The following is a 54318-nucleotide window of genomic DNA, read 5'->3' on the forward strand; positions in this document are numbered from 1 at the left end:
CATGATGTTGTCGATATTTTCATAGACGACTTCACCGGTATGCCCTTCGGACCCTACCAGATTGACCATGACCCCGGCCACTTTGCTATCGGTTCTTCCCAATGGGAGTCCAAGAATACAACGGATATGCTGCTCAAATTGGTTGGTGTAACTGGCCTCAATACTGTAATGGCCACTGTTATGGGGGCGTGGGGCCACCTCATTGACCAAAATCCCATCTTCATGGGTCTGGAACATCTCTACGGCCAATAAGCCCACATGTTCGATTTTTTCAGATACCTTCAGTGCGATTTCACGGGCTTTTTTGGCTACTTCCCCATCAATCCTTGCAGGACAAATGACATACTCTACTTGATTGGCCTCTGGGTGAAATTCCATTTCTACCACAGGGTAGGTAATACGCTTACCATCAATATTGCGTGCAACGATGACGGCCAGTTCATTTTTGAATGGAATCATTTCTTCGGTGATGCACTCCCCGGGCGGCAATCCCTCTAAATCTTCTACTTTTCGTATGATCTTCACCCCTTGGCCATCATACCCAAACTGGGCACTTTTCCAAACAAAAGGAAATTCCAATACGCCGTTTTCAATACTGTCTTTTATTTCACTGGCATAGGCAAAGCGCGAAAACGCTGCCGTGGGAATATCGTTATCTATATAGAAAAGCTTCTGCTTTGCCTTGTTTTGTATGGTTCTCAAGGCTTTGGTCGGAGGATAGACCTTTATGCCCCCATCTTCTAACTTTTCAAGCGCATCTACATTGACATTTTCGATTTCGATGGTCAGCACATCCACTGTTTTTCCGAAATCATGAACCGCATCAAAATCCAATAAATCCCCTAAAATAAATTCATTGCAGGCGATTTTGCAGGGCGCTTCCTTCGAGGCATCCATGACTTTGGTGAAAATGTCCCATTTTCGGGTTTCGTAGAGCAGCATTTTCCCGAGTTGTCCTCCGCCTAAAATGCCCAGTTTGAAATCCGAAGAAAAATAATCCATCAATCGAGTTATTGTGAGTGGTTGCAAAAATACACCGAAATCACAAAATGCGCTGAAAACCCCTTAAAAAAGAAGCGGTTAAAAATGTTATCTTTGCCAACCAAATTGAATCGAGAACGCGTGATAAAGTTGCACGACAAACAGTTCAGACCCTATTTAGATGAGGCGGCCATTCAAGAAGCGGTCAAAAAAATAGCCCAAGAGGTGGCACGTGACTACAAACACGAAGTGCCGATTTTTGTGGGCGTGCTTAATGGAGCATTTATGTTCGTATCTGATTTTTTGAAGGAATACAAGCATCATTGTGAAGTTACTTTTGTGAAACTTAGTTCATATCAGGGCCTGACCTCTACGGGTATTGTAGAAACGTTATTGGATATCTCTGAAGATATTGAAGGGCGCAGTGTCATCATTCTCGAAGACATTATCGACACTGGGCGCACCTTGCAACAGTTGGTGCATCTTTTTTCAAAATCTAACGTAAAAGAATTCAAGATTGCTTCGCTGTTCTATAAATCTGAAATCTACAATGGCGAGTACAATATCGATTATGTGGGCATTGAGATACCCAACAGTTTTATTGTGGGCTATGGACTCGATTACAAAGAGTTGGGAAGAAACCTAAGGGAAGTATATCAACTAAACCAAAATAATATGATCAATCTAGTACTTTTTGGAAAACCCGGAGCAGGTAAGGGAACCCAAGCAGGTTTTTTAAAGGAAAAATATAATCTGAAGCATATTTCTACCGGTGACGTGTTTCGCTACAATATGAAGAACGGTACCGAGCTGGGCAAATTGGCCCAATCGTATATCGATAAGGGCGAGTTGGTGCCTGATGAGGTGACCATTGATATGCTGAAGGCAGAAGTGGAGAAAAGTGGTGACGCAGAAGGATTCATCTTTGACGGATTTCCAAGAACTGTGGCACAGGCAAAAGCGTTGGACAATTTCTTGGAATCAAAAGAAATGCAGGTAGATGCTACTATCGCGTTGGAAGCTGATGACGATATTTTGGTCGCTCGTTTGTTGGAACGCGGTAAGGAAAGTGGCCGTTCAGACGATCAAGACGAAGCTAAAATCCGCAATCGGTTTGATGAATACAACCAAAAAACGGCCGCTTTAAAAGAATACTACAACAGGCAGGGCAAGTTTCATACTGTAAACGGTATAGGTGGAATTTCAGAGATTACAGAACGATTGCTTACAGTGATTGATGAAGTGCTAAAGGTTCAAGGTTAGCGAAGTTCAAAGGTTCAGTTGTTCACCTGTTTGTGGAGTGGCCATGAAGAAATGATGGCTATTTCATTATAATCGGCCCTTTGTACAAATCTTGGGCCTCTAAATCCCAAATTGTAAAAACCCCTTAAAATGACAGAAGGCAATTTTGTTGATTATGTCAAGGTGCATGTCGCCTCGGGAAAAGGGGGACAAGGATCTGCACACCTACGTCGTGAAAAATACGTTGACAAAGGGGGCCCTGATGGCGGCGATGGAGGCAGAGGGGGGCATGTCATTGTTCGGGGCAACAAAAATCTTTGGACACTCATCCATTATAAATTTCAGAAACATTTCAAGGCAGGCCATGGTGAACACGGTGGTAAGCAGCGCAGTACAGGTTCCAAAGGTGAAGATGTCTATCTCGAAGTGCCATTGGGCACGGTAGTTCGTGACACCGCAACAAACAATATACTGTTCGAAATTACCGAGGATGGTGAGGAAAAAACCGTGTTGCAAGGCGGATTGGGCGGTCGTGGCAACTGGCATTTCAAATCTTCGACCAACCAAACCCCACGATATGCACAACCAGGGCTATCAGGTGAAGAGAAGCAAATCACACTTGAACTGAAAGTCTTGGCCGATGTCGGATTGGTGGGCTTCCCCAATGCCGGTAAATCTACCCTGTTATCGGTGATGACCTCAGCAAAGCCCAAAATTGCCGATTATGAGTTTACGACCTTGAAACCGAATTTGGGCATAGTCGAATATCGAGATTTCAAAAGTTTTGTGATGGCCGACATACCGGGCATCATTGAAGGAGCTGCTGAAGGAAAGGGATTGGGCCATTATTTCTTGCGCCATATCGAGCGAAATGCCACCTTACTGTTTTTGATACCCGCAGATAGTAGCGATATTTCAAAAGAATATGAGATTTTGTTGGATGAGCTCAGAAGGTACAATCCTGAATTGTTGGATAAGCAGCGGCTGGTCGCCATCTCAAAAAGCGATATGCTCGATGATGAACTAATTGCCGAAATGCGGCAAGAGCTTGATAAAGAATTTGTTGATGTAACATATCTTTTCATGTCATCGGTGGCCCAAATGGGTATTCAAGAACTGAAAGACAAACTTTGGGTGTTATTGAACGAATAACGGCGAAACCTCACCATTTCAATCCAGATAATTAGTATTTTTAAGAAAAGAGCATCTCATGAAAAGGGTTGTTTTCTTGTTCATTCTTATGCTATTGGTCTCATGTGCGGGCGGTAGGGTGAGCTATGACTACGATAAATCGACCGATTTCTCAAATTACGCCACCTACAACTATTTTGGAGATATGGAGACCGGGTTGAGCGAGCTTGATGAACGTCGTTTGCTCAAGGTGATGGATTCTATTTTGCAGGCTAAAGGATTTCTTCTTTCAGAAGAACCTGATTTTTTGGTCAATATCATCAGTTCAGAATATCAAAGAGCCTCGAACAATGCCATAGGAGTGGGCGTGGGCGGTACTGGGCGCAATGTTGGTGGAGGCGTATCTGTAGGTGTACCTATTGGTGGTTCAGGTATTGAACGCCAGATTCAATTCGACTTTGTTGATTCACAAAAAAATGCGCTCTTTTGGCAAGCTATTTCAGAAAGTGGTTACAGAGACAATGCTTCCCCCTTTGAACGTTATGAAAAAATAAAGGCCTTGGCCGCCAAGGTATTCTCAAAGTTTCCTCCTGAGCAGAAATAAGAAAACCGACTTGTCGCCGCTTATTTACCGTTCGGTAAGTTGAAATGACCGTTGGTCATAATCTTCTTTCGGGAGCATTCTTCCCCCCATACATTTGTCGCATAAATATTTTAATTCATAAAAATCAGACAAATGATCGCATTGGTAAAATTGATCGTGAATGTTTTGGTCACCATTTTTTTGTAATCTGGTGTGACCAATGAAAGCAAAAACGAGTTCTAAAGAATTGCTGTACGTGTCTACATCTAGAGCTGGAAAAAGCTTGATAAAGATGGTGAAAATGGTAAAGGCTTAGATTACTACTGATATTTGACCCAAAAACTTCTTCATGCACTATAGTAATATGCTCAACTGCGAATCAGTTATATTTGGCATATATCACCTTTGTTAAGTAGATTTTATAGATGAACCTTACAGAAAAAAGAAGAAATCTCCTTTTTTGGATGTTACAGCTTTTGGGTTGGGGGTTTATCAATTCCGTTTCTTTTCTTTTTTTTAAAAAATTTAGTCCTGAGTTTGTAACCTATTCAGTGGTTACTGGTATTTTCATCGGTATTCTTTCAACTTCATTGTTGCGATGGTATTTGAAAAAGAGTGTCTTATTTGACGATCTTACATTTAAGGAGCTGACAAAAATCGTTGTTGCCTTTATACTGACCTCTTCTTTTTTTGCCACTCTTAATTTTCTCTCTGGCTATATGTACAAAAAGTTTGGTCCAGAACTATCTGAAATTGAAAAAAATATTCTTGAAACATACGACAACTTCTGGCTTTTGGTTGTCAATTCGTTTTTTTTGATAGGTGTTTGGATGGCTTGCTATCTGGTCATCAAATTGCTGCTCAAAATGAATATGAACAGAATTGAACGGTTAGAGCTCAGTTCTAATTTGAAACAAGCACAGTTGAATACCTTGAAAGGGCAGATAAACCCGCATTTTATGTTCAATAGCCTCAACAATATTCGTGGATTGATGCTGGAGGATGTTCAAAGATCGCGTGATATGTTGACCAAACTTTCAGAGATGCTGCGCTACTCACTTACCAAAAACGATGTGAACGCCATTGCTGTTGAAGAAGAACTTGAAATGGTCGATAACTATATAGCCCTTTCCAAAATTCAGTTTGAAGATCGATTGGTGTTCGTTAAGGAAGTCGATAAAGAGACATTGCCCATACAGATTCCGCCGATGATTATTCAACTCTTGGTTGAGAATGCAACAAAACACGGTATTTCAAACTTAAAGGAAGGCGGAAAAATCATACTTGCCATCAAAAGGTCAAACAATCAATTGCATATCAGGGTTTCGAATACCGGCAAATTGAAAATGGCAAAAGATTCTACCCAGGTAGGACTCGAAAACATCAAACAACGATTGAAATTGCTTTATGGTGAAACCGCCATTTTTACGCTGACCGAAGAAAATGGAGAAGTATTGGCCGATATCAAAATTCCCTTGACATGAAGATCAGCGCCGTTATTGTCGAAGATTCGCGCCTGGCCCGTAACGAGCTTAAGGAGCTGATCAAAGAACACAAAGAGATAGAACTCAAAGGTGAGGCCGAAAATGTTGATTTGGGCTTTGAACTCATACAAAAAGAGTTGCCCGATCTATTGTTTTTAGACATTAACATGCCCGAAAAAGATGGTTTTGAACTGTTAGAAATGCTCGATGAAGTGCCCATCACCATTTTTACGACCGCTTTTGATGAGTATGCCATCAAATCTTTTGAGTACAATGCGTTGGATTATCTGTTGAAACCCATCAATCCAAAACGTTTTGCACAGGCCATAGACAAAGCCAGGGCAAAGTTGGAAGGCAAGCAAGAAAGCAAAGCGGACACGCGCAAGCTCAACGAGTCGAGCCAAATCTTCATCAAGGACGGAGAAAAATGTTGGTTGGTCAAAATCGGTGATATTTCCCATTTTGAGATCGTGGGCAATTATACCCGGGTCTATTTTGAAGATGAAAGGCCAATGCTCTACAAATCGTTGAACCAAATTGAGGAAAAGTTACCAGAACAAGCATTTTTCAGGGCAAATAGACAACAAATGGTAAATACCAATTTTATAGAACAAGTGGTACCCTGGTTTAACGGTAAACTGAAACTAACCATGAAGAACGGCGATGAGATAGAGGTTTCACGCCGTCAATCATATCTGTTCAAAGACCGGATGAGCCTATAAAAAAACCCGCTAGTAGCGGGTCTTCGATCGTTTTCAAAAAAGAAGTGCTATCCCGCAAGTAGATCCTTATACTTGGCCTTGTAGCCAAAAAGAACAAGAACGTTCAAAACAATAAGAATTAGAGAACCTGGAATCGTAGCCGGCTCCAACGTCGCATGGAACAATACAGCATTTACTGAGACACTCATTAAGATTAAGGCCATCAATGCACCATATTTGTTGAACAATAAGGCCAAACCGGCCAAAATTTCAACAATAGCCACTAAATAAATCGTCTTGGCAGCTGCAAGACCTCCCATGTAACCCATGGCTGCTTCGCTCATAGCACTTTGGTCCATGGGTACAAAATGAAAAAACTTATCCAGTCCAAAAACCAATACGAAAAGGCCGAGAAGAATTCTTACGACCATAAAAACTTTTGAATTCATAGGTAAATAGTTGTTGATTGAACAATAAAAGTACTCATTTATTGATGATTATCTATTTTATTTCTAAATAATATGATTTTTCATAATCAGAGAATATGAAAAAAAATGAAGTAGGTCATGGTCAAGTTGAATACCGCATGACTGAGGATGGCTCCTAAAATGGAGTTTGTCATCTGTTTTGACCAAAAGAAAATTCTAGAAGCAAAAAACATCAAAATAACCCAAATGAGGGCAGGAATCAAGTTGAACTCCCAATGATTGTCTACGTATAAAATTCCAAAATGGGCCAAATGGGTCAAGGCAAATGCCGCACTGTCTACAAGTGATGCCTTGTTCTCAGCTAATTTTTCAGAAAAACACCGATGTATGAAACCTCGATATAACAATTCTTCACCAATAGGGCTAAAAATCATACTGGTAATCCCGAAAATCAGAAAGTAAACAAACCGTACTTCTTCGAAATTTTCACTTTTGGGCACCTGGTATGAATTGGAGATATAGACGAGCCAATTGTTCAAGGTGTTTCCGTAAAACATGTCGCCCAGCCACCATACCAACGCACAAAAGGCGGTACCTGCCAATGTTCCCCAAAGCAACCCTACCGGACGTTTCGGTTTTTTGATTCCGATTTCCACTCTCCCCGATTTGTTCAACAATAAAAAGGGAAGTAGCCACATGGCGACAAAAATGATAGAGGTAAGTCGATAATCTCCAGTTTTGCTGGCATTCAAGACAATGATGAATCGGGGAATACCAAAGGCCAGAATCAAGAACAGCCCCAGTTTTTGATTGAATTTTAGCTTTTGCTTCAGAAAGGGTCTGAAGTGATCCATCATAGCGATTTCAAAAGTCCACCATCAATGGGGATATTGGTTCCCGTGATATAACTTGCCTGTTGTGAAGCCAAGAAAGCGACCAGATAACCATATTCTTTGGGGTCACCGATTCGTTTCACAGGCACTTGGTTTTCCATGGTTGAGCGCACTTCGGCCTGTGGCACTCCCAATTTTTCCGCTTTTTTCGCATTCAATTGTGCAATACGTTCAGTATCGAAATAACCTGTAAGTATGTTGTTGACGGTAATACCTTCTCTTGCCACATCAAATGAGAGGCTTTTGGCCCAGGTGACCACTGCTGCCCGAATCGAATTGGAAAGGGCTAGGTAGCTTAACGGTTCTTTTACCGAAATGGAGGCCACATTGATGATGCGTCCCCATTGATTTTTTTGCATTTGTTCGAGGGCAAGTTCTGTCGTGAACACTACCGTTTTGAACAAGAGGTCGAAAGCTTGCTGATAATCAACAACTCGCTTTTCCAAAGCACCACCGGCTTCAGGACCTTGGGTGTTATTGATCAAGATGTCTATGGAGTTCTTTTCAAAATATCGTTCGAGTATTTCTTGGTATCCCTTAAAATCTGTAAAATCGACGGCCAGATATTGATGTTTTTGCCCTTTATCTGTTGAAAGATGGTCAATGAGATTTTTTAGTTTTTCCTTACTGCGAGACATTAGGGTTACACTGGCTCCACTTGCGGCCAGTTGCTCTGCAATAGCAAGGCCAATACCCCTACTGCTGCCACCGACCAGTGCTTTTTTCCCTATCAGACTTATTACCATATCAATATATTTTTAATACCTAACATTTAATCTCTGATATCTAAATATATTCTTCTCTGACCGGACTAAAGACATCCATTAATTTACATGGTGTCAATGCTTTTCCAGAATGGGTGATGTTCGATGGTATGACCACTACATCACCGGGTGTGTATACTTTTGTTTTTCCATCCAAAGTAAATTCGAATTCACCTTCAACCACATGCATTATCTGTTCATGTACATGGCGGTGTTCGGGCACTTCAGCTCCTTTTTCGACTGTCCAGAAAGCCCAACTCATTGATTTTGAGTGTACCAACTTTCCGTGGTATCCGGGCATGATTTCTTTGGAGGGTATTTCTGATAGGTTCATAGATTGTAATTTATACTCAAGTTAAAAATATTCCTCAAGGCCATTGGCTATCTTTGGTCAGAAATTTTCAAAAATGAGCATTCATTTTATTGCCATAGGCGGAGCCGCCATGCACAATTTGGCACTGGCCTTGGAGCATAAGGGTTATAAAATTACGGGGAGCGATGACGTTATTTATGAACCCTCAAAAAGCCGATTGGCAAAGAAGGGTCTGTTGCCAGAAGAATTCGGATGGTTTCCTGAAAAAATTACTGCCGATTTAGATGCCGTGATTCTGGGCATGCATGCAAAGCCTGACAATCCTGAGCTTCAGAAAGCCCAAGAGTTGGGACTTAAAATCTATTCCTATCCCGAATTTCTGTACGAGCAATCAAAAAACAAGACCCGTGTGGTCATTGGGGGCAGTCATGGCAAGACGACCATCACCTCGATGATTTTACATGTACTTGATTATCAAGATATTGAAGTTGATTATATGGTAGGTGCACAACTCGAGGGATTTGATCGTATGGTACATCTGACAGAAGAAAATGATTTTATGGTTTTAGAAGGGGATGAATATTTGAGCTCACCCATCGATCGCCGGCCCAAGTTTCACCTCTACCAGGCCAATATTGCCCTGTTGAGCGGCATTGCGTGGGACCATATCAATGTTTTCACCACCTATGAAAATTATGTTGAGCAGTTCGAGATTTTTGTAGATGGTATCGTGAAAGGAGGCAGTATTACCTACAATGAAGAAGATGTTGAAGTAAAAAGGGTAGTGGAGGCTTCACAGAATACCATTCGAAAATTTCCCTACAGAACTCCAGAACATTCAATTGAAAATGGAATTACTTTTTTGGAAACCGAAGATGGCCCAATGCCGTTGGAAATATTTGGGAAACATAATTTGAATAACCTAATGGGCGCCAAATGGATTTGTCAGCAAATGGGAGTGGATGAGGTCGATTTTTATGAGGCGATTACCACCTTTAAAGGCGCTAGCAAGCGCTTGGAGAAATTGGCAGAAGGGGCGACCAATGCAGTTTTTAAGGATTTTGCCCATTCACCCAGCAAAGTAGCGGCCACGACCCAAGCTGTGGCGGCGCAATATCCCGACCGTAAGTTGGTGGCCTGTCTTGAGCTGCACACCTACAGTAGTCTCAATGTCGATTTCTTAAAAGAATATGAAGGGGCCCTTGATGCGGCTGACCAAGCAGTGGTCTATTACTCACCGGAAGCAGTTAAGATCAAACGACTTGAAGCGGTCACCACAGAGCAAATTGCCACGGCGTTCAAAAGAAAAGACGTGAGGGTTTTTACCGACCCCGACTCATTTCAAGAATGGCTTTATTCCCAAAATTTTGAAAATGCGAACCTTTTGTTGATGAGTTCGGGCAACTATGGGGGATTGGATTTTGAAAAGGTTAAAAAGGGATTTGGGTAGAGATCTGCGGCATCTTGTCTATCTAAAGGGCCATACACATTACCAGATTTTTCCGTTTAGGCATATGCCATTTCCCTATTATATTTTCTTTGGTATTCTTTGGGCGATAGTCCGGAATATTTACGAAAAGTAGATCTGAATGCCTTTTCATCATTGTATCCAATGTCGTACATTATCTCAAGTATGGTTTTTGTAGACGATTCCAGTCTCTTTTTTGCTGCTTCGACCTTGACCCGTTGTATATATTCCAATGGGGTATTCGAAGTAGCTTTCTTGAACCTTCTTAGAAAACTTCTGGCATTTAAATGTACCATTTGGGCAATCTCATCTACTACCAACCTGTCTTGGTAATTGTTTTCTATATGAAGTTGGGCTTGTTTGATCGGTTCATCTGAGTGGTCTTTTTGCCCGCTAAAAATGATGAACTCACTCTGGCTTAACCGGTCAAATGCTATTTCAGAAACCTTTGAGCACCATATGGCCGTTTCCCTGCCAAAATACCGCTCTATTAAGTACAGCGTGAAGTTCAAAATAGAATAGGCACCGCCGCTAGAGTATATGCCATTGTCTTCACAAATTATTTTTTCGGGTATCAAGTTTACGTTTGGATATTTACGCTTGAATGTTTCGTGCGCCGTCCAATGCGTGGCGCAAGATTTTCCATTGACCAATCCAGTTTCCGCCAACAGAAAAGCTCCTTTACATAGACTTGCAAGTTCAGAACCATTTTCAATTCTCTGGGTTTTGATCCAATCCACAAAATCCATGTTATTTTGAATTTCTATATCCAAATCTCCACTTATTGGAGAGATGATGATCAAATCGGTTTTTGGTATGTCATGAATGGTGGCCGTGGGCCGTACACTGAACAAGCCCTGATACAGAACGGGTTCTTTTGATAACCCCACCAAATCCACCTTAAATGGATGCCTTGCCAGTTCATTGATCCGCTTGAAATGCGAATTTGCCATTTTAAGCATGTTGAAAGGTGCGATGATAGTGTCTACAATGCTATTACCTGATGGAACAATTACGCTGATATGCTTCATAAATAATGGATTATGGTCAAAAATAAATAATAATATTGTCGTAAACAACCTTGTATATTGTCAAAAAAGACACCTACTATTACTATTAAAACGACATACATTTGTGATGTACTCAATTCTAAAAAACAGTAATCATGGAAAATCAAGAAGTAATGGTAGTATATAAATGGATTGCCAGAGAAGGAAACTCAGAAGAATTAAAAGCCATTTATAGAGAAGTGGAAAGCCAAATGAAATCGAACGAACCGGGCGCGTTGAAAGTTGAATGTTATTTTGATGAAACGTCTTCTACTTTAATCGTAATGGATCTTTTTGCAGATGCTGGAGCTGTTGGGTTTCACTTGGGGACAACCGCTGCCGGACATTTCGAGAATTTACTGAAAATCGCTGTTCCTGGTGAATTTTTATTCTGTGGTCAGGTTCCTGAAGAGATGAAGCAAGCGGCAACCGCAATGGGACTTAATGCCACTTTCGCTCCTAGAATATTCGGATTTCACAGGGCCTGACACTCAAATCCCTTTGTCGGATAATCTTAAAATCCAATCACTCAGTCTTAAACCCCAAATTGCCGCAAATGATGGTCAAGGTGTTTGTACTCCATCTGCCCCCATTGCTGATGGGTGAGTTTACCAAAAAGGGGGTGGGGGCTCCAGTCGGTTCTGTCTTTTATGGCATAACATTGTCTGACCAAGTCTTTTAATTTCGTTACTTCGGTTTCAAAGTCTTTTTCTTCGGTAGCTTTGAGTCCTGGGGCCGTGGGCAGGTTTTTGCGCCATAGTTTATCATTGTAGAGTGACTTTTTGAAGAACCAGCGTACCAAGGGATTTCCACTGACTCCCCTATCTTCGTTTTTTATGGCTATCTTCAAAGGAAACTGGCAATGCCAGGCCATCTGCCCCACACTCATTTTGCCCCATAGCCGTTGTGTTTCAGGTGATAGTTTGTCAATTCGTGCCAATATTTCTTCGTATGCTCCCTGATTAAAAAGTGATTTCATGTAAATTGATTTAGCGGCATATCAAAATACAAAAAACTTCACATGCATTTCTTTATTGAATCGAACAATCCAATCAAAGCCCTATATTTAACCCATGCATGAAAAAACGGCATCGCTATCCATTAAAAATTGGGCCGATGACGACAGGCCTAGGGAAAAACTGTTGTCAAAAGGGCGTTTGGCACTCTCAGATGCTGAGCTCATTGCTATTTTGATCGGGTCTGGTAGCAAAAAAGAAAGTGCCGTCGAGCTTTCAAAACGGATATTGGCCTTGGTTGACAACAGTTTGAACGATTTGGGCCGGCTTTCAGTGAAACAGCTTACACAGTTTAAGGGCATTGGCGAAGCAAAGGCAATCACCATTGCCGCGGCCCTTGAAATTGGAAGGCGTCGACGAGATGAAGAAAGCAAACGAATTACCAAGATCGTTTCGAGTTTAGATGCTTTTGAGTTGTTGCAACCCCTTATCGGTGAGCTCGAACATGAAGAATTCTGGATTCTCTACTTGAATAATTCCAATAAGGTTGTGTACAAGGGGCAATTGAGCAAGGGGGGTATTACGGGTACCTTGGTCGATGTGCGTTTGGTTATGAAGCAGGCCCTTGAATTGGGTGCCGTGGCACTTATTTTGGCGCATAATCACCCTTCAAACAGCTTGAAGCCCAGCAAGGCTGATAAAGAATTGACCGTTAAATTGAAAAGAGCCTCAGGTATTCTTGATATAAAGGTGCTGGATCATCTTATCATTACCCATAAGGCTTATTTCAGCTTTGCAGATGAAGGAGTGCTGTAGAGCTGAAGGGCTTAACCTGAAATTTTAGCCAGAAGAACTTCATCACGTTTTTTTGGAACTTCAAATTTGTATTTTTGAGATTTCATAAAGATATGCTGCTTATCTACACCCATAAAATAACACCTCGTTTCCGTTTCACCATGGGGCATATCTTCGAACAGATCTTGGGTATTGAGATTGGTTTTACCACCACGGTCGAAGACTTCATTAAGCACAAAGGGGCTAAGATGACCTATACCAAACAGCCCCTTCAAAATGAATTCTTTGTCAGGAGCAATGACCTGTTATTCGAAAAGGGCATTAATGACTTCAGTATTCAAATGGGTGATTGGGAAGGTCTTCCCAGTTTTTTTGAGGCGGGTGAAAAGAGTGTCATTCCGTATGATATCTTTTCGGCGAGTTTCTTCTTGTTGAGCCGTTATGAAGAATACCTCCCGCACGTGAAGGATGAATTGGGCAGGTATCCTGCCAAGGAAAGCCTTGCGTACCAAAACGGTTTTTTGGAGCTACCCGTGGTTGATTTATGGGCTTTAAAGCTTTTTAGGATTTTGGAGCAGAGATTTCCTGAAATCAAGAGAAAGGCAAAGGCCTATCGGTATACCTCGATCATAAATGTGACCACATCGCACAGTTTTGCCCTCAGGGGCATGGCGCGCAGTTTGGGCGCACTCATGTTTGATTTGGGCAATTTTAGGCTGCGACGGGTGGTCCAGAGGCTATTGGTACATTTGGGTGTGCGAAAGGATCCCTTCGACAATTTTTCGACTTTGATAGAGCTGCACAAAAAGTTTCAGGGGAAAACAATGTTCTTTTTCCAATTTGCCGACTATTCGACCCACGACAAGAACATTTCGCCCAACAACAATAAATTTAGGCACTTGATAAAGGCAATTGCAGATTATAGCGTGGTGGCCTTGAGTACATCTTTTCATGCCGGCAACAAAATAGAGCTCTTAAGAAAAGAGAAAAAGAGAATGGCCCAATTGATCAATAGACCCATAAAATATTCAAGGTTACGCTATAATAAGGTCAACATTCCCACGACTTACCGAAATTTAATGGAGGCCGAGTTCACCGATGATTTTAGTATGGGCTATACCCATGAGGTTGGCTTTCGTGCCGGCACCTGTACCCCTTTTTATTTTTATGATATCAATTTAGAGGAGCAACAGCCTCTTAAGGTGCATCCCTTTGCGGTACATGACTACGCCCTGACAAAACACGCAAACACCGGTGAGATACTTGAACAAATCGATGCAATTTATAGACATGTCAAACAGGTAAAGGGGCAGTTCGTCACCGTTTTCTCCAATGAACTTTTAGGCAGCAAACAAAAGATCTCGTGGCTTGAACTGTACCAAAATTTCTTAAAGCGATACTATGTTTAGGGGAGTGGTGACCGATGTTTTTTTTGACCTTGACCATACCCTGTGGGACTTTGAAAAAAACTCGGCACTTACCTTTAAGAGAATATTTACCAAAAATGGAATAGATGTTTCGCTTGAATCTTTTTTGGAAATGTATGTGCCGCTCAACTTTGCCTATTGGAAACTCTATAGAGAAGAAAAGGTTACCAAGGAAGAATTGCGGTATCAACGTTTGAAAAAGGCTTTTGACGCTATAGGATTCCCAACAAATAGGTCATTGATCAATAAACTTTCTGAAGACTATATTCTACATCTTTCTTCGTTTAACCATATATTTCCAGATACCAAAGAAATTCTTGAATACCTCATGCCCAATTATCGGCTTCATATCATAACCAACGGATTCGAGGAAATACAGCACAAAAAGCTCATAAATGCCGGTATCATACATCATTTTGATGTTATTGTGAACTCAGAAATGGCAGGGGTGAAAAAGCCCAATCCGAAAATTTTTCAACTGGCCTTAGAAAAAACAGGTACTACTGCTGAGAAAAGTTTAATGGTCGGTGATAGTCTCGAAGCCGATATTTTGGGAGCCCGAGCAGTGGGCTTTCATACTCTTCATTTTAACCCCACCCGTGATTCAAACCATGATTTTTGCAAAATCATTACCGGTTTGAACGAAATAAAAACCGTTTTGTAGAGTTATAGTAGGGTACAACGGGGGTCGATTGTTTACTTATAAAACTGTACTGTAAAATGAAAAAAATGGTTTATGGCGTTGGCCTGTTGCTATCGCTCATACTGTTGTCCATAGCCTGTTCTGATGAACAGAATTTCGACCAGTTTGATGACCTCAGCGTGACCCCGACACTGGCCACCAGTATTTTTTATCTTGAATCAGACGAAGAGACCATAAATCTTTCGGGCAGTGGCAATTTTTATTCGGAAGTCTTCACTTTTGAGGCCTTTAATGAAGAATTTGTTGCCGAAAGAATATTAGATGGTATTATCATTTATCAAGTCGAGAATACCACAAGCAAAGAAATCGATATCACCGTTGAATTTCTTGATGCGGGAAATAATGTACTTGATACGGAAGCCTTTACCATCGAAGAAGATCCAGCACCATTGCTAGAGCGACAGATTGCCTATGGCGACGGTGGCAGAAGTCTTGATATTCTTAGAAATACCACCAATATAAGGGTAGGGGGCACAAACCAAGGTGATAACAGCAGTACTTCATCACAGCCTGATCCGAAAATCATACTTAGGTCGAGTGCAGAATTTAGGTTTCGTTTGAGATGAAAAGATGGCAACTCTTGATTTTGACCTCTTTGCTGGGGATAGGTGTGCTTTATGCACAAAACAAGCAGTTGCTCTATGATTTTTATGAGATTCCACAATCTTTGATGGTCAATCCTGGGGTGAAGACACCTTATAAATGGCACGCGGGAATTCCCCTTTTATCTGGAATAGGTTTTCAAGCCGGTACCAGTGGTATTACCGTGAACGACCTTTTTGCCAACGATGGCATTGATTTTACGACCAAGGTCAGGGATCGGGCCGTTTTTGGTATGGGCCCACGGGACGAATTCAGTGGCAGTGGCCAGATAGAGGTGTTCTATGGTGGTTTTAGAAGTGCGAACCGGCCTAGTGATTACTATTCTTTTGGAATGTATGGTGAGGGCTATTCGAGCATTTTTTGGCCTAAAGATTTGGCCATTTTAGGTTTCGAAGGCAATGCCAATAATTTGAATAGGAGGTTTGATCTCGGTCATTTGACTTTACAAGGAGAAGCGGTGAACGTCTTTCATTTTGGGGTAAACCGGAAAATGAACGATAAATTGAACCTCGGTATCAGAGCAAAGCTTTATTCTAGTGTTTTTGAATTCAAATCAAAACGAAATTCGGGCTATTTTGTAACTACCCAAGGTGACAACAATATTTTAGAGAATACCTTGGTGGCCCAACTTGAATTACAGACCTCTGGTGTCAAGGAGTTGATTGATATACTTGATGAAGATACGAACACCACAGGTGCCGATATACAACAATGGCTTTTGGGGCGTTCTTTCTTTGGGGGTAATTTGGGCATTGGAGCAGATTTCGGCTTTACTTACGAGTTGGGCCAAAACACCTTTTTAACCGGTAGTGTATTGGATGTAGGCTTTATCTACCACACCAACGGACTCGAAAATTATACCCTAAACGGTGCTGTGAGCAATGAGGGCATTGAGATCATATTGCCCGAAGACCTTTTTGATACGACCACGGATATTTGGCAAGAACTGGTCGATGAGATAGAACGGTTGGTGCCTTTTGAGACAAACCAAAACAGCTTCATATCATTACGTCCAATTAAATTGAACGCTTCGGTACGCCATAATTTTGGGGAAAGAAAGGGTAGTACCGCAGAGGCGTGTTACTGTGGCTATGATACAACAGATCGAGCTGACGGGTTTGATTATGTGAACAGTGTCGGTGGACACCTGTTCGTTATCAACCGCCCCAAGGGACCGCAAGCGGCCCTGACCGCATTTTATCAACGCAGATTTGGCGACGTACTCGCCCTGAAGACAACTTATACCGTTGACAAATATTCCTTTACCAATATTGGTCTTGGACTCAATCTACAGGCCGGTCCGGTTAATTTTTATGTGTTGGCCGACAATTTACTGGGCTATGGCAATATAGCTGACAGTCATTACGCATCTTTTCAATTCGGATTTAATATCATATCTTGGAACGATAATTGATTATCGTTTGGATATGAAGAATATCATAGTTGTATTAATGGTTTTTTTGGGTGCTAACTTGATAGGAAATGCACAATTCAGTGATTATAAATATGTTGTTGTGCCCAAAAGATTTGAAGGGTTCAAAAAGGAAAATCAATATAGTACAAGCACCTTGATAAAGCATCTTTTGACACAACAGGGTTTTAATGCGGTATATGATGATTTTATTGCGTTAAAAACTAATCCGTGCTTGGGGGCATGGGTTCGATTACAAGATGATTCCAGTTTGTTTTTGACCAAGACATCTTTGATTTTTGAAGATTGTGAAGGTAATTCTGTTTTTGAAACGGCCCAAGGGAGAAGTAAAGTCAAACAATATAAAGCTTCTTATGAGCAAGCCATTCGCGAAGCTTTTTTTTCAATGGCAGGTGTAACCCACAATTATGTTCCAAAAGAAGAAACAGAAAAAAAGGAAGAAACGGTTACCCTGAATTTCAAAAATGATGTAAAAAGCTTGAAAAATGAAGGTCAAGCGGTGGAAAAAACGGCAACCGTTAATGAGCAAAAAACCGTCTCTGAAAAACAACCGTACAAGACTTCAGAACCAAAAGAATCTGATATGGCGAAAGCTACTTCACCAGAAAAAAATACCATAATCGGTGAAGCATCAAAGATTGAAGTCTTATATGCCCAGCCAATAGAGAGGGGCTATCAACTGGTCGATACGACACCATCTGTAAGATATAAGCTTCAAGAAACTTCCGTACCCAATGTTTATCTGGTTGTGGGCGACAATAAAAATGGGATTGTTTTTCAAAAAGAAGGTAAGTGGTTCTTGCAATATGAAGATGATAAGAAAGATGTGATGAAAGAGCTCAATATTAAGTTTTAGAGGTCGTACTTATCTTTCCAACGCTTTTTTAAAAATTCACGAAAGGCATTCTCTCTAGCATTGTTTCCAGGTTTATAAAAAGTAGCCCCTGAGATTTCTTCGGGCAAAAACTCCAAATCCACAAAATTGTGGTCGAAGTCATGGGCATAGGCATACGCTTTACCATAGCCTAGATCTTTCATCAGTTTTGTGGGGGCATTTCTAATGGCCAAGGGTACTGGTAAATCACCGGTCTCCCTTACTTTTTGTTGAGCCTTACCAATGGCTAGATAACTAGCGTTGCTCTTGGGTGAGCTGGCCAAATAAGTGGCACATTGACTTAAAATAATTCGTGCTTCCGGATATCCGATTACGTTCACCGCCTGAAAGGCCGCATTGGCGAGGACCAGGGCGGTCGGATTCGCGTTTCCAATATCCTCTGAAGCCAATATGACCATTCTACGTGCAATGAATTTCACATCCTCACCACCTTCGATCATACGGGCCAACCAATAAACGGCAGCATTGGGGTCACTGCCGCGTACTGATTTGATGAAAGCTGATATGATATCATAGTGCTGCTCGCCCGTTTTATCATAAAGCACAGTATTTTTCTGAACTTTTTGTTGTACCAAGTCATTGGTGATGGTCACTTTATTGCCTTCTTCCGAATTGACGATCAGCTCGAAAATGTTCAGCAATTTTCGTCCATCGCCCCCTGAAAGTCTCAACAAGGCCTCGGTTTGGGTTAAATTGATTTTTTTTGATTTCAACACTTCATCTTCCTGCATGGCACGGGCCAAAAGGGCCTCAAGATCTTCTTTTCCAAAGGGGTTGAGCACGTAGACCTGACAGCGTGACAATAGGGCAGGAATTACCTCAAAACTGGGATTTTCGGTCGTGGCCCCGATTAGGGTCACCCACCCTTTTTCAACGGCCCCCAAAAGAGAATCTTGCTGTGATTTACTGAAACGGTGTATCTCATCAATAAAAAGAATAGGATTTTTGGCCGTGAATAGTCCACCGCTTTGCTTTGCCTTTTCAATAACTTCTCTAACATCTTTGACCCCACTGCTAATGGCACTCAGCGTATAGAACGGGCGACCGCTTTCATTGGCGATGATTTGTGCCAAGGTGGTCTTTCCCGTACCGGGAGGTCCCCAAAAAATAAGGGAAGGAACCATGCCTTTCTTGATTTGGGGGTACAAAGCACCGTTTTTGCCCACTAGGTGTTGCTGACTTACAAAGCCATCTAGGGTTTTGGGCCGTATTCTTTCCGCAAGGGGTTCGATCATTTCATAAAAATAGGACAAGTGCATGACAATTTGTGCCATTTTATAATTTTGGGTGTTAAATTGCATAGGGTAGACCATGGGCGAATCATATAATTTTCGTTTCTCGAATTCGGTACTCATAGCACCGATGCTGGCCATATTACTGATTTGGACGGTTTTTTGGGCTGAGGTACGGTTTGGGGTCAACTTTAATGATTTTGGGGTTTATCCAAGAACAATAAAAGGTCTCAGGGGCGTTTTGTTCAGTCCTTTCATTCACGGTTCGGTCGAGCATTTGTACAACAATACCATTCCCTTGATCCTCTTATTGGCCGCCCTGTTCTATTTTTATCGGAGAAATGCCATGGTAGTGTTATTGGTAGGATTTTTTCTTTCAGGGTCCCTTACCTGGTTGATTGGCCGACCCTCATACCATATAGGAGCCAGTGGCATTATTTACGTTTTGGCCAGTTTTATTTTTTTTAAGGGAGTGATTGCCAAACATTATCGTTTGATAGCCTTGTCATTGGCCGTTGTGTTTATTTACGGGGGAATGTTGTGGTACATTTTTCCTATTGAGGATGGTATTTCTTGGGAAGGACATCTTTCAGGTTTTCTAGCAGGACTCTTTTTGGCCCTTGTTTTGAAATCTGACTTTCCGAAAGAGAAAAAATTTACATGGCAAAGAGAAGATTACAATGAAGAAGAAGATGAGTTTATGAAGCATTTTGATGAAGAAGGAAATTTTATTGAGAACATGGGTGGGGCCGATGATGAGGGCATTTCGATCAAATACCATTACAGAAAAGGAAAAGACTAGTCCATTCGCTGTCTGACCACCTCATAAAGAAATACGCCACAGGCTACGGAAACATTCAACGATTCAATATCACCTAACATGGGCAGTTTTGCAGAATGATCGGCCAATTTTAACAATGAAGGCGAAATACCCTTGCCTTCTGAGCCCATGATGACCGCACAGGGTTTGTTGAACGAAACATCGTAAATTGAATTTTCGGTTTTTTCGGTTGCAGCGATTATTTCAATTCCAGATGATTGCAGGTAAAAAACTGCATCCTTAAGATGGTCAACCTTCGCAATAGGGATATTAAAAGCAGCGCCTGCAGAGGTTTTGACCGTATCGTCATTAATAGGGGCCGAACCAGTTTTGGGTACCACAATGGCATCGACACCACAACATACAGCCGTTCTGATGATGGCTCCGAAATTGCGAACGTCAGATAGCCTGTCCAGCAAGAGAAAAAAGGGCAAGTCTTTGGTTTTCAGTATATGTTCCGCTACTTCCTCAAAAGGGCTGAATGCTATCGGAGAAATAAGCGCGACAGCTCCCTGATGATTATTTTTTGTAAGCTTATTGAGTTTTTCAATCGGCACATAAGACGAGACCACTCCTTTCTTCCGAATCAAGGTCTCCAACTTTTTAAACAAATCACCCTGAAGCCTTTTTTGAAGGTAGACTTTGTTGATGGGCCTGTCAGTATTTATTGCCTCAATTATGGCATGTAGACCATATATTTGATTTTCAGACTTCATTACATTTCGGCAAAAATAATCCCTACCCCTGATATAGGGATAGGGAGGAAAAAAATCTATTTTACTAGCTTAAGAGTTGATATGCTCAAATACTTGGGCCAAATCTTCTTGCTTCTTGAGATTTAGCTTACCTTCTTTGATAAACTTCTTAATTTCCTCTGCCCTATCGGGAAACAGTGATAGTAAATCCTTTTTCTTTCCGTTGAATAAGACAGGTTGTTCTGTTCCTTTAAGAACATAATAATCTTTATTGACGATAAATTTGGCCGCTCGGTCTCTTTGGTTTGGGGTCGGTGCTTTTTCCGGCGGAATCAATACCACCTTTTTTTTCAATAAAAGTTTAGTGTCACCATCTGCCAGCACTACAAAGTTGCCTCTTTTGAACTGATCATTTTCATCTGTATAGCTATAGGGCCTTATAAGGGCATCTTGTATTGAAAATTCGGTGCCATCTACTTTCAAAAAAGAGGTAATGGTACCATCGTTTTCTTTCACCTCAATTTCATCGTCGTACATATTATATCGCATCATGAGATTAAGAGGCTCTTTGTCCTTCAAGTGAAAAGTGCCCACAACAAATTCTTTTGGCTCATATGGGCTTCCTTTAATATCTTCAAATTTGATAGGATTTACTTTCTCTTTTTGATCAAGAAATTTTTCAAAAATGAGATTGGATAATCTAGTGGTGTTGTACTGTGAGGTATTGATCTGGCCATTTAAAGATATTCCACTGCCTTGGGTTTGCCCAACAGCGGCTATTGATGCCAAGATAACACACAATGAAATTACTCGTTTCAAAACAAATTGGATTTCTTTCATAGCAAAGACTTATTAAGATAAATATAGTGATTAAGTATCAGATAAAAAACCGCCCAACATGTTGGGCGGTTTTTTAAATAAGAAATATTAACTCTTCTAAATCAAACTTTTGTAAATGTCATACGTACCGTAAAGGGTCCGCCACAAATTCCTGCTTCGTCATCCGTTACGTTTATGGTAAAGGTCGATTCATCAGTAAAATCAAAAGTACCATTATCACCACCAGATGGAGGTCCTAAGGTTGTAGATGCACCACAGCCCACACCAGTGGCCTGATCACCTGGAACAAGTACTTGGTCACAAACCAATTCAAAATTAAAGGTCATGGTACCAAAATCTCCAAGATCTGGATAAATTCCGGTGGTAAATGCCCTAGTCGTTGAACCCGTTGATTCAATTGTGACAGTACCTTGGCTGAACAGCACGGTACCAAAAATTCCAGTCGCCGTGGTTGTCAATGTGTAGTCACCAGTGAAAAGGGCTGGATCCAAAAGGCAAACCACATTGGCCGTAATGGTGTGATCAGCAGACTGGTTATCAAAGTTGGCACTTACATCTGTAAACGTACCAGAGTCTGCAATAATAGACCATCTGAAATTGAAAGCATCCGTTCCTTCAAGATCGCCCTGGGTAAGTCCCAAAAGATCAAGTACCTCTTGGCCATTATAGGTGACCGAGAAAGTAGGAAATTGGCCCCCAGTATCAAAAACACCAGAATCAAATGATTGGTACAACACTTCAGGGGTTGGTGCTATCGGTGTGCCTGCAGGAACAGTATTTTCTGTAAAAGAAACATAAAGTTCGACACGTTGTACATCAGAACCGTCTTCAAGAGAGACCACCTGGTACTCTCTACTAAAAATTGAACCTGCGGGATTGAACAGGTCAATGGCAGCATCTCCCTCAGAAGAAATGATTTGAATGAATGGTAAACCCGAGACCTCCAATTCATCAAATTTCACTGGAAGTTTGTCGGTATCTTCACAGGAGCCCGCTAAAAAGATAAAACAAGCTGCCAGTACCAAATTAATTATAGATTTATTTTTCATGTTAATTTTTTTAGATTATTGAACAAAATCGGCAGGATTGTTATCCCAAAAAGTCTGAACACTAAGATTGGACTTTTGTTGCATGTTCGGATTCCTGTCAACACTAACTGCAGGATATAGGAACGTTCTAGGGAAATTACCCAAACCAAGCAAGGTTGGTTGCAGGTTTATAGGGCTTCCGGTTCTCCTATATAGGTTGAAGCTCTCAATTCCGTTTCCAAATAAGGCTATCCAATATTCCTTTCCTATGACAGCCATTCTTCCCTGATCGGTGGTCTCGGCATCATAAAGATCCAGTACCGTCGATACATAGTCTTCAACATCGGTATCTGTGGGCACATTGGTGAAATCTCCTGGATTTGGCAAAAAGCCTGTTACCCTTGCGATGGAAGCCCGTACACCAGACTCCAACATAGTACGGGGATCATCAGAAGTACCCAAAGTAAGTGCAGCCTCTGCTCTCATGAAGTACACAAACGAATCCATCATAATGGGCCAGATACCGGCACCATCAAGACCATCTCCGGCCGATATTGATTCAGCATCGTTGTCATCGAACCTACCACCTGCAGGATATACTCCCCAAGTAGAACGCTTTGTATTGTCAGGTGGAATACCGTCTGCTTCAGCATGGTCACGACCCCAATAGCCATCGCCCCTGCCAAATAATGAACAGAAAGGTAGTGGAAAGGCCGAAATTGCATCAATGGGGGCAAATGAAGCTGGCCTTGGATCATCATGGCAATCGATTTCATTGTCCAAGGTGGCATCATCAGTTGGAAAAGCATCTACTTGCCTATAGACATAGTATCTAAGCCTAGGATCATCGATTCCTTTTTCAACGGCCATAGTCCACATCAAATAGTTTGAGATGTAATCTCCCGTATTTGCCTGTTCGTACTCGTTAAAATAATATTGGTGCTTGCTCAAGGGCAAATCTGCGGTACCCGCGGTCCAGACAAAATCATTGTCGCTGTCTAAAATAAGGTTGCCGCCATCAATCAATGATTGAATCTGTGAAGCGGCCTCACCTTGATTGGTCAAGCGTAGATTTAGATAATACTTGAATTTTAGGGTATTCACCAATGTTATCCAAGAATCGACATCACCACCATAAAACAAATCGGCAGCAGGACTACCAACTGAGTTCCTATTGAAATCTGCTATGGCCTCGTTCAATTCTGCCAAAGCAACAGCATACACATCAGCACCTGGATCTACAGAGGGAAACAGATTACCCTCTCCACCTGCAAAGGCCTCGGAAAGGGGAACATCGCCCCAATAGTCTACCAATGTCATCAAAATATAGGCCTTGATGGTTCTGGCGATACCCGAATGAACGAATAGTTCACTTTCGGTGGCAATAGGAAGCAAGGTTTCAATGTCTTGCAAAACAACGGCATAAGCAAATTGCCAAGTGTTCTGAAGGTTGGCATTGGTATTTTGGAACCTATTGTTGTATTCATTGAACATATACTCTAACCTTACCGCTTCGGCACCTGCACCAGTGGCCTCTTCGAAAAATTCAGAAAAGTTGAATTGAATACTGTTCAATGTAAAGTCAACATCGAGACTTTCAGGAGTACTGGCATTCGGATCATTCAAAATGCCAAGCTCCGTTGTTTCGCATGAGACGGTTGCAACTAGCATTGCAAGCACAAGCGAAGTATATTTAATTATTTTTTTCATCGTCATTTTTTTAAAAAGTTAGTTTAACGCTCATTCCATATCTTCTGGAATTCCATGAGGTTAGGTAGTCAAATCCAAAAGAGTTGCCTACCCCAAGACTGTTGAGTTCAGGGTCATAGTTGATATCCTCTGGAACATTGAAGGACCTAACAAACAAGTTTTGGCCAGACAAAGTGAGCGACACTGAGCCGAAAGGTGTTTTATCCAAATACTTGGAGGGCACTGCATAGCTGATGGAAGCCTCCCTTAACCTGATATGGGTGGCATCATAGATCAACGCTTCATCAAAACCAAAACCAATGTTATTGAAATAGGCCTCGGTAGCGGTCAATTGTATATCATTGGGTTGACCAGTAGCTTGTCTGATGCCCGGAAGTACGATACCCTGGGTACGGTCAAAATCTGTACTCTCGGTCAAACCTCTACCGATCAGTGCACCAACGGTTGTAGCATAAATGTCACCTCCCTGCTGGTACTCCCACTGCATATTCATTGTGAAGTTTTTCCATCGTATGCTGTTGTTCACCGTCATGAACCAATCAGGATTGGGATCACCGATAACGCCATTTTCAGGGTCTTGCAGCCAATATCCGTTTTCATCGATCAAAATGTTGCCATCGTCATCCCTTAAGAACTGCTGGCCTACTATAACACCTAGCGGTGTATCATTTATGGCCGCGTTTCTTGGTGCCGAAAAGATACCTCCGTAGAGAACTTGTTCGCCTTCGTCAAGCCCTTCAACAACACTTTCGTTGACCGTATAGTTACCTGATAGGGTCCACTCAAAGTTCTCGCTTCTTAGCGGAGTAACATCGAATACTGCTTCGATACCTTTATTGATTACATTACCCACGTTTGTAAAAGTGCTCGTAAACCCTGTTTCTGGAGCAAGGGGTCTTTGAATGATTTGGTCTTCGGTGTCCCGGTTGTAATAAGTGACCTCGAAACCAAACCTGTTGTTGAACATTCTTGCTTCTATACCCGCTTCCACTTCCTTGGAAAGTTCAGGTTTCAAATTTGGATTGGCCAAGAAGTTTGATACACTTGTTGTAGTGGTTCCAGATCCAGTTGGAGGTTGGAAAGCGTTTGGTGTCAGCGCCAAAATGTTACGGGTGTTATATGGACCAGGGAAACCTGGTGAAGTTCCGTACCCAACCCTAACTTTTAAGAAGTTGAGGAAGTTCTCTGATTGCAAGCCGTTAAAAGCTGAAGTTGGCACAAATGAAAGGCTGACTCCAGGAGAGAACTGGGCCCTATTATCGAGTTCCAAGGTTGAGTCCCACTCATTACGCACCGATCCATTCAAATAGAGATATCCTCCATAGCCCAAAGTTGCCGAAGCGTACATGGCCATGTTGTTTTCTTCTGAGAAGGACTGGTAAGCCGTAGTATTGCCGGGGAAAAGGGTTCCCTCGATAATCGCGCTACTGTTTACATAATTGCTCAAGTTCTGAACTCCAAAAACAATCTGATCTCGCCCTTCTACCCCATCTCTTTGAAAGACCCTTCTTTGGGTAGTGGCACCTATGGTGGCCTCAAGACTTGTCTTTTCAGAAAGTTGTTTGTCTATGCCAAGTAAAAGAGAGTGGTCCCAGATGGTAAAGCGTTCAGTAGAGATTTGTAGGTATCCATTTGGGTGAATACCATCTCTACCACCTTTATTGATCTGTCTTCTGTTTCTGACATTTTGGTTATCTATACCTACTCTGTATCGAAGGTTCATCCAATCATTGATGTCGTATCCGACGTTGAAATTACCGAAGATACGATCGGTCTCATTGGCGTCTTGCGTGTTTTCGAGTGCCCATCTTGGATTCATCCGGTCGTTACCTCCACGATACCAAAGGCTTTCACCTGTGATCGGATGCTGGAAAGGGTCATCGATATTGACACTTCTCGGTAAGTAAAGAATATTCCAAACAGAGGCGATACCACCAGTACCTGCTGTAGAAATGGTAACATCACTACCGGTCGAAGCATCTGTGAACGGAGATTGAATATCGGTTCTTGCATAGTTCAGTTTACCAGTTACGGTAATTTTGTTGTCAAATTTGTAAGAACCTCCAAGTGAAATATTATTTCTTCTTAAACTGTTGCCTGGAATAAAGCCTTGATCGTTGGTATGGCTAAATGAGGCATTCATAAAACCCTTATCTCCCAAGGCACCTGAAACATTTATGGATGTGTTCGAGATGATTCCAGTATTGAAAAACGCCTCTTGGCTATCATATGGTCTGTACTCAACATTGGGGTCATCGGAAAAGCCGGGAAATAGACTTGATGGTTCAACCCCATAATTGTTTAGCAACATGGTCCTGAAAGCATTTGGTATGGTGGCTTGGCTATCAAAACGGGATCCCCAGTTACTGAAGAAGGCACCATATACATTTTGGAAACCATTGCCCCATGTGTCCTGATATTCAGGAAGTACAATATCGTTGAAGAATATTGACTGATTGGCGCTTACCTCAAATTTCTTTCGTGCATTGGAACCGGTTTTGGTAGTAATCAAAATTACCCCGTTTCTACCTTCACCACCATATAGGGCGGTTGCACTGAGGCCCTTAAGAATGTTCACGCTTTCTATATTGTTGGGATCAATATCTGCGAAACGGCTAGCGGTGTTACCTGATTGGAAGTTACCGGAACCGTTGATATTGGAAGCGTTGGCACTACCTGAAGAACCGTCGAAGGGTACACCATCTACCACAAAAAGCGGTTGGTTGCCACCGGTAATCGAAGAAGCACCCCTGATGATGATGTTTGAGCCCGAACCTGAGACACCACCACTACCGGTAATCCTTACCCCGGCAGCCTTACCTCTCAGAATTTTACCGATATCGGTATCAGCTCTTTCCTCAATCTGCTCATTACCAACTGTTGCAACTGCATATCCCAAGGCTTTTTTCTCTTTTCTGATACCCTGGGCGGTCACGACTACTTCTTCAAGTGCCTGTGCATCTTCCGACATTTGCACGTTGATCACGTCATTTGGGCCAACGGTGCGTCTCTCATCTCTTTGACCAATGTAGGTAAACAATAACGTTTGGCCCACACTTGCGGAAACTGCATAATTTCCGTCAAAATCTGTTTGCGTACCAGTTGACGTTCCCTCAACAACGATATTCACACCAGGCAGTGGCAGTCCATTTTGGTCGGTCACCGTACCTGTAATCGTCTTGTCTTGTGCAAAGGAAATATGCACAAAGAACGCCAATAGCAGCGTTAACAATCCATTAAGTTTTGTTCTCATTTTAAAATTATTTGAATTAGCTAGCCGCTAAAATCATAATTTCATGTTAATAATCCAAACTAATTTTAATAAAATTTCACAGTTGGGGTAGAGATTTGTAAGGCTTTTGAATTGTGAATTTCATAATGCGATTATTAAAATAAAAGGCTTATTTTTTGTGATTTTCTTAAAATCATGGCAAATCTTTATTTAGAAGCACTCCTGTTCGAAATATTGCTATTTGTCCACTGAAGAGAGATTGTTTTGTGTGGAATTTAAAGAGCCATATAATATCAGCGTATATATAATTAAGGTATACGTTATTATTTTGTTATTAAAAATCTAGGGTCAGCGAAAATTATTTTTTCACTATTTGAATTATTCTTAAATATCACTACATTTGCAGCCCTCAAAATGAGGGTTTTTTATTTTAACAAGAGAATTTAATGCCAACAATTTCACAATTAGTAAGAAAAGGAAGGGCCACGATTACCAAGAAGAGTAAATCGGCTGCTTTGGATTCTTGCCCCCAGCGAAGAGGGGTATGTACCCGTGTATATACCACTACGCCAAAAAAACCGAACTCTGCCATGAGAAAAGTGGCCAGGGTCAGGTTGACGAATGGTAAGGAGGTCAATGCCTACATACCAGGTGAGGGGCACAATTTGCAAGAGCACTCGATAGTATTGGTAAGGGGCGGAAGGGTGAAAGATTTGCCAGGTGTTAGATACCATATCGTTCGTGGAGCACTCGATACCGCAGGTGTCGCCGGTAGAACACAGCGTAGGTCTAAATACGGCGCAAAACAGCCCAAGAAGTAATTGAATTTATTAAAAAGAAATGAGAAAAAGACAGGCTAAGAAAAGACCGTTATTGCCAGACCCAAAATTCAATGACCAGTTGGTCACGAGATTCGTCAATATGATGATGTGGGATGGTAAAAAATCATTGGCTTTCAAAATCTTTTACGATGCCATAGCCATTGTTGAAGAGAAAAAGAACGATGAGGAAAAGACCGGACTTGAAATTTGGAAAGATGCGTTATCGAACGTAATGCCGCACGTAGAGGTGCGAAGCAGACGTGTTGGTGGCGCCACATTTCAAATTCCCATGCAGATTCGACCAGACCGAAAGATTTCTACAGCCATGAAGTGGCTCATCAATTTTGCCCGTAAGCGCAATGAAAAATCAATGGCCCAGAAATTGGCCGCTGAAATTTTGGCTGCGGCTAAAGAAGAGGGAGCTGCCGTGAAGAAAAGGGTAGATACCCACAAGATGGCAGAGGCCAATAAAGCATTTTCACACTTTAGATTTTAAGAACTGAAATGGCAAGAGATTTAAGTTATACAAGAAATATAGGTATTGCGGCACACATTGATGCTGGTAAAACCACTACCACCGAGCGTATTCTCTTTTACACTGGTGTCAGCCACAAGATCGGGGAGGTACACGACGGTGCGGCCACTATGGATTGGATGGAGCAAGAGCAAGAAAGAGGAATTACCATTACCTCTGCCGCGACCACTTGTACCTGGAATTTCCCTACAAAAAATGGCCAGATTACAGACAATACCAAGCCATACCACTTCAATATCATCGATACTCCCGGTCACGTTGACTTTACCGTTGAGGTAAACCGTTCGTTGCGTGTCTTGGACGGATTGGTATTCTTGTTCAGTGCTGTTGATGGTGTTGAGCCACAGTCTGAGACCAACTGGCGTTTGGCCGACAATTACAAGGTGCCCCGTATGGGCTTTGTCAACAAGATGGACCGACAAGGTTCGAACTTCCTGGGCGTTTGTCAGCAGGTAAAAGACATGTTGAAGTCAAATGCGGTGCCCATCGTATTGCCCATTGGTGAGGAAGCCGATTTCAAAGGTATCGTAGACCTGGTGAAGAATAGGGCGATCGTATGGCATGAAAACGACTTTGGCTCTACTTTCGATATTATCGATATTCCGGCTGAAATGGAGGCCGAGGTCAAAGAATGCCGTGCAGCCTTGATCGAGGCGGTTGCCGAGTATGATGAAAACCTTTTGGAGAAGTTCTTCGAAGATGAGAACTCCATTACTGAAGAAGAAATACATGCAGCGCTGCGTGCAGCTGTCATGGATATGAGTATCATACCCATGATTTGTGGTTCTGCCTTTAAAAACAAAGGAGTCCAATTCTTATTGGATGCCGTTTGCAGATATCTGCCATCTCCTTTGGATAAAGATGCCATTGTCGGTGAAAACCCGAGAACTGGAGAAGAAATTTCAAGAAAACCTGATCCCAAAGAGCCATTTTCAGCTTTGGCATTCAAAATTGCCACAGATCCCTTTGTAGGTCGATTGGCATTCTTTAGGGCTTATTCGGGTAAATTGGATGCGGGCTCTTACATATTGAACAATAGAACCGGTAACAAAGAACGTATTTCCAGGATCTACCAGATGCACTCGAACAAGCAGAATGCTATAGCGTCGATTTCTGCCGGTGATATTGGTGCCGCGGTCGGTTTTAAAGATATCAAGACAGGCGATACACTTTCAGATGAAAAGAATCCGATCGTGTTGGAGAGTATGATATTCCCCGATCCTGTAATCGGTATTGCGGTAGAGCCCAAAACCAAGGCAGATGTTGATAAATTGGGTATGGCTTTGGCCAAACTGGCAGAAGAAGACCCAACATTTCAAGTAAAGACCGATGAGGCTTCTGGCCAGACCATTATTTCAGGGATGGGCGAGCTTCACCTAGATATTATCGTCGATCGTTTGAGGCGTGAATTTAAGGTAGAGGTAAACCAGGGTCAGCCACAGGTCGAATACAAAGAAGCGATTACCGCTACAGCAGATCACAGAGAGGTTTACAAAAAGCAGACTGGTGGTCGTGGTAAGTTTGCCGATATCGTATTCACCATGGAGCCGGCTGCAGAAGAAGTCACCGGATTGGAATTTGTCAATGAGATCAAAGGGGGTAACATTCCTAAAGAATATATTCCATCAGTTGAAAAAGGGTTCAAGGAGGCCATGAAGAATGGCCCATTGGCAGGTTTTGAGATGGACAGTATGAAAGTGACCTTGAAAGATGGTTCTTTCCACGCTGTCGATTCTGACTCCTTGTCATTTGAACTGGCTGCCAAATTGGGTTATAAAGAAGCCGCCAAGGCTGCCCGTGCAGTACTAATGGAGCCAATCATGAAGTTGGAAGTATTGACCCCTGAAGAAAACATGGGCGACATTGTGGGTGACTTGAACCGTAGAAGGGGGCAAGTGAACAATATGGACGACCGTGCAGGCTCAAAAGTAATCAAGGCCGAGGTGCCACTTTCTGAAATGTTCGGTTATGTGACCGCACTCAGAACATTGTCTTCCGGTAGAGCGACATCGACAATGGAATTTTCACATTATGCTGAAACGCCATCGAACATTGCCGAAGAAGTGATCAAGACGGCCAAAGGAGTGACAACGGTTTAATTTTCAGAAGATGAGTCAAAAGATTAGAATAAAATTGAAATCATACGATCACAATTTAGTGGACAAGTCTGCTGAAAAAATCGTAAAAACGGTAAAGACAACTGGTGCAGTGGTAACGGGTCCTATTCCATTGCCAACGCACAAAAAGATATTCACGGTTTTGCGTTCGCCCCATGTGAACAAGAAATCGAGGGAGCAATTTCAGTTAAGTTCGTACAAACGATTACTGGATATTTACAGTTCTTCTTCAAAAACTATTGACGCTCTGATGAAATTAGAGCTTCCAAGTGGTGTAGAAGTTGAAATAAAAGTGTAAATTTGCACGCCTTTTGAAAAAGGCAAGACATGTCCGGAGCTGCGAGCGAAGGAAAAACGGGAGAAAGAAAAAAATCTGGGTCAGAGGATTTTCTTGACCCTATTTTTTTGCCAAGTGATTGGTACAAGGTAAACGAGAATAATCAATAACACAATAAAACAATATGTCTGGGTTAATAGGAAGAAAAATCGGCATGACCAGCATTTTTGACGAAAACGGAAAGAACATTCCGTGTACCGTCATAGAAGCTGGCCCGTGTGTGGTTACCCAAGTCAGAACCGAAGAGGTTGACGGGTACATGGCCCTTCAACTTGGTTTCGATGACAAGGCAGAAAAACGTACCAGCAAGGCCGAGGTCGGCCACTTTAAGAAAGCAGGTACATCGCCTAAGAAAAAGGTCGTGGAATTCCAAGGATTTGAAGGAGAATACAAATTAGGGGACACCTTGGGTGTTGACCTTTTTGTCGAAGGTGAATTTGTTGATGTGGTTGGCACATCAAAGGGAAAAGGCTTTCAAGGAGTTGTCAAAAGACATGGCTTTGGCGGTGTTGGTCAGGCAACCCATGGTCAACACAACCGTTTGCGTGCACCGGGATCAATTGGTGCCGGTTCAGACCCGTCCAGAGTTTTTAAGGGTATGCGCATGGCAGGCAGAATGGGCAATGAAAGAGTAACCGTTCAGAATTTGAGGGTTTTGAAGATAGTGCCCGAAAAAAACATTCTGGTTGTCAAAGGATGTGTGCCCGGCCATAAAAATGCTTACGTAACTATTCAAAGGTGGCAATAATGAAGGTAGCAGTATTAGATATCAAGGGAAAAGAAACCGGAAGAAAAGTTGAACTTTCTGACGATGTTTTTGCCATAGAGCCGAATGAGCATGCCATCTATTTGGATGTGAAACAGTACTTGGCCCATCAAAGACAGGGTACTCACAAGGCGAAAGAGCGTGCAGAGATTGCCGGAAGTACTCGCAAGATAAAGAAGCAAAAAGGTACAGGCACCGCTAGGGCAGGTAGTATCAAATCTCCAATCTTCAAAGGTGGAGGTCGGGTTTTTGGCCCCAGACCAAAATCGTATGGCCAAAAATTGAACAAGAACGTTAAGCGTTTGGCTCGAAGATCAGCCTTGAGCCTTAAATCCCGCGAGAAAGAATTGATGGTTGTTGAAGATTTCAATATCGATACGCCAAAGACCAAAGATTTTGTACAAATTCTAAAATCATTGGGCCTTGAAGACAAAAAGTCTTTGATCGTGTTGGGAGGCATGAATAATAACGTATATTTGTCGTCGCGTAATTTGAAGCGTTCTGAAGTTATAACAAACTCAGAATTAAGTACTTACAAGATTTTAAATGCAAAAAGTCTTGTGCTTGTTGAAAGTGCTGTAGAAGAAATTCAGTCGAACCTAAGTAAATAGAAACAAAATGAGTGTGTTGATAAGACCTATCATTACCGAAAAAATGACGGCGGACAGCGAGCTTTTCAATCGCTATGGTTTCTACGTAGATCCCAGCGCCAACAAGTTGCAGATCAAAGAGGCGGTTGAGGCGACCTATGGTGTTTCTGTTGAAAAAGTAAGAACCATGAACTATGGCCCGAACAGAAGAACCAGATATACAAAAACTGGTATCCAGCAAGGTAAGACAAATGCCTTGAAAAAGGCGATTGTCGATGTTGCAGAGGGAGATATCATTGATTTTTACAGTAATATATAAGTTAGGGTAATGTCAGTTAGAAAATTAAAACCCATTACTCCTGGTCAGCGTTTTAGAGTAGTAAACGGATTTGACGCGATTACTGCTGATAAGCCGGAGAAGAGCTTGCTCGCTCCGTTAAAAAAGACAGGAGGTAGAAACAGTCAAGGAAAAATGACCATGCGCCATAGGGGTGGCGGTCATAAAAGAAGGTACCGTATCATTGATTTCAAGCGTGACAAGCAAGGTGTCGAGGCTGAGGTGAAATCGATACAGTACGATCCAAACAGAACGGCATTCATCGCCCTGTTGCAATATAAGGATGGTGAAAAAAGGTATATCATTGCCCAAAATGGCCTACAGGTAGGTCAAAAGGTTGTTGCAGGTGAGAAGGCAGCACCAGAGATCGGTAATGCCATGCCATTGGGTGGGATTCCCTTGGGAACCATTATTTCTTGTATTGAACTGCGACCTGGCCAAGGAGCCGTAATGGCAAGAAGCGCAGGTACTTTTGCACAGTTGATGGCCAAAGACGGCAAGTTTGTGACCATCAAATTGCCTTCAGGGGAGACCCGAATGGTATTGGCCACATGTATGGCGACCATCGGTGCCGTTTCAAACTCAGATCACCAGCTGTTGGTATCGGGTAAAGCGGGTAGAAGTAGATGGTTGGGCAGGCGGCCTAGAACAAGACCTGTGGCCATGAACCCTGTCGATCACCCAATGGGTGGTGGTGAAGGTAGGGCCTCGGGCGGTCACCCAAGATCTAAGAACGGCATTCCGGCCAAGGGCTACAGAACCCGTTCTAGAACCAAAGACAGTAACAGATATATCATAGAACGTAGAAAGAAATAAAACGAAAGTAGATGGCACGTTCATTAAAAAAAGGACCATACGTTCACCACAGTCTAGAGAAGAAAGTCCAACAGAACATTGATTCGGGCAAGAAAACCGTAATCAAGACCTGGTCTAGGGCTTCGATGATAACACCAGACTTTGTAGGTCAGACCATAGCAGTGCACAACGGTAGGCAATTTGTGCCCGTATATGTCACTGAGAACATGGTAGGACACAAATTGGGCGAATTTTCACCGACTCGATCTTTTAGGGGTCATGCCGGTGCCAAAAACAAAGGAAAAAAGTAAGCTATGGGAGTTCGAAAAAGACAGATGGCTGAACGATTAAAGGCAGAGAAAAAAAATATGGCGTTTGCCAAATTGAACAATTGCCCAACATCACCTCGAAAAATGCGCTTGGTGGCTGATTTGATTAGGGGCAAGCAAATTGAGATGGCACTGGCCATTTTGCGGTTCAATCAAAAAGAAGCATCAAGAAGGTTGGAAAAACTGTTGCTTTCGGCCATAGCCAATTGGGAAGCGAAGAACGAAGATGCCAACATCGAAGATGCCGACCTTTTTATTGAAGAAATCCGCGTTGATGGTGGTACGATGCTGAAAAGATTGCGACCTGCCCCACAAGGTAGGGCCCACAGAATACGAAAACGCTCAAACCATGTGACCTTGGTTTTGGGTTCTAAAAATAATGTAGAAAGCTAGAGCATAATATGGGACAAAAAACCAATCCGATAGGAAATCGCTTGGGAATCATCAGAGGATGGGAATCAAACTGGTACGGCGGCAACGATTATGGCGATAAGCTGGCTGAAGACGACAAGATCAGAAAGTATATACACGCCCGTTTGGCCAAGGCCAGTGTTTCTAGGGTAATCATTGAAAGAACCCTAAAGTTGATCACCATTACCATTACCACGGCACGACCCGGTATCATTATCGGTAAAGGCGGTCAAGAAGTTGACAAATTGAAGGAAGAGTTGAAGAAGATCACCAATAAGGAGGTTCAGATCAACATTCACGAAATAAAAAGACCTGAGCTTGATGCCAATTTGGTGGCTGCCAGTGTAGCAAGGCAGATCGAGAGCCGAATCTCATACCGTAGGGCCATTAAAATGGCTATCGCAGCGGCCATGAGAATGAATGCTGAAGGGATCAAAATTCAGATTTCTGGTCGATTGAACGGTGCCGAGATGGCGCGTTCAGAGTCATATAAGGAAGGAAGGATCCCATTATCTACTTTCAGGGCCGATATTGACTATGCCCTGGCAGAGGCCCATACCACTTATGGCCGTCTGGGCATCAAGGTGTGGATCATGAAAGGCGAGGTATATGGCAAAAGGGAACTTTCGCCTTTGGTTGGATTGTCAAAAGGACAAGGCAAGGGAGGCAAACAAGATGGCGCCAAGAGGCAACGTCGTAGAAAGTAATTTGTAAAGAATAATTAGGTAAGATGTTACAGCCGAAAAGAACAAAATTTCGTAAGGCCCAAAAGGGTAGGATGAAAGGCATTTCACAGCGAGGGCACCAGCTTTCGAACGGAATGTTCGGTATCAAATCACTTGATTCACATTTCATCACCTCACGTCAGATAGAAGCTGCCCGTATCGCTGCAACGCGTTATATGAAGAGGCAGGGGCAATTGTGGATAAAGATTTTTCCAGACAAGCCCATCACCAAAAAACCTTTGGAAGTACGTATGGGTAAGGGTAAAGGTGCTCCCGAATATTTCGTGGCAGTCGTAAAACCCGGAAGAATAATGTTCGAAGTGGCCGGTGTGCCCTTGGATGTTGCCAAAGAGGCGCTTCGTCTTGCGGCACAAAAACTGCCAGTTAAAACAAAATTCATAGTAGCCAGAGATTACGCAGGGTAGTCCATAAACTGATAACAATTATGAAACAAGCTGAAATAAAAGAATTATCGGTGGAAGAACTTCAGCAGAAATTGGCTGAATTGAGGAAAGAATATGCAGATTTGAAGATGGCACATGCCGTGACTCCATTGGAAAATCCGCTGCAGGTCAGAAAAACGAGGAGAACGGTGGCGAGGTTGGCGACTGAATTAACAAAAAGGGAATTACAATAACGGTTTCTGCCTTATGGAAGTAAGAGAAAATAAGAATAGAAATTTAAGAAAAGAAAGAATTGGCGTGGTCACCAGTAACAAGATGGAGAAATCCATTGTGGTTTCTGAGGTGAAGCGGGTCAAGCACCCCATGTACGGAAAGTTCGTCTTGAAGACGAAAAAGTACGTTGCCCACGACGAAAAGAACGATTGCAACGAAGGCGATACCGTGAAAATTATGGAGACCCGCCCCTTGAGCAAGACTAAATGCTGGAGGTTGGTCGAAATACTTGAAAGAGCTAAATAATTATGTTACAGCAAGAATCTAGATTAAAGGTTGCGGATAATACCGGTGCAAAAGAAGTACTGACCATCCGTGTACTTGGGGGCACAAAGAGACGATATGCATCATTGGGCGACAAGATCGTGGTCACCGTCAAAGAAGCGGCTCCGAACGGTACCATCAAAAAAGGTGCGGTTTCAACTGCGGTCGTCGTTCGTACCAAAAAAGAGGTCAGAAGACCAGACGGGTCGTACATCCGTTTTGATGATAATGCCTGTGTGCTTCTGAATCCAACAGGTGAAATGAGGGGTACGAGGGTTTTTGGCCCGGTAGCTAGAGAGTTGCGAGACAAACAATTTATGAAAATAGTTTCATTGGCCCCTGAGGTGCTATAATATCGATGAATATGAAGCTAAAAATAAAAACAGGAGATACGGTTATGGTCACAGCAGGTGACCATAAGGGAGCTGAAGGCAAGGTGATGAGTGTTGACCGTAAGAAAAATAAAGCCATTGTTGAAGGGTTGAACATGGTCAAGAAACATGAGAAACCCAGTGCCCAAAACCCACAGGGGGGCATTGTTGAAAAAGAGGCACCCATTCATATTTCAAATCTATCCTTGATTGAAAATGGAGAACCGGTAAGGGTTGGCTATGAGATTAGGGATGGCAAAAAAGTAAGGGTTTCCAAAAAATCTGGAGAATTAATTTAGTTATGGGCTACATTCCAAGATTAAAGAAAGAATATAGAGAGCGCGTTATCAAAGCACTTTCCGACGAATTTGGTTACAAGAACGTAATGCAGGTTCCGAAGTTGGAGAAAATCGTAGTGAGCCGTGGTGTCGGTGCCGCAGTGGCTGACAAGAAGCTTATCGACCATGCTGTTGATGAATTGACGATGATTACCGGACAAAAAGCGATTGCCACCATTTCGAAGAAAGATGTGGCGGCATTCAAATTACGAAAAGGCATGCCCATTGGTGCCAAGGTCACCTTACGCGGTGAGCGCATGTATGAGTTCTTAGACCGTTTGATCACCACAGCGCTTCCGAGGGTTCGTGATTTTCAAGGTGTAAGGGCCACTGGTTTTGACGGCAGGGGAAATTATAATCTAGGTGTTACCGAGCAGATTATCTTTCCTGAGATAAACATTGACAAAATCAACAGGATCAACGGTATGGACATCACCTTTGTGACCAGTGCCCAAACCGATAAAGAGGCAAAATCACTGTTAACCGAATTGGGAGTACCCTTTAAAAAGAATTGATATGGCCAAAGAATCAATGAAAGCCCGAGAAAGAAAAAGGGCGAAAATGGTAGCGAAATATGCAGAGAAGCGAAGAGCTTTAAAAGAGGCCGGAGATTACGATGCATTGCAAAAGCTGCCGAAAAACGCTTCACCGGTGCGCATGCGAAACCGTTGCAAACTGACAGGTAGGCCCAGAGGCTATATGAGAACCTTTGGTATTTCTAGGGTCACGTTCCGTGAGATGGCGAATAAAGGGTTGATTCCTGGTGTGAAAAAAGCAAGTTGGTAATAAAATAAAGAGTAAAAACGATGGTAACAGACCCGATTTCAGATTTTTTGACCCGTATAAGAAATGCCAGCATGGCTGGCCATAGGGTGGTCGATATTCCTGCATCCAACTTGAAAAAGGAGATGACCAAGATCTTATTCGACCAAGGCTACATCTTGAGCTATAAATTTGAAGATGAAGGAGCCCAAGGCAATATCAAGATTGCCTTAAAATATGATAAGTTCACCAAAGAGCCCGTAATTAAAAAACTGGAAAGAATCAGTAAGCCGGGTCTTAGAAAGTATGCATCCTCAGATGAGCTGCCACGTGTTCTGAACGGTTTGGGCATAGCCATCATCTCTACCTCCCATGGAGTGATGACGGGCAAACAGGCCAAGAATGAAAACGTGGGCGGTGAGGTATTGTGTTACGTGTATTAATTAGAGTTAAGCGAAAGACAAATGTCAAGAATAGGTAATAGTCCGATAGCAATTCCTGAAGGAGTGACCATTGAAATCAATGACAATGTGGTCACCGTCAAAGGAAAATTGGGTGAATTGACCCAAGAAATTTCTGGAGTCGAAGTAAAGACCGAAGAAGGTAATATCATGGTTTCAAGACCTTCTGACTCCAAAGATCATAAGGCAAAGCACGGTCTTTACCGTTCATTGATCTCGAATATGGTCAAAGGGGTTTCTGAAGGTTGGTCCAAGGAGTTGGAGCTGGTTGGTGTTGGTTATCGTGCCAGCAACCAAGGCCAGAAACTAGATCTCGCGTTGGGTTTCTCTCACAATATCGTGATGGACATTGCCCCCGAGGTCAAAATTGAGACCACCTCTGAGAAAGGAAAAAACCCTATCGTGAAATTGACATCGCACGACAAACAGTTGGTCGGGCAAGTGGCGGCGAAAATCCGCTCATTCCGCAAGCCTGAGCCGTACAAGGGCAAAGGCATCAAATTTGTAGGTGAACAGATAAGAAGAAAAGCAGGTAAATCAGCTTAATAAGAAAAGATTATGGCATTATCGAAGACCGAAAGAAAGATACGCATCCGCAGAAGGATCAGAAAGGTTTCCTTTGGTACGGCTGAACGGCCCAGATTGTCAGTTTTCCGTAGCAACAAAGAAATCTATGCCCAATTGATCGATGATAACAAAGGAGTCACTTTGGCCGCTGCATCATCAAGGGATAAGGATATCGAGGCAAAGGGAACCAAAACTGAAATTGCCAATGCCGTGGGAAAGGCCATTGCAGAGAAAGCCAAAAAAGCAGGTATCGAAACCATAGCTTTCGATAGGGGCGGAAACCTCTATCATGGCAGAGTTAAATCATTGGCCGAAGGTGCCAGGGAAGCAGGACTTAAATTCTAAATCAATATGTACCAGAAATACAAAAACGTAGAATTAGTAAAACCGGGTGGTTTAGAATTGAAAGACCGTCTTGTTGGTGTTCAACGGGTGACCAAAGTGACCAAAGGTGGTCGGGCATTCGGTTTTTCGGCGATTGTTGTCGTCGGAGATGAAAATGGTGTCGTTGGCCACGGATTGGGTAAATCGAAAGAAGTTGCCACCGCTATAGCGAAGGCCGTTGAAGATGCCAAGAAGAATTTGGTGAGAATACCTATCAACAAAGGTACCATTCCCCATCAGCAGAAAGGTAAGTATGGTGGTGCAAGGGTATATATTCAGCCAGCTTCTGAGGGTACAGGGGTTATTGCCGGTGGTGCGGTACGTGCAGTACTGGAAGCCGTTGGTGTACACGATGTACTTTCAAAGTCACAAGGTTCCTCGAACCCCCACAATGTGGTAAAGGCCACTTTTGATGCGCTACTGCAATTGAGGGATGCCGCAACGGTCGCCAAGCAACGGGGAATCAGTTTAGAAAAAGTATTCAAAGGATAATTTGTTGGGAAATGGCAAAGATTAGAGTAAAACAAGTAAGAAGTGCCATCAAACGGCCAAAAGATCAAAAAAGGACTCTTGAGGCATTGGGGTTAAGAAAAATTGGTCAGGTGGTCGAGCATGAAGACACGCCCAATATCCTTGGAATGGTAAATAAAGTAAAACACTTGGTTTCCACAGAGGAAGCTTAAATGATTGGTAAAAATGGATTTGAGTAATCTAAAACCGGCAGAAGGTTCAAAAAATAGGCCAGGCAAACGTCTTGGGAGAGGAGAAGGCTCCGGAAAAGGGGGTACTTCAAGCCGTGGACACAAAGGCGCGAAATCAAGATCGGGATATTCAAAAAAGATTGGATTCGAAGGTGGGCAAATGCCTTTACAGAGACGAGTTCCCAAATTCGGCTTTACCAATATCAACAGAAAAGAATACCAGGGCATCAATTTAGACAAGTTGCAGCGCTTGGTAGATGAAAAGGGGGTCAAAGGTGAGGTGACCTTTGATACATTGGTCGAACATCGTTTGGCTCGAAAGAATGATTTGGTAAAGATTTTGGGAGGAGGGGAACTTAAGGCAAAACTTAAGGTATCGGCACATAAGTTCACCGCATCGGCCAAAGAAGCCATCGAAAAAGCAGGAGGAGAAGCCATCACGCTGTAAGCTAAGAGTACATGAAGAGATTTATTGAGACCATATCGAATATTTGGAAGATTGAAGAACTGAAGAGACGTATTATTGTCACTTTGGGCCTGTTGTTGGTATACCGCTTCGGTGCCCAAGTTGTGCTTCCAGGTATTGACACCTCTCAATTAGCTGAATTGACCTCTAGTACAGAACAAGGCATTTTGGGCATTTTGAATGCATTTACCGGTGGGGCCTTTGCCAATGCATCGGTTTTTGCCTTGGGCATCATGCCTTATATTTCTGCATCGATCGTAGTGCAGTTGATGAGTATTGCGATACCCTATTTGCAGAAACTAGATAAAGAGGGTGAAAGTGGTCGAAAGACCAAAAACCAGATTACCCGTTGGTTGACCATTGGTATCTGTATTGTTCAGGCACCGGCTTATCTCTATGGATTGGAAGCTTTGGGCGTGCCCAATAGTGCTTTTATCTTGGGTAAAGGTCTTGATTTCATAATTCCAGCGGTAATTATTTTGGTAACAGGTTGTGTGTTTGCCATGTGGTTGGGTGAAAAAATTACCGATAAAGGTATTGGCAATGGTATTTCATTGTTGATCATGATCGGTATCATCGCGACCATGCCCCAATCATTCGTACAAGAGTTCATTTCGAGAACGACCAATAATACAGGTGGCTTGATGTTCATCTTGATTGAATTGATTATTTGGTTCTTGGTCATTTTGGCCAGTGTGCTTTTGGTCATGGCCGTACGCAGGGTGCCCGTTCAATATGCTAGAAGAACAGCTTCCGGGGGTTATGAAAAGAACATTATGGGCTCCCGTCAATATATTCCCTTGAAGTTGAATGCCTCAGGGGTGATGCCCATCATTTTCGCACAGGCGATAATGTTTGCTCCGAGTTTATTGGGGCGCACATTCAACAGTACGGCAGTGGGGCAATGGATGGAAGTTCAGTTCGCTGATATTTTCGGCTTGGCGTATAACATACTATTCGCGGTGTTGATTATCATATTCACCTACTTCTACACGGCCATTACGGTTCCTACGAACAAGATGGCCGATGATTTGAAGAGAAGTGGTGGCTTTATACCGGGTATCCGTCCAGGAAAGGAAACGGGAGATTTTTTAGACAAGATAATGTCATTGATCACTTTTCCAGGATCGGTATTTTTGGCCGCCTTGGCAGTTTTACCGGCCGTGGTCGTGAAATTGATGGACGTTCAACCTGGTTGGGCGCTGTTTTATGGCGGTACCTCGCTCTTGATCATGGTGGGTGTGGCCATCGACACGGTACAACAGGTTAATTCGTACCTGCTTAATAGGCATTATGACGGTTTAATGAAAACCGGTAAAAATAGAAAAGTAGCATAATTGGACGATAGTCTTTAGTCGTTGGCTCAATAGAGTTTAAAATTCAGCTAACGACTAGGTACTAACAATTAAAGACTAGAAAAAGAATGGCAAAGCAGCCAGCAATAGAACAAGATGGTACAATTATAGAGGCATTGTCAAATGCAATGTTTCGAGTTGAATTGGAAAACGGTCACATCGTAACTGCCCATATCTCGGGAAAGATGAGGATGCACTACATCAAGTTGCTTCCCGGTGACAAGGTAAAGCTTGAGATGAGCCCATACGATTTGACCAAAGCAAGAATTACATATAGATACTAGAGCTGTTATGAAAGTTAGGGCATCAATAAAGAAAAGAAGTGCAGAATGCAAAATTGTTCGCAGAAAGGGCAGACTGTACGTGATCAACAAGAAGAATCCTAGATTCAAACAAAGACAAGGATAAAGAGTAGACGTTAGACGTTGGATTTTTAGATGTTAGATAGAAATAAGTGAACAACAAACCCATTTCAACAACACTAATAACCAATGCCTAACAACTAATAATTAAATATATGGCAAGAATCGCAGGGGTTGACATACCCAAACAAAAGCGTGGCGTAATTTCGCTCACTTACATTTATGGAATCGGCAAGAGCCGTGCAAAAGAGATTTTGGAAAAAGCCCAAGTAAGTGAAGATACCAAGGTGTCTGCTTGGAACGATGATGAAATCGGCCGTATTCGTGAGGCAGTATCAGCCTATACCATAGAAGGTGAGTTACGTTCTGAAACCCAATTGAACATCAAGCGTTTGATGGATATCGGTTGTTACCGTGGCATTCGCCATAGATCAGGATTGCCATTGAGGGGCCAGCGCACCAAAAACAACTCTAGAACACGAAAAGGAAAACGGAAAACAGTTGCCAACAAGAAGAAAGCAACTAAATAATAATTTGGATATCAGTCTTTAGTAGTTAGCTGTTAGATGAATCTGCTTGAAATAGAAATGTTTAGGATTCTAACAACTATAAACTAACAACTACAAACTAAAAATATGGCAAAAACAAACACTAAGACAACAAAGAAAAGAAAGGTAGTCATTGATGCTACCGGTGAGGCGCACATCACTGCCTCGTTCAATAATATCATCATTTCTTTGACCAACAAAAAAGGCGATGTTATCTCTTGGTCATCAGCAGGTAAAATGGGTTTTAGGGGCTCTAAAAAAAATACCCCTTATGCGGCCCAGATAGCCGCTGAAGAATGTGCCAAAACGGCCCATGAAGCTGGTTTGAGAAAAGTGAAGGTCTATGTGAAAGGGCCTGGCAATGGTAGGGAATCTGCCATTAGAACCATTCACAATTCGGGCATTGAGGTGACTGAGATTATTGATGTGACCCCACTACCGCACAATGGTTGTAGGCCTCCAAAAAGAAGAAGAGTTTAACAATTATTTCATAATAACCTGTCCGCCGAAGGTGGATATCTCACGGAAGCGCAGCAAAGATTATCGAAGGATAAGCCTTAATTCATAATCGCACTTTCAAAAACTAAGAAGATGGCAAGATACACAGGACCAAAAACAAAAATCGCACGAAAGTTCGGAGAAGCGATATTCGGAGACGACAAGTCATTCGAAAAAAAGAACTACCCTCCCGGTCAGCACGGTAACAATCGTCGCCGAGGGAAAAAATCAGAGTATGCAATCCAGTTGATGGAGAAGCAAAAGGCCAAATACACGTACGGCATACTTGAAAGACAATTTAGAAACCTATTTTCCCAAGCAAAACGTCGTGAAGGCGTTACCGGTGAGGTTTTACTCCAATTATGTGAATCAAGATTAGACAATGTGGTTTACAGAATGGGGCTATCTCCTTCAAGAAGGGGCGCACGACAATTGGTTTCGCACCGCCATATCACGGTAAATGGCGAGGTGGTGAACATTCCATCGTACACGTTACGACCAGGTGATGTGGTCGGTGTTCGCGAGAAGTCAAAATCTGTTCAATCGATCCAAAACTCATTGGATGCGAACAGTTCGGTCTATGAGTGGATTACCTGGAACCCAGAAAAGAAGGAAGGTACGTTCGTATCGGTCCCTGAAAGACTTCAAATTCCAGAGAACATCAAAGAACAATTAATCGTCGAGTTATACTCCAAATAATACAACACGTATCCTATTATGGCATTACTTAATTTTCAGAAGCCCGATAAAGTTATAATGATAGACTCAACAGATTTCGAAGGGAAATTCGAATTTCGCCCTTTGGAACCTGGTTATGGTCTTACCGTCGGCAATGCGCTTCGACGGGTGTTACTTTCCTCATTGGAAGGTTTTGCGATTACATCGGTACGAATCGATGGTGTTGAGCACGAGTTTTCGGTAATTCCCGGTGTTGTTGAAGATGTGACCGAAATTATCTTGAACCTGAAACAGGTACGTTTCAAGCGTCAGATAGATGATGTTGAAAGCGAAACGGTAGCTGTTTCCGTTAGTGGAAAAGACCAATTGACCGCCGGTGATTTTCAGAAGTTCATTTCTGGCTATCAAGTATTGAACCCTGACTTGGTCATCTGCAATATGGATTCAAAAGTATCCATCAATCTTGAGGTGATCATTGAAAAGGGCCGGGGTTATGTTCCTGCAGAAGAGAACAAAAAATCGAATGCACCTTTGGGTACCATCGCTGTCGATTCTGTGTTTACCCCTGTAAAGAATGTGAAGTACAGTATCGAAAACTTCAGGGTCGAGCAAAAGACCGACTATGAAAAGTTGGTTTTTGAAATTGCCACTGATGGTTCGATTCACCCTAAAGATGCTTTGACCGAGGCTGCCAAAGTGTTGATTCATCATTTCATGTTGTTCTCTGATGAGCGTATTACCCTTGAGGCCGATGAGATTGCCCAAACAGAGACCTATGATGAAGAATCATTGCATATGCGCCAGTTGTTGAAGACCAAATTGGTCGATATGGATCTTTCTGTCCGAGCCCTTAATTGTTTGAAGGCGGCAGAGGTCGATACGCTGGGTGATTTGGTGTCATTCAATAAAAATGACCTGATGAAGTTCAGAAACTTTGGTAAAAAATCTTTGACCGAGTTGGAAGAGTTGGTTATCAACAAAGGACTCCAATTTGGTATGGATCTGAGCAAATATAAATTGGATAAGGACTAATAATCATATTTTGCTCCTCTGACGATAGGCGTTAGAGTCTGGTAGCAAGATGATAACATAGAAAAATGAGACACGGAAAGAAATTCAATCATTTAGGAAGAACGGCCGCCCATCGAAAGGCGATGTTGGCCAATATGGCATGTTCTCTAATCGAACATAAGCGAATCAATACCACCGTTGCGAAAGCGAAGGCGTTGAAGCAATTCATCGAACCCTTGATTACGAAGTCAAAAGGCGAGAATAATCAAACGGCCGAAAAGGGCATGCATAACCGAAGAATTGTTTTCAGCAATCTACGTAACAAGTACGCCGTGACCGAATTGTTTGGTACGGTGGCAGAAAAAGTAGGTGACCGACCTGGAGGTTATACCCGAATCATTAAATTGGGTAACCGATTGGGTGACAATGCTGATATGGCAATGATAGAACTGGTCGATTTCAACGAGCTTTACAATGCAGGTAAGCCTAAAAAGAAATCAACAAGAAGAAGCAGAAGAGGTGGTGGAAAGAAAACCGAAGCAGCAGCACCTGTTGAAACACAAAAAGCTGATGATTCAGAAGAATAAGATGTTGAAGAATTTATTGATAACAAGAAAAGGATACGCTGAAAACGTATCCTTTTTTTATGTTTTTTTGTAAAATTTTTATCCGCAAATGAAATACCAAGAAAGAAAAAAAGCACTTGTATTATTGGAAGACGGAACCATCTTTTATGGTAAAGCCGTAGGCGATAAGGAAGGAACGGCCTATGGCGAGGTCTGTTTCAATACAGGCATGACGGGTTACCAAGAAATTTTTACCGACCCTTCGTACTTTGGTCAATTGATGGTCACCACCAATGCCCACATCGGCAACTATGGTACCCATGGTGATGAGGTCGAATCAGATTCCATTAAAATTGCAGGACTGATCTGTAAGAACTTTAGCTATAACTATTCAAGACCTGCCGCCAATAGAAGTTTGGAGGATTTTCTAAGTGAAAACAACCTCTTGGCCATTTCTGATGTCGATACCCGCGCGCTGGTGAGCTATATTCGCGATAATGGCGCCATGAACGCTTTGATTTCAACCGAAGTGGATGATGTGGCAAAATTGAAAAAAGACCTGAAAAAGGTGCCTAGCATGAAGGGGTTGGAGCTTGCCTCAAAAGTTTCCACCAAAAAACCTTATTTCTATGGTGATGAAAAGGCCAAGTACAGAATTTCGGCCCTTGACATCGGTATCAAGAAAAATATTCTCAGAAATTTGGCCAAACGTGATGCATACATAAAGGTGTTCCCATACACTGCCACTATCAAAGAAATGCAAGATTTTGAACCGGACGGGTATTTCATTTCAAACGGGCCCGGTGATCCAGAGCCATTGACAGAACCCATTGATACGACCAAAGAAATATTAAAGACCAACAAGCCCTTGTTCGGTATCTGTCTCGGCCACCAAGTGTTGGCCTTGGCCAATGGCGTATCTACCTATAAAATGCACCATGGGCACCGTGGTATCAATCATCCCATCTTAAATTTAATGACAGGCAAGGGAGAGATTACCTCACAGAACCATGGTTTTGCCATCAATCGTGAAGAAACAGAGGCCAACCCAGATTTGGAAATCACCCATACCCATCTCAATGACCAAACCGTAGCCGGTATCAAGATGAAGTACAAGAACGTGTTTTCGGTGCAATATCACCCAGAGGCCAGCCCTGGGCCACATGATGCCGACTATCTGTTCGACCAGTTCTTTGAAGCTATAAAGGCTAGCCAAAACTAAAACGTTGTAGTTTATTTTTGGTTATTTTTCAGCGTTTTTATGACCATTATCATGAAGCTTAAAGCAAGGCCTTTTGTATCTTCGTCGCATTAAATTCCAACTGTAAAGAGAAAAAAAATGAGCATCATTATCAATATCCATGCAAGACAGATTTTAGACTCACGTGGTAATCCTACGGTAGAGGTCGATGTAGTAACGGAAAATGGTATTTTAGGAAGGGCCGCCGTACCATCAGGGGCTTCCACAGGAGAGCACGAGGCCGTTGAACTTCGAGATGGAGGAAAGTCTTTCATGGGCAAGGGTGTTTCAAAAGCGGTCGACAATGTCAATACTGTCATTGCTGAAGAATTGGTAGGGGTCTCGGTTTTTGAACAGAACCATATCGATGAGACCATGATCGCATTGGATGGTACCCCGAACAAATCAAAGTTGGGCGCCAATGCTATTTTAGGCGTTTCACTTGCCGTTGCAAAAGCTGCGGCCAACGAGTTGGGCATGCCCCTTTATCGTTATGTGGGCGGGGTCAGTGCCAATACATTGCCTGTTCCCATGATGAATATCATCAATGGGGGATCCCACTCAGATGCCCCAATTGCTTTTCAAGAATTTATGGTGATGCCCGTAAAGGCAAAAGATTTCAGCCATGCCATGCAGATGGGCACAGAGATATTCCATAATCTGAAAAAAGTATTGCACGGTAGAGGGTTGAGCACTGCTGTCGGTGATGAGGGTGGTTTTGCCCCAACACTTGACGGCACTGAAGATGCACTCGACACCATCGCCAAAGCCGTCGAACAGGCAGGCTACAAATTTGGTGATGAGGTCATGATCGCCTTAGATTGTGCCTCTGCCGAATTCTATGAGGATGGAAAATATGACTACACCAAGTTTGAGGGTGACAAAGGTGCGGTGAGAACCTCGGCAGAACAGGCCGAGTATCTGGCCGAGCTTTGCTCGAAATATCCCATCATCTCCATTGAGGATGGTATGGATGAAAACGATTGGGACGGCTGGAGGCTATTGACGGAAAAAGTAGGCGATAGTGTACAATTGGTGGGCGATGATCTATTTGTGACCAATGTGGAAAGACTTTCGCGAGGTATCGAAAATGGTATTGCCAATTCAATATTGATCAAAGTAAACCAGATAGGTACCTTGAGCGAGACCATTGCTGCAGTGAACATGGCCAAGAATGCGGGCTATACTTCAGTCATGTCGCATCGTTCTGGTGAAACAGAAGACAATACCATCGCCGATTTAGCGGTAGCGTTGAACACGGGCCAAATCAAAACGGGTTCTGCTTCGCGCAGCGACCGTATGGCCAAGTACAACCAACTGCTCCGTATCGAGGAAGAATTGGGCGATGTGGCCTATTATCCGCAAGAGAAGGCGTTCAAGGTGAAGTAACACCCGCTGATATCTTAATTGTAAACGAAAAACCACTGGTCGATCCAGTGGTTTTTTTGTTCAGTCAAAAGTGTAGACTATCCCGTTGGTCCAAGTGTATTGGGTTTGGGGTATATCTGATGGAGGAAAGGCATCAAACAGTAGACTAAAGGTTGATCTAAACCCTAATCCTTTAAATATTTCAAAGGCCAGGGAGGTCTCACTTGAAATTCTATAATCACGAAATGCAGAAAGCCTTGGCTGATAATAAGTGGTGCTGACCACCGAAACTTGACTGGAAGGATACAAACTGAAAGATAAGTACGCACTTCCCCTGATATCCCTATTTATATTGGTGCCAAAGGTCTCCGTAGATTTCTCATACTCGTACATGACCAATGTGCCCATATAAAATTTAAACTCTTCTGAAGTCCCGAACTTAAATCTTGGACCGGTACCCATAAGACCTCTGAAGTCAATATTTGAAATCGCGTCATATTGTGATTGAGTAAAAAACTCCCATGCCATTTTTGGCTTGAACTTGTAGTTGTAGCGTAGATGTATGGTGCCGCTGTTCACAAATTTACTGCTATCGAGTTGTTGAAAATTCAGATTGGTGACCACCAAGAACAGATTTTTTTTGTTTTGATACTGTAAATGTGTTCTATTGGTGATCTTGAAGATGTCGTTCCTATTTTTTATAAGACTTAAGTCAACGCCCACATTACCTGACCATTTAGAGGTGTCCGTCACCTTTCGCAACGACTCTACATTGACGATTTGGCCTTGGGCCTGTAGTGCGACGAAGACCACGATTATGAGTGTTTTCAATCTATACATAACAGATGTTTTAGAAAAATTCCCCTGAAATATAGACCAACTGGTTATATCTAGGGGAATCAAAAAAGGAGTCTTACATTAAATCTTCAACGACATCGATCCCCTCCTTCACTACATTGACCGTACTGTTCAGTGATTGCAGCACGTATTCATGGCCTTTCCAAGTGAGTCGTGTGGGCAATTCCCTATTTTGGGGGTTCATGCCCGTTTTGATAAAATCGGCATCTTTCAACAATTGAATATGGTAGTCGACGGTCTTTTGCGAATAGCCCTTTATTTTAAAATTGGCCGGGGCTTCCCCACCGTTATATTCTGATTTTTCTATTTTACGGATGATTTCCGTAATGCACAACATATCTCTCCTCATTCCATCTGGCTTTATCTTAGACAAATCGATCTATTCTTGAATAGTCTTTGGTGTCGGAGTGGGTATTTCCTCTTTCTGGAAGCCTTTGGCAATCAAATAACTTCCGTAGATCAGAAACTGCATACCCATGAAAATGGTTATCGAAAGTACCCCGATCAAAGGTTTGAATATGATGATACCACCAAATAAAATCGAAAATATGCCCATGATGAGGAGTACCCACCATTTTTTGAACCTCAATTTTTTGAGTCCCAAAGAAAGACCAGATTCCATCATACCTATGGCGACCGTCCAGGCGCCAATAAAGACCACCAATAAAGGGGCCGTCAAAGCAGGGTAGAACAGCAGTGCACCGCCCAATAGAATATCCAAAATGCCCAATGCCAATGTCCACCCCCACTTGTTGTACAGTTTTCTGACACTGATGCTTCCAATCACGAAGATTATACCCGTTAAGAGGGTCAAAAACCCAATTACCGATGTCAGGCCCATCAACGAGGCCAACGGATTTCTAAATATCAATACCGCAATGATGATGAACAAAACTCCGCGTAAAAGGTACATCCACCAATTTTTTCTTTTAGTATTCATTTTTTCTTTTTTAAGTAGTTGTGTTTTTGATTAAACTTTTGGTGGGTATTTTGACACAATGGCCCTTACCGCCTCGTCAATGGTCTTTTGCATATCTTCTTGCTTGCCAGTGATGACACCTGTGGCAAGGCCCCTCCATACCAGATTCTTTGTTGATGCATCAACAATGTCAATGATCAAAGTGCCCTGCTCATACTCTTTTATGTAGGTATCTAAGTGTGTCATGCCCCCATATTGTTGATCGCGATACGTGGTTCTGGTGATGCTTTTTGACTCATGGCTGTCCAACACGAAAAAGTTGATGTACAGGTCAGGTGTTTCGGTTTCTTCCAAGCCCTTGTTTTTCAATTGTTCGTGAATTGAGTTTTCAAAGGTTCTTTTGTTCTCGGTACTGTAATTATCGTGTGTGTCTGAAACGGAAACTTCATTTAAAAACTTATAGGAACTATAAGAATTGAAGTTGGCTTCTTTGTCGTATTCGACCACTGTCTGCAAATTTTTGATGGAATTGCAGCTGACCATCAGCAGTAGGGCCGGTACTATGACCACCACCCAATTGATTATTCTTGTTTTCATGATTTCTGGTTTTTTAGTGTTAGTGAAAAACATCCCCGTTTTTTCGGGGATGCATTTTTGTGATTACGAGATTTCCTTCAAAAAATGATCTACTTCCTCTAGGGCCTGTGCCCTTGATTTGCCAAGTCTTTCTTGCAAAAGACCGACCAATCGTGTTTTACTACCATTGATTTTGTCAGCATCGTTCTCTGTGATGATGCCCCAATACTTTTGCATTTTTCCTTTAAGTTGGTTCCATTCTCCGGCAGAGGCCATGTTGTCATAGCGTGCCTGAAGTTTGGCTACTTCCTTTCGTGCCTCTTCAATTGAATGGCCGTAACGTTGCTGCAGAAGACCTTCGAGTTTCTTGGCATCACCTGCTATCTGGTCAAGTTCATTGTGGGTCAATTTGCCCCATGTTTTTTGAGCCTCTCCTTTAAGCTCATTCCAATACCCATTTAAAATTTCACTCATAACTTTTGGTTTTAATGATTACTATTAGTGATTTGTTGATAATGTTTTTGTTCGAACCTTGTTCATTAATTTTGATTCAGTCGATGAATTGTCTTAAAAACCGATTGATCTCTTCCATAGCTTGTTCTCTTGACCTGCCATTTTTCTTGATCATATGCAACAATCTTGTTCTACTGCAATGAATGTGCTCTATATCGCTCATCTTTAGGTCAGGCCAAAATTTTGGCAATTGTTCTTTAAGCTGGTCACAAGCTGTCAAAAATGCCAGATTATCATATCTCTGAACAAGGGCGATAATTTGTTTTTTGCTTTCCCATACACTGTGGCCATATTTTTTCTGTATCAATTTTTCGAGTTTGACGATATTGCCGGCAACTTGATCAAGATCTGATAGGGTTAATCTTTCCCAGGTTATTAGGGCTTCCCATTTAAGGTCTTCCCAATACTCTTCCAATAAATGGTTCATTCATTCTTCGTTTTACAGGTATTGCTGTATTGTTCAATATTTTTTTGTTTCATCCCGAGAATGTCCCTGAGCTGTATAAGTCCGCGCAGGCCCATGCCCATTTGATTCTTGAAATAGCGTATCTCAGGATTTTTTCTGAGTAGTTTTAAAGCGATGAGCAACATTGAAAATTGATCAGATTCCAAATGTTTGCGAAAATCGTTGGGGTTTTTCCAGATACTGAAGAATGAAAAAATGTTTTCGTTCTCGAGATGTTGATAGATTTCAAATTCTTCACAGTTGTACTTTTCTTTTGATTTTATGGCTACCTCTTGCATGATTTTTAGAAATTCATTCCTTTTGTTTTCCCTTACCTCTACTTTGGCCATTAGTACTGTCATTCATTATTTTTTTGACAACACACCCTTGCCAATTGGTATGCCAAATAGCATCAATTGTTTTAACTGTTTGATAAACAGAATTTTAAATATTGAATTGAGTTGTGATTTCTTGTAAGGAAACCGTGATATATAGTGGTTTCCGCGATATTTAGCGGAAAATTCTAAAAGAAGAAAAAGCTGTTTTTAGATAGGGTGATGGCCTTAGGCGGAAAGTTCTTTCTTAAGCCCAAGTTTCAACATTCTAGAGCGTAGGGTACTGGGGTTGAGCCCCAAAACGTGGCTTGCCCCACTTTGGCCTTCGATTTTCCAATTACAGGCATTCAACACTTTGAGGATGTAATTTTTTTCAACGTCTTGTAACGAACCGCTCAATTGTTCGGGTGCCGGTTTTGATTTTATTAGCGCATCTTTCAGGCTCAGTATATTGCCCTGCGAAGTGATTACGGCCCGTTCGACGATATTTTCCAACTCCCTTATATTGCCCGGCCAATAGTGTTGCTTTAGTTTAGAGACGAAGCCATCGGGAATCGTATCTATCGATTTACCAATTTTTTTTCCTGTTTTGCTTACAAACTGGCGCACCAAAAAGGGAATATCCTCCATACGCTCCCGTAATGGTGGTACCTCAACAGGAAAAACATTTAATCGGTAGTAGAGGTCTTGCCTAAAATTTCCGGCTTCAACCTCTTTCAACAAATCTCTATTGGTAGCCGCAATGACCCTAACATTTACGTTCATGGTCTTTGGGTTGCCGATACGTTCGAATTCGCCCTCTTGTAGCACTCTTAGCAGTTTTACCTGAAGTTCTAGGGGCATTTCACCGATTTCATCCAAAAAAATGGTGCCCTTGTGGGCCATTTCAAATCGCCCGATGTGTTGGTTGATGGCCCCGGTAAAGGCCCCTTTTTCATGTCCGAATAGTTCGCTCTCAATGAGGTAGGTAGGTAAGGCTGCACAATTGACTTTGATCAGTGGTCGATCACTTCGTGCGCTATTTTTATGTACTGCCCTGGCTATCAGTTCTTTTCCCGTGCCAGTTTCGCCCAATATCAAGACAGTGCTATCGGTAGGGGCTACTTGCTCAACCTTTTTGAGCGTTTTTTTGAGAGAGCCGCTCTTACCGATGATCTCATCAAAATTATGTTCTATCTTGATTTCTTCTTGCAGGTATTCGCTTTCATTTTTGTATTGGTTTTTGAGAACTTCCAATTGCCGGTGCGCTTCGGCCAATTCTTCTTGATTTTTTTTGCGCATGAGTGCATTGGCAAAAATCTCCCCTATCAATTTCAATCGACTGATATACTTGGCCGACCAATCAATTTTTTTGGTGTACGAATCAAAGCCAAGGGCACCGATGAGCTTTTCATCGATTATCAGGGCAGAGTATAGAATGGACTGCACCCCAAAGTCTTTCATGAATTTTTTTATGTTCTTGCCTTCTCGGGGCAGTGAGTCAACATCACTGATACATACCATGCCATGATTGAAAATCTCGCTCATGACATAAGGGAATTCACTCATGGGAATTTCCCTGAAATCTTCATGGGTTATAAAAGATTCCAAGGCAGGCTTGGCATAGAAATGCGTGGTCGAAGACAATCCCGTTTCTTCCGAATAACTGTTCAAACAACTATAATCAACATCCATGAACTCGGTCAAGAACCTTAACGACCTGTTGATTTCGGCATCAATTTTATCTGGGGGAAGGTTAATAAACCTAGTTGAGAATTGAGAAATCAACTTCTCGAATTTAAACTGTTGCTCTAGGCGTTCAGTTGCCGAAGATTTATGTGACCCCGCAGATACCATTTCTAAATAAATGTACGCTTTATTTTTTATTCCTGTGAATCATTTTGGTGTATCACATTGTCGTACAATAAGTTGTGAGTCATTTTTTCGTGGCAGCGCTTCATTTTCCAAAAAATATAGATTGCGTTACCTTTTGATAACATCAAAAAGTTTCCCTGATTTTGGAAATGCTTATTTTGGTCGCCTTTGATTCAAAGGTGCTGCCGTATCTTTGGCAAAAGATTCGATAATCATGTACACCCAAGACTATGAACAACTTTCTTTTTGTTGCTGCCGAAAATGATGCCATACCCAATTGCAAGGCCGGGGGTATGGGTGATGTGGTTCGTGACGTGCCGAGACAGATTGCTGAAAAAGGAGATAGTGCCCATGTAGTGGTGCCATCTTATGGAAGACTGCATCAGAATGGCAGATTGACAACCACATTGCACGTTGACCTTAGGGGCATTCGTTATGCTGCGGAACTTTATGAGGTGCCACCAAAGAAAGAGTTTCAAAATATTCATCACTACGTGATACACCACCCCGAGATCGAAGCGGGCGGTATTGCCCATATTTATCACGATGATCCGGAAGAACCCTTTTTTACAGACTTCATAAAATATGCTATTTTTTGTACGGCGGTTGCTGAGGCCATTAGAGTGAATGCATTTGGTCAGTTGAATGTCGTACACCTGCACGATTGGCATTCCAGTCTGTTGCTTTTTCACAGAGCATACAGTCGAGATTATTCGAGTCTTCAAAATATCAGATTTGTTTATAGCATCCACAATTTGGCCATTCAAGGCATTCGCCCTTTCGAAGACAACTATTCTTCACTGCAGCATTGGTTCCCTGAGATATCAATAGATTATGAGGGGTTGAAAGACCCCCGCTATCAAGATTGCATCAATTTGATGGCTGTGGGCATCCGATTCGCCGATGCGGTGCACACCGTTTCGCCTTCATATAGGGAAGATGTAATGAAACCAAGCTCACCTCCTGAGTTCATAGGTGGTGAAGGACTGGAAAGAGACCTGCAGAAGGCCAATAAAGAAGGGCGACTTTTTGG

The 54318-nt window shown here is 42.4% G+C and carries 70 protein-coding genes (2 of these 70 only partly in view); 49 read left to right on the forward strand and 21 right to left on the reverse strand.

Annotated elements, in window-relative coordinates:
• Positions 1-1002, reverse strand: the 5' portion of a protein-coding gene (locus L0P89_RS11210) for a 5-(carboxyamino)imidazole ribonucleotide synthase (RefSeq protein WP_235265190.1). It extends 153 nt beyond the left edge of the window; 1002 of the gene's 1155 nt are visible here — the first part of the coding sequence; the start codon lies at positions 1000-1002; its stop codon lies off the left edge, out of view.
• A gap of 120 nt (positions 1003-1122) precedes the next feature.
• On the opposite strand from L0P89_RS11210, the gene L0P89_RS11215 reads away from it, so the two are divergent.
• From L0P89_RS11215 to L0P89_RS11235, 5 genes are all read left to right on the forward strand, one after another.
• Positions 1123-2244: an adenylate kinase gene (locus L0P89_RS11215; protein ID WP_235268028.1), complete on the forward strand. Its 1122-nt coding sequence runs from the start codon at positions 1123-1125 to the stop codon at positions 2242-2244.
• Positions 2245-2373: 129 nt separating this feature from the next.
• Positions 2374-3375: a GTPase ObgE gene (gene obgE / locus L0P89_RS11220; protein WP_235265191.1), complete on the forward strand. Its 1002-nt coding sequence runs from the start codon at positions 2374-2376 to the stop codon at positions 3373-3375.
• 58 nt (positions 3376-3433) lie between these two features.
• Positions 3434-3958: a DUF4136 domain-containing protein gene (locus tag L0P89_RS11225; RefSeq protein ID WP_235265192.1), complete on the forward strand. Its 525-nt coding sequence runs from the start codon at positions 3434-3436 to the stop codon at positions 3956-3958.
• 404 nt (positions 3959-4362) lie between these two features.
• Positions 4363-5421 carry a sensor histidine kinase gene (locus L0P89_RS11230; RefSeq protein ID WP_235265193.1) on the forward strand — a complete coding sequence of 353 codons (1059 nt, stop codon included), beginning with the start codon at positions 4363-4365 and terminating at the stop codon, positions 5419-5421.
• Positions 5418-6143: a LytTR family DNA-binding domain-containing protein gene (locus L0P89_RS11235; protein WP_235265194.1), complete on the forward strand. Its 726-nt coding sequence runs from the start codon at positions 5418-5420 to the stop codon at positions 6141-6143. The genes L0P89_RS11230 and L0P89_RS11235 overlap by 4 nt, the downstream gene beginning before the upstream one ends.
• 47 nt (positions 6144-6190) lie before the next feature.
• Here the strand turns inward: L0P89_RS11235 and L0P89_RS11240 are convergent, their stop codons facing one another.
• The 4 genes from L0P89_RS11240 to L0P89_RS11255 form a co-directional block, all read right to left on the reverse strand.
• A complete protein-coding gene (locus L0P89_RS11240) occupies positions 6191-6571 on the reverse strand; it encodes a DoxX family membrane protein (protein ID WP_235265195.1) in 381 nt (126 codons plus the stop codon).
• 86 nt (positions 6572-6657) lie between these two features.
• Positions 6658-7407 carry a CPBP family intramembrane glutamic endopeptidase gene (locus L0P89_RS11245; RefSeq protein ID WP_235265196.1) on the reverse strand — a complete coding sequence of 250 codons (750 nt, stop codon included), beginning with the start codon at positions 7405-7407 and terminating at the stop codon, positions 6658-6660.
• Positions 7404-8189: an SDR family oxidoreductase gene (locus tag L0P89_RS11250; RefSeq protein ID WP_235265197.1), complete on the reverse strand. Its 786-nt coding sequence runs from the start codon at positions 8187-8189 to the stop codon at positions 7404-7406. Before L0P89_RS11250 ends, L0P89_RS11245 begins: the two co-directional genes overlap by 4 nt.
• 40 nt (positions 8190-8229) lie before the next feature.
• Positions 8230-8541, reverse strand: coding sequence for a cupin domain-containing protein (locus L0P89_RS11255; RefSeq protein WP_235265198.1), 312 nt, complete (start codon positions 8539-8541; stop codon positions 8230-8232).
• A 73-nt stretch (positions 8542-8614) separates the two neighbouring features.
• On the opposite strand from L0P89_RS11255, the gene murC reads away from it, so the two are divergent.
• Positions 8615-9970, forward strand: a complete 1356-nt coding sequence (gene murC / locus L0P89_RS11260; RefSeq protein WP_235265199.1) for a UDP-N-acetylmuramate--L-alanine ligase — start codon at positions 8615-8617, stop codon at positions 9968-9970.
• A gap of 56 nt (positions 9971-10026) precedes the next feature.
• Here murC and L0P89_RS11265 read toward each other — a convergent pair whose 3' ends face one another.
• Positions 10027-11019, reverse strand: coding sequence for a GlxA family transcriptional regulator (locus tag L0P89_RS11265; protein WP_235265200.1), 993 nt, complete (start codon positions 11017-11019; stop codon positions 10027-10029).
• Positions 11020-11153: 134 nt separating this feature from the next.
• Here L0P89_RS11265 and L0P89_RS11270 point away from each other — a divergent pair, with 134 nt between their 5' ends.
• Positions 11154-11525 (forward strand): antibiotic biosynthesis monooxygenase, encoded by a 372-nt coding sequence (locus L0P89_RS11270; RefSeq protein ID WP_235265201.1) that lies wholly within the window; start codon positions 11154-11156, stop codon positions 11523-11525.
• A gap of 47 nt (positions 11526-11572) precedes the next feature.
• Here L0P89_RS11270 and L0P89_RS11275 read toward each other — a convergent pair whose 3' ends face one another.
• Positions 11573-12016, reverse strand: coding sequence for a DUF1569 domain-containing protein (locus L0P89_RS11275; RefSeq protein ID WP_235265202.1), 444 nt, complete (start codon positions 12014-12016; stop codon positions 11573-11575).
• 94 nt (positions 12017-12110) lie between these two features.
• Here L0P89_RS11275 and radC point away from each other — a divergent pair, with 94 nt between their 5' ends.
• From radC to L0P89_RS11305, 6 genes are all read left to right on the forward strand, one after another.
• A complete protein-coding gene (gene radC / locus L0P89_RS11280) occupies positions 12111-12809 on the forward strand; it encodes a RadC family protein (RefSeq protein WP_235265203.1) in 699 nt (232 codons plus the stop codon).
• Positions 12810-12883: 74 nt separating this feature from the next.
• Positions 12884-14197: a polysaccharide deacetylase family protein gene (locus L0P89_RS11285; RefSeq protein WP_313790927.1), complete on the forward strand. Its 1314-nt coding sequence runs from the start codon at positions 12884-12886 to the stop codon at positions 14195-14197.
• Positions 14190-14879: a YjjG family noncanonical pyrimidine nucleotidase gene (locus L0P89_RS11290; protein ID WP_235265204.1), complete on the forward strand. Its 690-nt coding sequence runs from the start codon at positions 14190-14192 to the stop codon at positions 14877-14879. Before L0P89_RS11285 ends, L0P89_RS11290 begins: the two co-directional genes overlap by 8 nt.
• Before the next feature lie 56 nt (positions 14880-14935).
• Positions 14936-15484: a hypothetical protein gene (locus tag L0P89_RS11295; RefSeq protein WP_235265205.1), complete on the forward strand. Its 549-nt coding sequence runs from the start codon at positions 14936-14938 to the stop codon at positions 15482-15484.
• On the forward strand, positions 15481-16935 hold the full coding sequence (locus L0P89_RS11300) for a DUF5723 family protein (protein ID WP_235265206.1): 1455 nt from the start codon (positions 15481-15483) through the stop codon (positions 16933-16935). The genes L0P89_RS11295 and L0P89_RS11300 overlap by 4 nt, the downstream gene beginning before the upstream one ends.
• 13 nt (positions 16936-16948) lie before the next feature.
• Positions 16949-17809, forward strand: coding sequence for a hypothetical protein (locus L0P89_RS11305; protein WP_235265207.1), 861 nt, complete (start codon positions 16949-16951; stop codon positions 17807-17809).
• On the opposite strand, the gene L0P89_RS11310 is transcribed toward L0P89_RS11305, so the two are convergent.
• The gene (locus L0P89_RS11310) at positions 17806-19083 is read right to left on the reverse strand and encodes a replication-associated recombination protein A (protein ID WP_235268030.1); all 1278 of its coding nucleotides are present in this window, start codon (positions 19081-19083) and stop codon (positions 17806-17808) included. The two genes, L0P89_RS11305 and L0P89_RS11310, sit on opposite strands and share 4 nt — an antisense overlap.
• 76 nt (positions 19084-19159) lie before the next feature.
• On the opposite strand from L0P89_RS11310, the gene L0P89_RS11315 reads away from it, so the two are divergent.
• Positions 19160-19882 (forward strand): rhomboid family intramembrane serine protease, encoded by a 723-nt coding sequence (locus L0P89_RS11315; RefSeq protein WP_235265208.1) that lies wholly within the window; start codon positions 19160-19162, stop codon positions 19880-19882.
• On the opposite strand, the gene rlmB is transcribed toward L0P89_RS11315, so the two are convergent.
• The 5 genes from rlmB to L0P89_RS11340 all read right to left on the reverse strand — a co-directional run bounded on the left by rlmB (position 19879) and on the right by L0P89_RS11340 (position 27426).
• Positions 19879-20616, reverse strand: a complete 738-nt coding sequence (rlmB, locus tag L0P89_RS11320; protein WP_235265209.1) for a 23S rRNA (guanosine(2251)-2'-O)-methyltransferase RlmB — start codon at positions 20614-20616, stop codon at positions 19879-19881. The genes L0P89_RS11315 and rlmB overlap by 4 nt on opposite strands.
• A gap of 69 nt (positions 20617-20685) precedes the next feature.
• A complete protein-coding gene (locus L0P89_RS11325; RefSeq protein ID WP_235265210.1) occupies positions 20686-21435 on the reverse strand; it encodes a hypothetical protein in 750 nt (249 codons plus the stop codon).
• A 101-nt stretch (positions 21436-21536) separates the two neighbouring features.
• Positions 21537-22484 carry a hypothetical protein gene (locus tag L0P89_RS11330; RefSeq protein WP_235265211.1) on the reverse strand — a complete coding sequence of 316 codons (948 nt, stop codon included), beginning with the start codon at positions 22482-22484 and terminating at the stop codon, positions 21537-21539.
• A 15-nt stretch (positions 22485-22499) separates the two neighbouring features.
• Complete coding sequence (locus L0P89_RS11335) at positions 22500-24173, reverse strand: SusD/RagB family nutrient-binding outer membrane lipoprotein (RefSeq protein WP_235265212.1); 1674 nt, start codon at positions 24171-24173, stop codon at positions 22500-22502.
• Between the two features lie 10 nt (positions 24174-24183).
• Positions 24184-27426 (reverse strand): SusC/RagA family TonB-linked outer membrane protein, encoded by a 3243-nt coding sequence (locus tag L0P89_RS11340; protein ID WP_235265213.1) that lies wholly within the window; start codon positions 27424-27426, stop codon positions 24184-24186.
• 425 nt (positions 27427-27851) lie between these two features.
• Between L0P89_RS11340 and rpsL the strand changes: the two genes are divergently transcribed.
• From rpsL to eno, 34 genes are all read left to right on the forward strand, one after another.
• On the forward strand, positions 27852-28226 hold the full coding sequence (gene rpsL / locus L0P89_RS11345) for a 30S ribosomal protein S12 (protein WP_045801201.1): 375 nt from the start codon (positions 27852-27854) through the stop codon (positions 28224-28226).
• Between the two features lie 19 nt (positions 28227-28245).
• Entirely contained in the window at positions 28246-28722 is a 477-nt protein-coding gene (gene rpsG / locus L0P89_RS11350; protein ID WP_235265214.1) for a 30S ribosomal protein S7, read from the forward strand.
• A gap of 8 nt (positions 28723-28730) precedes the next feature.
• Positions 28731-30860 carry an elongation factor G gene (fusA, locus tag L0P89_RS11355; RefSeq protein WP_235265215.1) on the forward strand — a complete coding sequence of 710 codons (2130 nt, stop codon included), beginning with the start codon at positions 28731-28733 and terminating at the stop codon, positions 30858-30860.
• 10 nt (positions 30861-30870) lie between these two features.
• Positions 30871-31176, forward strand: coding sequence for a 30S ribosomal protein S10 (gene rpsJ, locus L0P89_RS11360; protein WP_007094989.1), 306 nt, complete (start codon positions 30871-30873; stop codon positions 31174-31176).
• Between the two features lie 163 nt (positions 31177-31339).
• A complete protein-coding gene (gene rplC, locus L0P89_RS11365; protein ID WP_235265216.1) occupies positions 31340-31963 on the forward strand; it encodes a 50S ribosomal protein L3 in 624 nt (207 codons plus the stop codon).
• Positions 31963-32592 (forward strand): 50S ribosomal protein L4, encoded by a 630-nt coding sequence (gene rplD / locus L0P89_RS11370; RefSeq protein WP_235265217.1) that lies wholly within the window; start codon positions 31963-31965, stop codon positions 32590-32592. The genes rplC and rplD overlap by 1 nt, the downstream gene beginning before the upstream one ends.
• Before the next feature lie 7 nt (positions 32593-32599).
• Positions 32600-32890, forward strand: a complete 291-nt coding sequence (gene rplW, locus L0P89_RS11375) for a 50S ribosomal protein L23 (RefSeq protein WP_235265218.1) — start codon at positions 32600-32602, stop codon at positions 32888-32890.
• 9 nt (positions 32891-32899) lie between these two features.
• Positions 32900-33724 carry a 50S ribosomal protein L2 gene (gene rplB / locus L0P89_RS11380; RefSeq protein ID WP_235265219.1) on the forward strand — a complete coding sequence of 275 codons (825 nt, stop codon included), beginning with the start codon at positions 32900-32902 and terminating at the stop codon, positions 33722-33724.
• 11 nt (positions 33725-33735) lie between these two features.
• Positions 33736-34014: a 30S ribosomal protein S19 gene (gene rpsS / locus L0P89_RS11385; RefSeq protein WP_235265220.1), complete on the forward strand. Its 279-nt coding sequence runs from the start codon at positions 33736-33738 to the stop codon at positions 34012-34014.
• A gap of 3 nt (positions 34015-34017) precedes the next feature.
• Positions 34018-34425, forward strand: coding sequence for a 50S ribosomal protein L22 (rplV, locus tag L0P89_RS11390; protein WP_235265221.1), 408 nt, complete (start codon positions 34018-34020; stop codon positions 34423-34425).
• Between the two features lie 8 nt (positions 34426-34433).
• Positions 34434-35150: a 30S ribosomal protein S3 gene (gene rpsC, locus L0P89_RS11395; protein ID WP_235265222.1), complete on the forward strand. Its 717-nt coding sequence runs from the start codon at positions 34434-34436 to the stop codon at positions 35148-35150.
• Between the two features lie 23 nt (positions 35151-35173).
• On the forward strand, positions 35174-35593 hold the full coding sequence (gene rplP / locus L0P89_RS11400; protein WP_235265223.1) for a 50S ribosomal protein L16: 420 nt from the start codon (positions 35174-35176) through the stop codon (positions 35591-35593).
• Positions 35594-35613: 20 nt separating this feature from the next.
• The gene (gene rpmC / locus L0P89_RS11405) at positions 35614-35805 is read left to right on the forward strand and encodes a 50S ribosomal protein L29 (protein ID WP_235265224.1); all 192 of its coding nucleotides are present in this window, start codon (positions 35614-35616) and stop codon (positions 35803-35805) included.
• A 13-nt stretch (positions 35806-35818) separates the two neighbouring features.
• The gene (gene rpsQ, locus L0P89_RS11410) at positions 35819-36091 is read left to right on the forward strand and encodes a 30S ribosomal protein S17 (protein ID WP_235265225.1); all 273 of its coding nucleotides are present in this window, start codon (positions 35819-35821) and stop codon (positions 36089-36091) included.
• Positions 36092-36093: 2 nt separating this feature from the next.
• On the forward strand, positions 36094-36462 hold the full coding sequence (gene rplN, locus L0P89_RS11415; RefSeq protein WP_045801188.1) for a 50S ribosomal protein L14: 369 nt from the start codon (positions 36094-36096) through the stop codon (positions 36460-36462).
• 11 nt (positions 36463-36473) lie between these two features.
• Positions 36474-36779, forward strand: coding sequence for a 50S ribosomal protein L24 (gene rplX, locus L0P89_RS11420; protein WP_235265226.1), 306 nt, complete (start codon positions 36474-36476; stop codon positions 36777-36779).
• A gap of 2 nt (positions 36780-36781) precedes the next feature.
• On the forward strand, positions 36782-37333 hold the full coding sequence (gene rplE / locus L0P89_RS11425; RefSeq protein ID WP_235265227.1) for a 50S ribosomal protein L5: 552 nt from the start codon (positions 36782-36784) through the stop codon (positions 37331-37333).
• Position 37334: 1 nt separating this feature from the next.
• Positions 37335-37604, forward strand: a complete 270-nt coding sequence (gene rpsN, locus L0P89_RS11430; protein ID WP_235265228.1) for a 30S ribosomal protein S14 — start codon at positions 37335-37337, stop codon at positions 37602-37604.
• Between the two features lie 20 nt (positions 37605-37624).
• Positions 37625-38023 carry a 30S ribosomal protein S8 gene (rpsH, locus tag L0P89_RS11435; RefSeq protein WP_235265229.1) on the forward strand — a complete coding sequence of 133 codons (399 nt, stop codon included), beginning with the start codon at positions 37625-37627 and terminating at the stop codon, positions 38021-38023.
• A 21-nt stretch (positions 38024-38044) separates the two neighbouring features.
• On the forward strand, positions 38045-38587 hold the full coding sequence (gene rplF, locus L0P89_RS11440) for a 50S ribosomal protein L6 (protein WP_235265230.1): 543 nt from the start codon (positions 38045-38047) through the stop codon (positions 38585-38587).
• Positions 38588-38599: 12 nt separating this feature from the next.
• Entirely contained in the window at positions 38600-38953 is a 354-nt protein-coding gene (gene rplR, locus L0P89_RS11445) for a 50S ribosomal protein L18 (RefSeq protein ID WP_235265231.1), read from the forward strand.
• A gap of 6 nt (positions 38954-38959) precedes the next feature.
• Entirely contained in the window at positions 38960-39484 is a 525-nt protein-coding gene (gene rpsE / locus L0P89_RS11450) for a 30S ribosomal protein S5 (RefSeq protein ID WP_235265232.1), read from the forward strand.
• A gap of 11 nt (positions 39485-39495) precedes the next feature.
• The gene (gene rpmD, locus L0P89_RS11455; RefSeq protein WP_235265233.1) at positions 39496-39675 is read left to right on the forward strand and encodes a 50S ribosomal protein L30; all 180 of its coding nucleotides are present in this window, start codon (positions 39496-39498) and stop codon (positions 39673-39675) included.
• A gap of 13 nt (positions 39676-39688) precedes the next feature.
• On the forward strand, positions 39689-40141 hold the full coding sequence (rplO, locus tag L0P89_RS11460; protein ID WP_235265234.1) for a 50S ribosomal protein L15: 453 nt from the start codon (positions 39689-39691) through the stop codon (positions 40139-40141).
• 11 nt (positions 40142-40152) lie between these two features.
• Positions 40153-41496 carry a preprotein translocase subunit SecY gene (secY, locus tag L0P89_RS11465; protein ID WP_235265235.1) on the forward strand — a complete coding sequence of 448 codons (1344 nt, stop codon included), beginning with the start codon at positions 40153-40155 and terminating at the stop codon, positions 41494-41496.
• Between the two features lie 86 nt (positions 41497-41582).
• Positions 41583-41798, forward strand: a complete 216-nt coding sequence (infA, locus tag L0P89_RS11470) for a translation initiation factor IF-1 (RefSeq protein WP_010519234.1) — start codon at positions 41583-41585, stop codon at positions 41796-41798.
• Positions 41799-41805: 7 nt separating this feature from the next.
• Positions 41806-41922: a type B 50S ribosomal protein L36 gene (gene ykgO / locus L0P89_RS11475; protein ID WP_013621733.1), complete on the forward strand. Its 117-nt coding sequence runs from the start codon at positions 41806-41808 to the stop codon at positions 41920-41922.
• A gap of 109 nt (positions 41923-42031) precedes the next feature.
• Positions 42032-42406, forward strand: a complete 375-nt coding sequence (gene rpsM / locus L0P89_RS11480) for a 30S ribosomal protein S13 (protein ID WP_235265236.1) — start codon at positions 42032-42034, stop codon at positions 42404-42406.
• A 105-nt stretch (positions 42407-42511) separates the two neighbouring features.
• Positions 42512-42904 (forward strand): 30S ribosomal protein S11, encoded by a 393-nt coding sequence (gene rpsK, locus L0P89_RS11485; protein ID WP_235265237.1) that lies wholly within the window; start codon positions 42512-42514, stop codon positions 42902-42904.
• A 111-nt stretch (positions 42905-43015) separates the two neighbouring features.
• Positions 43016-43621 carry a 30S ribosomal protein S4 gene (gene rpsD, locus L0P89_RS11490; protein ID WP_235265238.1) on the forward strand — a complete coding sequence of 202 codons (606 nt, stop codon included), beginning with the start codon at positions 43016-43018 and terminating at the stop codon, positions 43619-43621.
• 18 nt (positions 43622-43639) lie between these two features.
• Positions 43640-44632, forward strand: coding sequence for a DNA-directed RNA polymerase subunit alpha (locus L0P89_RS11495; RefSeq protein ID WP_235265239.1), 993 nt, complete (start codon positions 43640-43642; stop codon positions 44630-44632).
• Between the two features lie 65 nt (positions 44633-44697).
• Positions 44698-45198: a 50S ribosomal protein L17 gene (gene rplQ, locus L0P89_RS11500; RefSeq protein WP_235265240.1), complete on the forward strand. Its 501-nt coding sequence runs from the start codon at positions 44698-44700 to the stop codon at positions 45196-45198.
• An 88-nt stretch (positions 45199-45286) separates the two neighbouring features.
• Positions 45287-46399 (forward strand): glutamine-hydrolyzing carbamoyl-phosphate synthase small subunit, encoded by a 1113-nt coding sequence (gene carA / locus L0P89_RS11505; protein WP_235265241.1) that lies wholly within the window; start codon positions 45287-45289, stop codon positions 46397-46399.
• A gap of 117 nt (positions 46400-46516) precedes the next feature.
• The gene (gene eno, locus L0P89_RS11510) at positions 46517-47806 is read left to right on the forward strand and encodes a phosphopyruvate hydratase (protein WP_235265242.1); all 1290 of its coding nucleotides are present in this window, start codon (positions 46517-46519) and stop codon (positions 47804-47806) included.
• 60 nt (positions 47807-47866) lie between these two features.
• Here the strand turns inward: eno and L0P89_RS11515 are convergent, their stop codons facing one another.
• The 8 genes from L0P89_RS11515 to L0P89_RS11550 form a co-directional block, all read right to left on the reverse strand.
• Positions 47867-48625 (reverse strand): DUF481 domain-containing protein, encoded by a 759-nt coding sequence (locus tag L0P89_RS11515; protein ID WP_235265243.1) that lies wholly within the window; start codon positions 48623-48625, stop codon positions 47867-47869.
• Positions 48626-48698: 73 nt separating this feature from the next.
• Positions 48699-48992 carry a DUF2513 domain-containing protein gene (locus L0P89_RS11520; protein ID WP_235265244.1) on the reverse strand — a complete coding sequence of 98 codons (294 nt, stop codon included), beginning with the start codon at positions 48990-48992 and terminating at the stop codon, positions 48699-48701.
• A 30-nt stretch (positions 48993-49022) separates the two neighbouring features.
• Positions 49023-49583: an HdeD family acid-resistance protein gene (locus L0P89_RS11525; RefSeq protein ID WP_235265245.1), complete on the reverse strand. Its 561-nt coding sequence runs from the start codon at positions 49581-49583 to the stop codon at positions 49023-49025.
• 30 nt (positions 49584-49613) lie between these two features.
• Positions 49614-50159, reverse strand: a complete 546-nt coding sequence (locus L0P89_RS11530) for a DUF4136 domain-containing protein (protein WP_235265246.1) — start codon at positions 50157-50159, stop codon at positions 49614-49616.
• 63 nt (positions 50160-50222) lie between these two features.
• Entirely contained in the window at positions 50223-50612 is a 390-nt protein-coding gene (locus L0P89_RS11535) for a CsbD family protein (protein WP_235265247.1), read from the reverse strand.
• Between the two features lie 76 nt (positions 50613-50688).
• The gene (locus L0P89_RS11540; RefSeq protein WP_235265248.1) at positions 50689-51078 is read right to left on the reverse strand and encodes a hypothetical protein; all 390 of its coding nucleotides are present in this window, start codon (positions 51076-51078) and stop codon (positions 50689-50691) included.
• On the reverse strand, positions 51075-51458 hold the full coding sequence (locus L0P89_RS11545; protein ID WP_235265249.1) for a putative quinol monooxygenase: 384 nt from the start codon (positions 51456-51458) through the stop codon (positions 51075-51077). Before L0P89_RS11545 ends, L0P89_RS11540 begins: the two co-directional genes overlap by 4 nt.
• Positions 51459-51659: 201 nt before the next feature.
• Positions 51660-53267, reverse strand: coding sequence for a sigma 54-interacting transcriptional regulator (locus L0P89_RS11550; RefSeq protein WP_235265250.1), 1608 nt, complete (start codon positions 53265-53267; stop codon positions 51660-51662).
• A gap of 248 nt (positions 53268-53515) precedes the next feature.
• Here L0P89_RS11550 and L0P89_RS11555 point away from each other — a divergent pair, with 248 nt between their 5' ends.
• A protein-coding gene (locus tag L0P89_RS11555) for a glycogen synthase (protein ID WP_235265251.1) crosses the window boundary here: on the forward strand, positions 53516-54318 show its 5' portion. The gene runs 733 nt beyond the window's last position; 803 of the gene's 1536 nt are visible here — the first part of the coding sequence; it begins with the start codon at positions 53516-53518; its stop codon lies off the right edge, out of view.

The sequence above is a fragment of the Muricauda sp. SCSIO 65647 genome (assembly GCF_021534965.1).
In the GTDB taxonomy this organism is placed as follows: domain Bacteria; phylum Bacteroidota; class Bacteroidia; order Flavobacteriales; family Flavobacteriaceae; genus Flagellimonas_A.

What these genes read in the sequence shown, in the direction of transcription:
- obgE (WP_235265191.1), top strand. Translation starts at nt 2,374, where the DNA reads ATGACAGAAGGCAATTTTGTTGATTATGTCAAGGTGCATGTCGCCTCG.
- L0P89_RS11225 (WP_235265192.1), top strand. Translation starts at nt 3,434, where the DNA reads ATGAAAAGGGTTGTTTTCTTGTTCATTCTTATGCTATTGGTCTCATGT.
- L0P89_RS11230 (WP_235265193.1), top strand. Translation starts at nt 4,363, where the DNA reads ATGAACCTTACAGAAAAAAGAAGAAATCTCCTTTTTTGGATGTTACAG.
- L0P89_RS11235 (WP_235265194.1), top strand. Translation starts at nt 5,418, where the DNA reads ATGAAGATCAGCGCCGTTATTGTCGAAGATTCGCGCCTGGCCCGTAAC.
- L0P89_RS11240 (WP_235265195.1), bottom strand. Translation starts at nt 6,571, where the DNA reads ATGAATTCAAAAGTTTTTATGGTCGTAAGAATTCTTCTCGGCCTTTTC.
- L0P89_RS11245 (WP_235265196.1), bottom strand. Translation starts at nt 7,407, where the DNA reads ATGATGGATCACTTCAGACCCTTTCTGAAGCAAAAGCTAAAATTCAAT.
- L0P89_RS11250 (WP_235265197.1), bottom strand. Translation starts at nt 8,189, where the DNA reads ATGGTAATAAGTCTGATAGGGAAAAAAGCACTGGTCGGTGGCAGCAGT.
- L0P89_RS11255 (WP_235265198.1), bottom strand. Translation starts at nt 8,541, where the DNA reads ATGAACCTATCAGAAATACCCTCCAAAGAAATCATGCCCGGATACCAC.
- murC (WP_235265199.1), top strand. Translation starts at nt 8,615, where the DNA reads ATGAGCATTCATTTTATTGCCATAGGCGGAGCCGCCATGCACAATTTG.
- L0P89_RS11265 (WP_235265200.1), bottom strand. Translation starts at nt 11,019, where the DNA reads ATGAAGCATATCAGCGTAATTGTTCCATCAGGTAATAGCATTGTAGAC.
- L0P89_RS11270 (WP_235265201.1), top strand. Translation starts at nt 11,154, where the DNA reads ATGGAAAATCAAGAAGTAATGGTAGTATATAAATGGATTGCCAGAGAA.
- L0P89_RS11275 (WP_235265202.1), bottom strand. Translation starts at nt 12,016, where the DNA reads ATGAAATCACTTTTTAATCAGGGAGCATACGAAGAAATATTGGCACGA.
- radC (WP_235265203.1), top strand. Translation starts at nt 12,111, where the DNA reads ATGCATGAAAAAACGGCATCGCTATCCATTAAAAATTGGGCCGATGAC.
- L0P89_RS11290 (WP_235265204.1), top strand. Translation starts at nt 14,190, where the DNA reads ATGTTTAGGGGAGTGGTGACCGATGTTTTTTTTGACCTTGACCATACC.
- L0P89_RS11295 (WP_235265205.1), top strand. Translation starts at nt 14,936, where the DNA reads ATGAAAAAAATGGTTTATGGCGTTGGCCTGTTGCTATCGCTCATACTG.
- L0P89_RS11300 (WP_235265206.1), top strand. Translation starts at nt 15,481, where the DNA reads ATGAAAAGATGGCAACTCTTGATTTTGACCTCTTTGCTGGGGATAGGT.
- L0P89_RS11305 (WP_235265207.1), top strand. Translation starts at nt 16,949, where the DNA reads ATGAAGAATATCATAGTTGTATTAATGGTTTTTTTGGGTGCTAACTTG.
- L0P89_RS11310 (WP_235268030.1), bottom strand. Translation starts at nt 19,083, where the DNA reads ATGATCGAACCCCTTGCGGAAAGAATACGGCCCAAAACCCTAGATGGC.
- L0P89_RS11315 (WP_235265208.1), top strand. Translation starts at nt 19,160, where the DNA reads ATGGGCGAATCATATAATTTTCGTTTCTCGAATTCGGTACTCATAGCA.
- rlmB (WP_235265209.1), bottom strand. Translation starts at nt 20,616, where the DNA reads ATGAAGTCTGAAAATCAAATATATGGTCTACATGCCATAATTGAGGCA.
- L0P89_RS11325 (WP_235265210.1), bottom strand. Translation starts at nt 21,435, where the DNA reads ATGAAAGAAATCCAATTTGTTTTGAAACGAGTAATTTCATTGTGTGTT.
- L0P89_RS11330 (WP_235265211.1), bottom strand. Translation starts at nt 22,484, where the DNA reads ATGAAAAATAAATCTATAATTAATTTGGTACTGGCAGCTTGTTTTATC.
- L0P89_RS11335 (WP_235265212.1), bottom strand. Translation starts at nt 24,173, where the DNA reads ATGAAAAAAATAATTAAATATACTTCGCTTGTGCTTGCAATGCTAGTT.
- L0P89_RS11340 (WP_235265213.1), bottom strand. Translation starts at nt 27,426, where the DNA reads ATGAGAACAAAACTTAATGGATTGTTAACGCTGCTATTGGCGTTCTTT.
- rpsL (WP_045801201.1), top strand. Translation starts at nt 27,852, where the DNA reads ATGCCAACAATTTCACAATTAGTAAGAAAAGGAAGGGCCACGATTACC.
- rpsG (WP_235265214.1), top strand. Translation starts at nt 28,246, where the DNA reads ATGAGAAAAAGACAGGCTAAGAAAAGACCGTTATTGCCAGACCCAAAA.
- fusA (WP_235265215.1), top strand. Translation starts at nt 28,731, where the DNA reads ATGGCAAGAGATTTAAGTTATACAAGAAATATAGGTATTGCGGCACAC.
- rpsJ (WP_007094989.1), top strand. Translation starts at nt 30,871, where the DNA reads ATGAGTCAAAAGATTAGAATAAAATTGAAATCATACGATCACAATTTA.
- rplC (WP_235265216.1), top strand. Translation starts at nt 31,340, where the DNA reads ATGTCTGGGTTAATAGGAAGAAAAATCGGCATGACCAGCATTTTTGAC.
- rplD (WP_235265217.1), top strand. Translation starts at nt 31,963, where the DNA reads ATGAAGGTAGCAGTATTAGATATCAAGGGAAAAGAAACCGGAAGAAAA.
- rplW (WP_235265218.1), top strand. Translation starts at nt 32,600, where the DNA reads ATGAGTGTGTTGATAAGACCTATCATTACCGAAAAAATGACGGCGGAC.
- rplB (WP_235265219.1), top strand. Translation starts at nt 32,900, where the DNA reads ATGTCAGTTAGAAAATTAAAACCCATTACTCCTGGTCAGCGTTTTAGA.
- rpsS (WP_235265220.1), top strand. Translation starts at nt 33,736, where the DNA reads ATGGCACGTTCATTAAAAAAAGGACCATACGTTCACCACAGTCTAGAG.
- rplV (WP_235265221.1), top strand. Translation starts at nt 34,018, where the DNA reads ATGGGAGTTCGAAAAAGACAGATGGCTGAACGATTAAAGGCAGAGAAA.
- rpsC (WP_235265222.1), top strand. Translation starts at nt 34,434, where the DNA reads ATGGGACAAAAAACCAATCCGATAGGAAATCGCTTGGGAATCATCAGA.
- rplP (WP_235265223.1), top strand. Translation starts at nt 35,174, where the DNA reads ATGTTACAGCCGAAAAGAACAAAATTTCGTAAGGCCCAAAAGGGTAGG.
- rpmC (WP_235265224.1), top strand. Translation starts at nt 35,614, where the DNA reads ATGAAACAAGCTGAAATAAAAGAATTATCGGTGGAAGAACTTCAGCAG.
- rpsQ (WP_235265225.1), top strand. Translation starts at nt 35,819, where the DNA reads ATGGAAGTAAGAGAAAATAAGAATAGAAATTTAAGAAAAGAAAGAATT.
- rplN (WP_045801188.1), top strand. Translation starts at nt 36,094, where the DNA reads ATGTTACAGCAAGAATCTAGATTAAAGGTTGCGGATAATACCGGTGCA.
- rplX (WP_235265226.1), top strand. Translation starts at nt 36,474, where the DNA reads ATGAAGCTAAAAATAAAAACAGGAGATACGGTTATGGTCACAGCAGGT.
- rplE (WP_235265227.1), top strand. Translation starts at nt 36,782, where the DNA reads ATGGGCTACATTCCAAGATTAAAGAAAGAATATAGAGAGCGCGTTATC.
- rpsN (WP_235265228.1), top strand. Translation starts at nt 37,335, where the DNA reads ATGGCCAAAGAATCAATGAAAGCCCGAGAAAGAAAAAGGGCGAAAATG.
- rpsH (WP_235265229.1), top strand. Translation starts at nt 37,625, where the DNA reads ATGGTAACAGACCCGATTTCAGATTTTTTGACCCGTATAAGAAATGCC.
- rplF (WP_235265230.1), top strand. Translation starts at nt 38,045, where the DNA reads ATGTCAAGAATAGGTAATAGTCCGATAGCAATTCCTGAAGGAGTGACC.
- rplR (WP_235265231.1), top strand. Translation starts at nt 38,600, where the DNA reads ATGGCATTATCGAAGACCGAAAGAAAGATACGCATCCGCAGAAGGATC.
- rpsE (WP_235265232.1), top strand. Translation starts at nt 38,960, where the DNA reads ATGTACCAGAAATACAAAAACGTAGAATTAGTAAAACCGGGTGGTTTA.
- rpmD (WP_235265233.1), top strand. Translation starts at nt 39,496, where the DNA reads ATGGCAAAGATTAGAGTAAAACAAGTAAGAAGTGCCATCAAACGGCCA.
- rplO (WP_235265234.1), top strand. Translation starts at nt 39,689, where the DNA reads ATGGATTTGAGTAATCTAAAACCGGCAGAAGGTTCAAAAAATAGGCCA.
- secY (WP_235265235.1), top strand. Translation starts at nt 40,153, where the DNA reads ATGAAGAGATTTATTGAGACCATATCGAATATTTGGAAGATTGAAGAA.
- infA (WP_010519234.1), top strand. Translation starts at nt 41,583, where the DNA reads ATGGCAAAGCAGCCAGCAATAGAACAAGATGGTACAATTATAGAGGCA.
- ykgO (WP_013621733.1), top strand. Translation starts at nt 41,806, where the DNA reads ATGAAAGTTAGGGCATCAATAAAGAAAAGAAGTGCAGAATGCAAAATT.
- rpsM (WP_235265236.1), top strand. Translation starts at nt 42,032, where the DNA reads ATGGCAAGAATCGCAGGGGTTGACATACCCAAACAAAAGCGTGGCGTA.
- rpsK (WP_235265237.1), top strand. Translation starts at nt 42,512, where the DNA reads ATGGCAAAAACAAACACTAAGACAACAAAGAAAAGAAAGGTAGTCATT.
- rpsD (WP_235265238.1), top strand. Translation starts at nt 43,016, where the DNA reads ATGGCAAGATACACAGGACCAAAAACAAAAATCGCACGAAAGTTCGGA.
- L0P89_RS11495 (WP_235265239.1), top strand. Translation starts at nt 43,640, where the DNA reads ATGGCATTACTTAATTTTCAGAAGCCCGATAAAGTTATAATGATAGAC.
- rplQ (WP_235265240.1), top strand. Translation starts at nt 44,698, where the DNA reads ATGAGACACGGAAAGAAATTCAATCATTTAGGAAGAACGGCCGCCCAT.
- carA (WP_235265241.1), top strand. Translation starts at nt 45,287, where the DNA reads ATGAAATACCAAGAAAGAAAAAAAGCACTTGTATTATTGGAAGACGGA.
- eno (WP_235265242.1), top strand. Translation starts at nt 46,517, where the DNA reads ATGAGCATCATTATCAATATCCATGCAAGACAGATTTTAGACTCACGT.
- L0P89_RS11515 (WP_235265243.1), bottom strand. Translation starts at nt 48,625, where the DNA reads ATGTATAGATTGAAAACACTCATAATCGTGGTCTTCGTCGCACTACAG.
- L0P89_RS11520 (WP_235265244.1), bottom strand. Translation starts at nt 48,992, where the DNA reads ATGAGGAGAGATATGTTGTGCATTACGGAAATCATCCGTAAAATAGAA.
- L0P89_RS11525 (WP_235265245.1), bottom strand. Translation starts at nt 49,583, where the DNA reads ATGAATACTAAAAGAAAAAATTGGTGGATGTACCTTTTACGCGGAGTT.
- L0P89_RS11530 (WP_235265246.1), bottom strand. Translation starts at nt 50,159, where the DNA reads ATGAAAACAAGAATAATCAATTGGGTGGTGGTCATAGTACCGGCCCTA.
- L0P89_RS11535 (WP_235265247.1), bottom strand. Translation starts at nt 50,612, where the DNA reads ATGAGTGAAATTTTAAATGGGTATTGGAATGAGCTTAAAGGAGAGGCT.
- L0P89_RS11540 (WP_235265248.1), bottom strand. Translation starts at nt 51,078, where the DNA reads ATGAACCATTTATTGGAAGAGTATTGGGAAGACCTTAAATGGGAAGCC.
- L0P89_RS11545 (WP_235265249.1), bottom strand. Translation starts at nt 51,458, where the DNA reads ATGACAGTACTAATGGCCAAAGTAGAGGTAAGGGAAAACAAAAGGAAT.
- L0P89_RS11550 (WP_235265250.1), bottom strand. Translation starts at nt 53,267, where the DNA reads ATGGTATCTGCGGGGTCACATAAATCTTCGGCAACTGAACGCCTAGAG.